Here is a 56,643-nt window from a genome sequence, read left to right on the forward strand (position 1 = left end):
ACACAAATCGGTGCAAAAGGAACAAAACCAGGTTATATGAGACCAGAAACAGCACAAGGAATATTCATACTTTTCAAAAGATTATCTAGATTTTATCGTAACAAATTACCATTTGGAGTAGTTCAATTAGGAAAAGCATATCGTAATGAAATAAGTCCACGTCAAGGAGTAATAAGACTTAGAGAATTCACTCAAGCAGAATGTGAAATCTTCTTAAACCCTGAAGATAAAACTCACCCTAAATTTAAAACAATAGCAAATGAAACTTTAGATTTATGTTCACAAGATGTTCAAATCAATGAAAAAGAAGAATTACACATAACAGTACAAAAAGCTTTAGATGATGGAATAATAAGTAGTGAAATGTTAACTTACCAATTATACCTTGCAAGAAAATTCTTAAATGAATTAGGCATACCAAATGATAAGTTAAGATTCCGTCAACACTTACCTGGAGAAATGGCTCATTATGCTCTTGATTGCTGGGATGTAGAATGTTTAACTGATCAATATGGATGGGTTGAAATTATTGGAATAGCTGATCGTGGAAATTATGATTTAACACAACATGGAAAAGAAAGTAATGAAGAATTAAACATTTATATTCCTTACGATGAACCAAAAACAATTACTAAAAATACTGTAAAACCAAACCTTAAAGTATTTGGTCCAACATTCAAAGGTGATGCTCCAAAAATTATGGGTTGGTTAAAAAATTGTGATGCAGATAAATTAAAAGAAGAAATTGAAGCAAATGGTAAATATAATTTAGAATTAGACAATACTTATGAATTAACAAGTGAACATTTACTATTTGAAACAAGTACTGAGGAAGTTAAAGGTGAAAAATTAATACCTCATGTAATTGAACCTTCTTTTGGTATAGATCGTATACTTTACTGTGTATTATTACATTCTTTCCACAATGCAAGTGAAAATGATGATAAAGATTATTTCAAATTTAAAAACGAAATTGCACCTATAAAAGTAAGTGTTCTTCCACTTGTAAATAAGAAAGGTTTAGATGTAATAGCCTCCAATATTCAAGAATCATTAAGAAAAGATGGTTTCACTGTTGATTACGATGGAAGTGGAAGTATTGGACGGAGATATGCACGTGCAGATGAAATAGGTGTTCCTGTAGCTGTTACTATAGATTTTGATACAATAGAAGATAAAACTGTAACAGTACGTAACAGAGACACTGAAGAACAAGAACGTGTCCCTATTAATGATTTAACTAGTAAAATAAAAAGTATATTAAAAAATTAAAAAAAATAATGAGTGGAAGATTTTTATTCCTTATTAAAACAAGGAATACACACTTTTTCCCCATCTTTTTCTTTCATTCTATGTTCAGATACTAATTCTCCACATTCACCACATTTAATAGAATTATATAAATTTGCTTCTTTTGGTAAGGATAATTCTGCTTTTGATAATGTGAATAATTTATCTTCAGGAACTTCTAATATTTTATAAGATAATTCATCTTTGAAGTGTTGAAAACTTTTTTTATCTTCCATTGTAACAGTACCTTGATCGAATTTATTTTTTAGTGCTACAAATTCTGGAACAATATCATTAAAATCTGCATTTACATAAATTCTAATATTTTCACCATTTTCCCTATTATAAAATGTATATACATGTTTTCCATAGTCTTTAAATATGAAGTTACCTTTACCAAATGTACAACCAGTTACTACTTGTATTGCATCTACAGCACAAGAATCATTTTCACAAATTGCTACTAATTCTTCATCACCAGATTTAGATACATTTAACTTAATCATTGCAGTTTTAGCTACCCTATAACCTAAAGCAGAACCAGGACACACATGTCCATGAAATTTAGTTACTTCAGAAAAAGGCAATATTTCTTCATTATTTTCCATAATAATCCCTCTTAAATTCTTTTAAAAATAATTTTTAATTAATTCTATATTACCTTCATAATGATATAAATTTAATTAATTTAAAAAAAATATAACTATATAGAGAGTGAATATTTATGATGATAGATACACATACCCATGCAGACTCAAGAAGCAGTGAAGACTTTGATTTAATGTATACAAGCGGAATAGATACAGCAATCACTTGCTCATTTTACCCTTACAAACTACGAAATCAAACATGCTTAATAAACCACTTTGATAGAATACTTGAATATGACACCAAAAGAGCAGAGGAATATGGATTAAAATTAGAAGTTGCTTTAGGATTACATCCTGCAAATGTAAGTGAAAACAATGACCAAATTTATGAAGAAATTAGAAGATTAGTGGAAGAAAAGAAAATAGTGGCAATAGGAGAAATAGGTTTAGATGATAATACAATAAATGAACAAAAAGCATTTAAAAAACAATTAGAAATTGCAGAAGACACAAAAAGCAAAGTAATCATCCACACACCACGTAAAAATAAAAAAGAAGTATTGAAAGATATTAAAATCATTGTAGATGAAACAATAAATCCAAAATTAGTGGTAATAGATCATATTAATCCTAATGTTGTAGAAGATGTAATAGACTATGATTACACACTTGGTTTAACCGTACAACCACAAAAAATGACCAAAGAAGAAGCTATAAAAATATTAGATAAATATGGTTTTAATAAATTCTTATTAAACAGTGATATAAGTAATAAACCATCAGATCCTATAAGTGTGCCTAAAACTGTTCGCACACTAAAAAAATTAGGTTATAAAAATAGTGATATTGAAAAAGTAGCATTTAAAAATGCTAAAAAATTCTTCAAAATATAAAAAAATAAAAAAAATAATATTATTTTTTTCTAAACTTCTTTTAAATTATTGTTTTTTAATAATTTGAACCTGAGTAGGTGAGAGAATAATTAAATTTTTACCTTCTTCACGAGCAAGGAGTATTGCTTCAACATTATGTTGTTCACGTAAAATTTTAATTCTACGAGTAGCATTCTTAAATTCTACAGGACCTCTTCTTTCAAGAAAACCTAAATCAACAATAACAGGATTATTTTCTTCAAGAATTTGATCAGAAATATAATCTATATCTGCAATAGTTCTTGGGCGAATTAGAATAATTTCATAAAATGATTGTTCTGGAACAATTGTATATGTTTCGTCATAAAATTCTTCAGTGAAATCATTTACTCCAACATTTCTTTTATTATTACGGTTTTCTTCAAAACCAAGACTTTTTTTTAAAGTACCTATAAATGACATTTAAAATCACTTTTTCCATGAAAAAAATTTTAAAATTTAATTATTTTTTTAGATGATCTAAGATTGCATCTAATAATTTATCTGGATTTTCACGAACATCTGCAGTTGGAAGACCATATTCTTTTTCATAGTCTTCAGGTGTTTTATCCGGTTCGTTACGTAAATTAATACTAATTCCAACAACTTTAGTAGGTTCAACAGCTTCAATAGCTTTTATTTCCTCAGGTATGCCTCTTGGTTCACGGAATGGATGATTTGGTCTATGACCTACAATCACAGCATCAGGATGAGCACCTATTAAAATTGCAGCAGATAAACCTCTAGGGTGAGGGTTTCCATCTTCAGTTAAACTGGATTGACCTTCAATGAAAATAATATCTGGATGTTTTTCTTCTTCTAAGTATTTAATTGAACCTAAAATAGCGGATGGAATATCCATTGCACTTAAACTTCCTGCACGGAAATTAAAATCAGTAGGTTTTTCAAGCCCCATTTCATCTGTTGATATAACACCTGAAACTAATCCTCGTTTTGTTGCGGCTAATCCTAAATTACGTGTTGTTGTTCTTTTACCACACTCTTGAGAAGTACCTCCACAAAAAACAATACTTGCTTTTGGTGTGTATGATATTTTTGGTAAAATTTCAGTACTTTTTTCTGGAGCTATTCCAAAAATATTATTAATCATATCTAATCTTGGACTTATTTCCTTAATAGCAACCCCATTTTGATTAGCAAATTTTGCTAAAGAAATATTATCTTCAATAGATAATGATCTGAATGAACTTACAACATTTTTACCAGCATCAATTGCTTGTACTGCATATTTTAAAGCTGCCCCTTCTGCACCTATAGGTAACATTATAACTATACTTTTAGCTTCTGGAACTTCATCCATTAAATCTATTAAACTTGATGCAACTTCAAATCCCATAAAATTTGTTCCTTGTTTATCTGGGTCATCATCTACAAATCCTACAGTTTCAATTCCTTCAAGGTTTGAGAATTTTTCCCCACCTCCACCACATCCAATTACGATGTATGGGTTTAAGTTTTGAAGTTCTTCAACTGATGATATTGAATACAAATAATCACTCCTCATATTAAATTAATAAATTCTTGTTTTTTAATTGTTAAATAGTAAATAGAAAAATAAACATGAGTTAAAATTCTAAATAAGAAATTCCTCATAAACTCATATTACTAATAATTTATGATTTTTATATAATATAAATGTATTTTTTATAATTAAAATCCTTAAAAAAGCTTTTTTAATAAATAAGTATTTAATTACCAAAAATCTAAAAAAATATTATATTAAACCAAAACCAATTAAATTGAGGAATTTTTTATGGAAAAACCATATGTTATATTAATTGGAAGTGCTTCAGGAATAGGTAAATCTACAATATCTGCAGAACTTGCCAAATCATTAGGAATAAAACATTTAATAGAATCTGATTTTATAAGAGAAGTTGTGCGTGGAATTATTGGAAGTGATTATGCACCTGCATTACATGCTTCTTCATATATGGCGTATACTACTCTTAGAAATAAGAAAAACTATAAAACAGAAGAAGATTTGATTTGTGCAGGTTTTGTTGAACATGCATCATTTGTAGTTCCAGCAATTGAAAAAGTAATTGAAAGAGCTATAAAAGATTTTGATGATATTATAATTGAAGGTGTGCATTTAATTCCTGGACTAATAGATTTAGATAATTATAAAAATCAAGCCAATATTCATTTCTTTATATTATCTTCAGATGAGGAGTCACATAAAAATCGTTTTGTGAAACGAGCTACTGAAAAACGTCGTGGAGGTAAACAATTAGATTATTTTAAGGAAAATAGGGCCATTCACGATTTTTTATTAAGTGAAGCTGAAAAAAATGATGTTAAAGTTATTGAAACTGAAGAGATAAATACTACTGTTCAAAAAATTTTAAGTAATATTAATGAAAGTTGTGAAACTGTTTACTTAAAGAATAATGTTGATGAACTTAAAGATGTTATGGATATTATAATTAAAGAGAATAATGCTAGTGTTGAATGTATTATTTACCCAATTAAAGGTTTCAAAGAACCATTAATTAGAAAAGTTAATATTTATGAACAGAAAAAATCTGACAGTTTTATTAAAGCTTTAGAAGATGATCCTCAAAAGAAAGAGGAATTAAAAGAACTTTATTATTTATCTAATAAACATGGAATGAAGATTTGTGCACCAAATTATGAAATTTTAGATAAAATAATTAAAGAATTAGGTAGTAAAGGATATCTTTACAGTGAATAAAAAGAAAATGATAAATAATTAAATATAAATAATGAGAGGAATGTTTTATATGCCTGAGATGAGAATAGATTGTCCTGTATGTCATAAAAAGAATAGTGCAGTTAGTGATACAAAAACTGTGAAAATTCCATATTTTGGAGAAGTTATGGAATCTAGTATAATTTGTGAGGCTTGTGGTTTTAAACACAGTGACGTTATGAGTTTAGAACAACATGATCCTGCACGTCATAGTCTTAAAATTAATAAAGATAATTTAAGTAGTAGAGTTATTCGTTCTCAAAGTGCAACTGTTTCTATTCCTGAAATTGGTATTAAAGTTGAGCCTGGCCCAAAATCTCAGGGTTATGTTTCTAATGTAGAAGGGGTTATTGTTAGATTTAAAGATGCTACTCAAAGGGCTTTAACACTGTTTGATGATGAGGAATCTCAAAGTAATGGGAAAAAAGTTTTCAATGAATTAGATAAAATTTTAAATGGTGATTTAGAGGTTACATTAATTATTGATGATCCTTTCGGTCAAAGTAAAATTATGGATTTAAAAAGTGTAGAAACTCATTTAAGTGAGGAAGAACTTAAGCATTTGAAAACTGGATTTACTATTATTGATAATGATTCTGAAGAGTGAAAATTTTATTTTTTTTTAGGTTTTAATTGTTCCTATAGATGTATCTTTAACAATATGCCAATATTGGGATTTTATATTATCAAAACTTCCTCTTTTGGCTCCTAGCATATGTTCGGCATTGTATGTGAAAACATTTAATTTTAATACGGCTTTTCTTTCAGGCCATAAGTTAATTGTGTAGTGTATTATTGGTAATGTGATTGATAAACTTACTACAAGGAATTCTAATGCTTCATCATAATAAGAAGGGTTAAATACTTTTTCTTCTATTCCTTCATTTAATAATTCTTCCATTATTTTTTCTAAAGATTCCATTCTTTTTATTAATATATCTTGGAATAGTTCAGGGTTACGTGTGTAAACATTATGGATTTTTTCTGTGTCTTTGTATACATCAATTATTTCCATTATCATATTAGATAATTTTTCTAATGTGGAATAATTTGGATTGTTGAAGATTTTTTCTAGGCTTCTTAGTTCTGTTTTTATCTGTCTGTTTACAATTATTTTTTTTACTTCTTCTTTATTTTTAAAATGGTAATAGAATGTTCCTTTTACAATGTGTAAATCTTTTATGACATCTTTAATTGTTACATTACTATATCCTTTTTCGTAGAATAGATGCCATGCTGAATTTATTATTTCTTCTTTCCGTTCATCTGGTGGTAGGGATACTCTTGTTTTATTCACCATTTTTTTATCTCCAAATACTCTTTTTTGATGTTATTTTTTATTTTTGTAGAAAGGTTTATATATAATTATATACAATTTTTAACTAAGAGTCAGTGACCTTTAGTCAGTCATTTAAATAAAACTTTGCAAAAACACTCTTCAAGAAAAAAGAAGAAGGGAAATAAAATGAACACAGAAGAAGATGAAGAAAATATTGAAAAAATGATAAAAACCTTTGAAGACATAATAAATAACCCTTTATCTCAAAAAATGTTAAACAATGCATTAGTTTACTGTAACAAATGTGGAAAAACACGATTAGAATCTGCACTAGATTATTACCTCGGAAAACAAGACAATATATGCTTAAAATGCAAAGTAACCTACGAATTAGTAGAAATAGTAATACATAAAGCATTAAAAAGTTTTAACACATCAAAAGAATCTTTAATAAAAACCATGCAGGATGAATACTGGGAAAAAGGATTAATAAGCACTTTCAAAGGAATGGCAACATTTGGAGTAAAAAAACCATTCACACCAGGAGCACCATTCCAAATAGTATGGAACATAACACAAGCATGTAACTTTAACTGTATACACTGTTATGAAAATGCTGGAAAAAAGGGCCCTGATGAATTAAACAAAGAAGAAATATTAAATGGAATAGATAAATTAGCAGATCTTGGAATAGCATCTTTAGCATTTAGTGGAGGAGAACCATCAATACATCCACAAATTAAAGAATTCATTAAACATGCCAACGACCGTGGTTTGTACGTAAGTATGGCTACAAATGGATATATTTTCAATGATTATGAAAAAGCAAAAGAATTAAAAGATTTAGGATTACAATTTGTGCAAATAAGTTTAGATGGAGTAAATCCAAAAACACATGATAATTTCAGGCAAAAAGATGGATCATGGAAACGAGCAATAGAAGCTATTAAAAACTTTAAAAAAGCAGGAGTATTTGTTGAAATATCAACAACAGCAACTAAGAAAAACAAAGATGAAATCCCTGAAATGATAACTTTTTTAAGAAGTATAAATGTTGATTGGTTTGTATTATATAACTTTATACCAACAGGAAAAGGAGCAGAAATTAGTGAAATAGATTTATCTCCTGAAGAAAGGTTAAATCTTTTAGAATTAATTTATAAGGAAAATAGTAAAGGCGAAATGCAAATACTATCCACAGCACCACAATTTGCAGATGTAGTAACTCATACATTCAATAATGACCAAATGATACCTACACACTTTTATAATGTTGAATATAGTAATCCTGCAATGATGAAATTATCAGAATTTGTAGGAGGCTGTGGAGCAGGAAGATTTTATATGAGTATAGAACCTAATGGAGATATTTATCCATGTGTATTCTTCCCCCATGAAAAAGAAGTTAAATTAGGAAATATCCGTGATGATGTTGAAAATATATGGACAAATAATCCATTACTAATGAAATTAAGAGATAAAGATGCATTATTGGGCCATTGTGGAGTTTGTGACTCTAGATATATATGCGGAGGATGTAGAGCTAGAGCTTACAATTACTTCCATGATGTAACATATCCGGATCCCGGATGTGAAAAAAATAAAAATGCATGGGATAAAATCATAGAAAAAGAATCTAGTGAATATTTAGCTAAATAATATTTTTTAAAAATAGTTATTTTTTTTGAAGATAAAAAAATTAAAGGAGAATATTTTTAATTAATATTCTTCTTCATCTTCAGTTTCTTCTGGTATATTAGATGATGAAAATTCAGCAAAATCTTCGTCTTCTTCTTCAACATCTTTAAGTTTCATTGTTCTTTTAACATCCATTGCTAAAGCATCACAATCTGCCTTTATTGCATCTAAATGTAATAATATTCTTTCTTTTTCTTTATTGATTCTAGTAATATTATTATATGCATATGTTGATTCTTTTAACATTTCATATTCTATTGTAGTGTATGGGTAATCGTTTAATTGTTTACATACATTTTGTAGAACATCTCCAAGGAATCTGTTCATTTCTACTTTTACTCTTTCTCTAATCATTTTGTCAGAGTCTAAGTTTTCTTTCATTAAACGTACTACTTCTGCTTTAGCGAAAGGTAAATCATCATCAGGTACTTCTTCTACCGTTTCTGTGATTTGTTCTTCAGTTTCTTCGTTTTCTTCAGTGCTATTTTCCTCTTCCATATTTACTTCTTCATATTCTTCTGACATAATCATTAAACTCCTGTGAAATTTTTATTTTTTTTAAAATTTTTTATTTTTGTAAAAAAAAGCTTCTACTTTAATAAGTATTGCTTATTTCATCTATGTGTATACCTATATTTGTTTTAAGCAGTATATAAACATATTTAAAATTATTGCAAAACAATATAATTTTTCAAGTAGTGTAAAGGAAAACTATAATAATTATTAAAGCTTACTATAAGAATTTTAATAGTGCGAAAAATGAGGAAAAAGAAACTAAAAAAAATAGAAAAAATTTATATATCTAAACTAAAATTTAAACTACGAGTAGAATGAGTCAAAGCACCTAAAGAAATAATATCCACATCTAAACTAGCATAATTAAGAATAGTCTCTTCAGTAATCCCACCAGATAATTCAACTAATACATTATCACGTAAACCCTCATTTTTTAATATATTCAATGTTTTAAGAGCTTCATCAGGATTCATATTATCAAACATTACAATATCTGCACCATTTTTAGCTGCAATTACTGCATCATCACTATTTTCAACTTCAATTTCTATTTTTTTAGAAAAACTAACATTACAATGAGCAAGTTTTAATGCTTCAGCAACGCCCCCAACAATAGCAATATGATTATCTTTAATTAAAACCATATCATCTAAACCATTTCTATGAGGATCTCCTCCCCCAATAATTATAGCTTCTTTATCAAATTTTTGTAAAGCTGGAGAAGTTTTTCTTGTACCTGCAATTTTTAAGTTAGGATTAATTTTATGAACTTCATTTACAATATTAAATGTTTTAGTAGCCACGCCACTCATTCTCATTAAAAGATTAAGAACTGTACGTTCTATAAGTAAAATAGTTTTAGCTAAACCTTTAAATTCTATTAATCTATCCCCTGGTTTAATAATATCTCCATTATTCAAACTACTTAATATAGAAACATTATATTCTTCAAAAATTTCTTTAATAATATTAATACCTGCAAGAATACCTGTATCTTTAGATAATATAAAACCTTCAACAACAATATCTGAATTTATTAAAGCATTAGAAGTTATATCTCCATAACCTTCATCTTCTGTTAACATATACTTAATTATTTCATCCATATATAATCCCTTAAAATCTTATTAATAAATTTATAACAAAAAAGATTTATTTATAATATTTAATTTAAATTTAATATTATTTATTAGTATTTAATTTTATATTAAATGAGAAATATAAATATTAAAGACGAATTTTTATAATTCTTAAAAAAAAGGAAAAATTTATATGGAAATTGAATTTTTAGGAACAGCATCTGCAGTACCAAGTAAACAAAGAAACCACTCTAGCATAAGTTTAAAAGCATTTGGTGAAGTAATATTATTTGACTGTGGTGAAGGAACACAAAAACAATTAACTTATGCCCATATTAGTCCAATGAAAATAGAAAAAATTTTCATAACACATTTCCATGGAGACCATATACTTGGGTTACCTGGACTTATACAATCAATGGGTTTTAGAGGTAGGGAGAAACCTTTAGATGTATATGGTCCTAAAGGAGTAAATGCCCTATTTAATGCAATTCAACATATAGGTTATTTTGTAATAAATTTCCCATTAAATTTTCATGAAATTTTAGAAGAAGGAGAAGTAATAGACAACGAGGAATATATTATAGAATGTGCATTTGCAGACCACAATGTTCCAGCATTAGCTTACTCTATTACTGAAAAAAAGAAACCACGATTTTTAAGAGAAAAAGCAATAGAATTAGGTGTTCCAATTGGTCCTGATTTTGGAAAATTACATAATGGCGAGTCTGTAATAGTTGATGGTCAAGAAATAACCCCTAAAATGGTGTTAGGACCTCCAAGAAAAGGTAGGAAAATAACATATTCTGGAGATACAAGACCTAATGAAAGAATTGTGAAACTAGCAGAAGATAGCGATATATTAATACATGAATCAACTTATGATTCCAGTGATTGTGAAAAAGCAAAAGATCACTCTCATTCAACATCTAAAGAAGCAGCAAATATAGCGAAAAAAGCAAATGTTAAACAGTTAATTTTAACACATTTCAGTACTCGTTATACGAATACTTTAACTATAGAAAAAGAAGCATCTGAAGTTTTTAAAAATAGTGTAGTTGCATATGATTTCATGAAGATAGAACTTTAAAGATAAAATAAAGAAGATTATATTATGATTCCAACATTATCCCAAATATTAGATCTAAGTTTTTTAGACACTTTTTTCTACATTATTATCATTTTAATTGTAGCTTATATAAGTTTACATATTTTAAGTAGTATAATTACAAAGTTTTGGAAAAAATTCAATATGGATTTAACCATATTATATTTAATTACTGATTTATTAAAATATATAATCCTAATTTTTGCATTAGCTTGGATTTTAAAGTTAATAGGAATAGATTTACAAGGAATAATTATTAGTTTAGGTTTAATTGGTATTGTAGTAGGTTTTGCTGCTAAGGATGTTTTCAGTAACTTTATAGGTGGAATATTTTTAATTACAGATAAAAATATTAAAGTTGGAGAAATTATTAGTGTGGATGATTTAAAAGGTAAAGTTTCAAAAGTTACTTTCAGAAACACTGAAATTATAACAGTTGATGGATTTAGAGTAACAATACCTAACAGCACATTAAATACTGAAATGTATGTAAATTATCCTAAATTAGAATTAAATAAAATAGTATTAGAAGTATTGGTTCCTTTTGGAATTGATTTGAAAGCATTTAGTGATGATTTTGTTGAAAAATTTGAAGAAAAATCTTGGGTAATGTCTGGAAAAAAACCAATAGTTTATGATATGGATATAAGTGAATTTGGAAGTCAAGTTAAACTATTTATTTGGGTTAATGATTATACTAAAGTTAGTGAATATACTTTAGAATTAGGTGATGAAGTCAGACAGATTATTGAAAAACATAATAAGAATAAAGTCTTGAAAATTGAAAAGAAAGTATGAATGGAATAATTTTTTTTAAATAAAAAAATTTTTATAACAATAGTTATATAGTACTTATTTTAATATAATGATTCATAAAATATATAAAAAAAGTAGGGAAGAGAAAAAAATGGAAAATAAAATACTGATTGAAGAAATTCTTAAATTAAAAGAAGAAAAAAATGCAATAATACTTGCACACAATTACCAACCAAAAGAAATCCAAGAAGTAGCTGATTTCCTTGGAGACTCACTAGAATTATGTATTAAAGCATCTGAAATAGAAGATAAAGATATAGTCGTATTCTGTGGAGTAGACTTCATGGCAGAAACAGCATATATACTAAATCCAAATAAAAAAATCCTCATACCAGATGTTGAAGCAGAATGCCCAATGGCACACATGTTAAATGCAGAACAAATAAAAGAAGCAAAAAAACAATACCCTAAAGCACCAGTTGTATTATATGTTAATAGTTTAGCTGAAGCAAAAGCCGAATCAGACATATTATGTACCAGTGGAAATGCATTAAAAATAGTAGAAAGTTTAGATTCAGACACAATACTATTCGGACCAGACACAAACCTTGGAAGATACGTGGAAAAACAAACCGACAAAAAAATCATACCAATACCAGGAGACGGTCACTGCTACGTACATAAAAAATATGAAGTAAAAGATATTGATAATGCTAAAAAAACACATCCAAATGCAGATGTTATTGTACACCCAGAATGTGATATAGAAGTTCAAAATGCTGCAGATTACGTGTTAAGTACTGGTGGAATGTTAAATCATATTAAAAATTCAGAGAAAGATGAATTTATTATAGGAACAGAAATTGATTTCATGACAAGAGTAGAGAATGAAACTTCTGGTAAAAAATTATATCCTCTACTTTCAGATGCAATCTGTGAAACTATGAAATTACATACCCTAAAAAATCTTAAAAATGCTCTTCAAAATGAAGAACATATTGTAAAAGTCCCAGAAGATATTCGGGAAAAATCTTTCAATGCAGTAAACAAAATGATACAAGCATCTAAATAAAAAAACCTTTCCCTATACATTAAAAATTAAATCACTTCTTTTTATTCTTTTTTTATCCCATATCCTCAAGAAAACTTGATAAAAAATATTTCATTTCAATTTCTTCACGTGCCACAAAATCTTCAGGTTTTATTTGAAATCCATCAACATTAAACGGATAAAACTTTTCAGAGTATTTCATAGTTAAAATTAAAGAATCATCCTTAAGTTTTTTCTCCCCATCTGTTAAATTATTATATAAAAAACTAAGAGAATTCTTATCTAAATCCGAAATATTATAAGTAATATAACCAATATTATTAGATTCTATACCATAATCAACTAATTTCACAATCATTTTAATAAAACCCTCCAAAAAATTTTATTCTTTAAATTCTTTTAAGAAATCCTCTATTTTATCACTAACTTGTTTTAACTCATAAGATCCAAGATGACCATGTAATGATTTGAAAATAATTAATTCAGAACCTGAAACAATATTATGTAATGGAATTCCATCTAATTCAGGAGGGAAAAATTCATCACCTTCAATTGCTATTATTAATAATTTAGATTTTAATTTTCCTAAATCTTTCTCAATATCATAATTTAAAGAAGCATTATTATTATAAATTAAATCATTAGGATCATCTAAAACACCTTCTTCAGCTAACATAATCATTTCTTCATCTATTTCATCATTGGAACATTCCCTATAATAAGATTTAGATTGTCCAAAAGTGTAGACTGATTCAGAAGCTAAACGTAAAGATCTAGCTAATTTTTTAGAATATTTACCCTCATTATAATCAGGGTCAGTTTCTATTATATGATTCATGAATTTAGATAAAGCATAATTATGACCTGCAGTTTTATAACTACTTGCTAAAGAAATAGTGAAATCCATAAAATCAGGATATTCAGTTGCCCAAGTTAATGCTTCAAATCCTCCCATACTATTACCAATGACTCCAATAATATGATTAATTCTGTATTTTTCTTTTAAAAATTTAATTTGAAAATTAACCATATCTTTTATATTGTACTTTGGAAAATTATAACCTAATGAAGTAGTAGATGGACTAGCACTTCCAGGTGATCCTAAAGTAGACATGCTTATTATGAAAAACTTATCAGTATCAATTACTTCACCAGGACCGGTTATTTCATTGATTCTTCGAACAGATTTATAACTTCCACTTGAACCATGACAATAAACAATAGCATTAATAACACGACCATATTTATCATATTTTGGTGTTCCTAATGTCCCATATTCAACTTTAACCCCTCTTAGAACATCACCGGCTTCAAATTTAAATTCAGTGAGAAAATGACTTTCTTTTTTAATAGTATTTTCAATATCCATAAACTAAGTAACCCTCCGTTTTTATATTTTTTAATTTTTATTATATTTATTTATTTAATAAAATTTTTTATAAACTACAATAAGATTAATTTAATATGATTAACTAAAATAATTATTAATTAAAAATAAAACATTAAGGATAGTAATTTAAATGCCTGATGAGAAAGAAAATGAAGAAGTTAAAATAGAAACTAAAGGAAAAATTAAAGTAAATGATGATTTTGAATTTGAAGAAAAAAATCCTATTCTTGCAGCAGTATTATCCATAATCCCTGGTTTTGGTCAAATATACAATGGTGAAAAAGGTAAAGGTGCAGTAATATTATTAATATTCATTTTTATAGGTTTTTGCTTAGCTTACAGTGTATATCCAATAGTATTAAATATATTAATATGGATTTACAGTATTGTTGATGCTTTCATTACTGCAAGAAAAATTAATAAAGAAAAAATTGTATATGATTAAAAATTATTATAAATTACTAATTTTATTAATTTTATAAAAAATAGATTAAACTTAAAAGAAATAATCAACAATTAATAAGTTATATGAAATATAAAATTTTAGAAAAACCTAATTGTGAAGAAGCATATGACTTAGTTAAAGAGGGTTTATGTAAAAAAGCTATGATTACCCTTTTTAGTTGTTGTAAAATAATTTATGAAGGTCGTGCTCTGAGTCAATTAGATTTTGGAGAACGTTTAATAATCATTAAACCTGACGGATCATTTCTAGTTCATCAAGAAAAAAAGGTTGAACCTGTTAATTGGCAACCTCCTAAATCCAGAACAAAGGTAAATGTCCATGATAATGAACTTTTTTTAGAAAGTTATCGTAGAACCCCTAAAGAACGATTAGAAGTTGAAGTAAAAAAAACTTTATTTGCAAGTTATTCTGTAGCTAAAGACTATGCAGAAATTGAACTTGCTGGTTATGAAAAAGATATGGGCGATATGATAATGAAAAAACCTTACTTAATAGAAGAAGGTTTTAAACCTACAGCAAGAGAATATAGTACAGAACATGGATTCATTGACATATTAGGTAAAGATTATGATGGAAACTTAATGGTTTTAGAATTAAAAGCTAGAAAAGCTGGAACTAATGCCGTGAAACAAATCAAAAGATACTTGAGTGATTTTGAAAATCCTGAAAATGATTATCTGAAAGATTTAGGAGCAGAGAAACAAAAAATCCGTGGCTTACTTGTTGCACCTAGTATTAATGAGGATGCAAAAGAATTATCTGAAAAAGAAGGGATAGAATTCGTAAGTGTTACCCCTCCAAAAGAATTGAAAAATGATAAAAAAGTAACATTAGACATATTTAAATAAAAAAAATGGAATGTGAGACATAAAAATGATATTAGATTCTTATTCAATGATATTATTAGCAATGGCATTAGGTACTGATAGTTTCAGTGTGTCATTAACTAAAGGTTTTTCCCAAAAAGGTTTAACAAAATCACAAATTTTATGGTATGCTATATTCTTCGGTGGTTCAGAAGCACTTATGGCATTAATTGGGTACTTTTTTGGTAATCAATTAAGTGGATTTGTATCAAATGTGGCAACATGGATAGGATTTATACTTCTTTTACTTATAGGTTTAAATATGATTCGTGACGGATTAAAAAATGACGAAGAAACCGTTGATGAGTTTAGTTTTAAAGAAGTTACATTATTATCAATAGCTACTAGTATCGATGCATTTGCTGTTGGTTTAACATTTGCATTATTACATATAAATTATTGGATTCCTATATTATTAATAGGATCTGTAGCTTTTATATTCACTATAATTGGTGCATTAATTGGTAAAAAATTAGGTGATTACCTCGGAGATAAATTCTTAATTATTGGAGGTATAATTTTAATTATTATCGGTTTAAAAATATTATTAGGAATATAAAAAATTTGTATTCCTAATTATTTCTTTTGTTCTTTATTTTTTAATTCTTCAATTTCATTTAAATGATATTCTAAAGTGTATGGTGTGGCTGGTTGAACTTGAAGACCTTCATGTGCCATTTCAAGTTTATAAACTAGGAAATCTTTTGTTTCTAAGCTTAAAAATTTATTATTATCTTCTAGTTTTAAATTATCTAATTCTTCTAAAATTTGTTTATATTCTTTTTCTTCTAAATTTATTAATTCTTCAGCAGATAATTTTTGTAAATCTTCATTTAATTGTAATCCTATACCAATCATACCATTAACTTTTTTTCCTTCCCATTCAAATTCTGCTTTTCTTATTTGTTCCATTTGTGAAAGTACATGTTTTTTAGTTGGTTCGGATGCAGGTAATTGTGAGGAAGTTCCGGTTACATTTAATTTGTAATCATGTTTCCAGTCACCTACACGGTATATTGTGTAATTATCATTTCCAAAAATTATTTCTTTTCCTATATTTTCTTTTACCATTTTATTATTTCTCCAAAAATATGATATTTATTAAATTATTTAAAATTGTTTAATAAAAGAATTCGGGTTCTTTTCTTTCACTACATTTTTTAGCAAATAGTTTTGATGCTGGAACAAACATGAGTTTATTAAATTCTCTTGCATCTTCTGGACATGCATATATACATGCAGTACATGTAATACATTTACTTCCATCTGTTGATTTTGGATTTTCTATATCGATTGCTTTTGTAGGGCATAGAGTAGCACATGTTCCACATTCAGTACAATTTTTATTAGATGTTGGTTTAAGAGGAACACCTTGAATTTCTCGATATGGTTTGTTTCCAGGAACTGTGATTTCTTTAAAGTTTTCTTTATTGTTTGTGTAATCTTCTATTTTTTCAATAGTTTTAGTTGTGAATTCATTAATTTTTTCTAAATCTTTTGAATCTGGTCTATTTTTAGCAGTTTCAGGGAATATTGAATGTTGTGCTACAAATGCTCCAGCAGTTATTGTTTTGAATCCATTTTTATCTAAGATTTCTTTCAATTCAAGAAGAGCATCATCGTAATCTCTGTTTCCATAAACAACAACGGGGATTGCTAAGGTATTATTTCCTTTTAAGTTTTCTAAATCTACTTTTACTATTTGTGGGATTCTACCACTAAATACAGGTAACCCTATAATTAGAAGTTCATCTTCTTGAAATTCTTGAAGAATTATTTTATTGTGTTCTTTTAATAGATCATAACAATCTTTTTCACCATCGAATTTGGAGGATATTTCTTTTACAACTTTTTTAGTTGTGCTTCCTGGACTAAAAAATACTTCTGAAACTTTAAACATTTTTTTAACTTCCTTGAAAATTTTTTTAAAATTAATAATTAGTTTTATTTATATAATTCTTATTAAATACTTTTTGATAAAACTTTAAAAAAATATTTTAAAAACTATTAAATATTAGTATTCATAAAAAAATATTTATATTATAAATTAGTGGAGGTTTGAAGTTTTGGTTAAATATTGTCCAAAATGTGGGAATGCAAGTTATGATAGTGCACCTAAATGTGGAAATTGTGGGTATGACTTCACAAAATCAACTAATAAAAAAGAATCTGTAAAACAAAGTAGCTTTAAAGACCAAATAATGGGTAGTTTTAAAGATTTAAGTGATTCTAAAAATGGCAAAAAAGAAAAACCTAAATCTTCTAATTTTAATAAACCATCTTTTAATATTAAAAAATTTGATTTAAGTGGTTATGATTTAAGCCAAGATAATATAAAAAAAGAAGAACCTAAAAATATTCATCCAGATTCTTATTTTATGAGTGATAAGGAAAAATATGAACGATTTAAGGCTAGTAAAGATCAAGAAGTAAGTTATACAACTGTTAAAAATACACAAAAAGAAGTAAAGAAAACACAAAAGCCAAAATCAGTTAAAACTAAAGTTCCCGAAGAACCTGATGTTTTTAAAGATATTAAAGATGTTTTTAAAAGTAATAATGAACCTAAAAAAGATTCCAGCCTTAATTTCTTAAATAAAATTAGTAGACGGAACATTGCAATATTTGTTATTGTGATAGCATTGCTTGCAATAATTATTGCAGCTGTTGGTTCAACAATGTTTACTAGTGAAGAAACACATATGGGTCCAGGAAATTATAGTAGTGATAAAGTATCATTTAGTTATCCTACTAGCTGGTCACAGTATAATAGTACTAGTGGAGACTCAGATCAAGGAGAAGTTGCTTTCCGTACACCTGATAAAACGGTGATTGGATTTAGTTGTATTAATAATAGTGATATAACACTTAATGATGTTAAAAATAGTATTAATCAAACTGCGAAATCTTTAGATGGGAAAATCATTAGTGTGAATAATATAACTATTGATGGTGTAAATGCAACTGATATATCAATAAATACTACTGGACATGGTTATTCAAGATATATATCTGTTATTCATGACGATACTTATTATAATTGGGTAATCAACAATGGTAAAAGTGATAATCCATATTTAAATGCAACAAATACATCTGCAATCAATAAGATGATAAATAGTATTCATTTTACTGATTAAACAAAATTTTTCATCTAAAATTTTTTTACTTTTTTTAAATTTTTTTTTAATTCAAATATTATTGGAGCCATTTTAATGAACATTTTAAAAGTAGCATTATGTCAAATAAATGTAATAGATAATAAAGAAGCAAATATTAAAGAAGCAGAAACTTATATAAAAATAGCTAGAGATAAAGGGGCTGAATTAGCAATATTGCCTGAAATGTTTAATTGTCCTTATGAAAATAGTAAATTTAGAAAATATTCTGAAATAGCTGAAGATAGTATTACATTACAACACATTCAAAAATTAGCTAAGGAATTAAAAATTTATATATTGGCTGGAAGTATTCCTGAAAAAGAGATTAATGAAGATGGTAGTGAATCAATATATAATACTAGCTTTTTTTATGATAATAATGGGAAATTAATTGGGAAACATAGAAAAATGCACTTATTTGACATTGATGTTAAAGGAAAAATTAGATTTAAAGAATCTGATACATTGACTGCTGGTGATGATTTTACACTTGTAGATACTAAATGGGGAAAGATAGGTTTAGGAATATGTTATGATATTAGATTCCCCGAACTAGCTAGAATACTTACACAGAAAGGTGCTCGTATACTGATTTATCCAGGGGCTTTTAATTTAACTACTGGGCCAAGTCATTGGGAAACATTATTTAAGGCACGAGCTTTAGATAATCAAGTTTATTGTATTGGTGTTTCACCTGCATTAAATCAAAAAGGAGAATATAATGCATTTGGACATAGTATTATATGTGATCCTTGGGGAGATATTGTAGCTGAAGCTAAATATGATGAAAAATTAATTACTGAAATATTGGATTTAGATTTAATTGATAATGTTCGAAAAGATATTCCTGTACTTGCAAATAGAAGAACAGATCTTTATCAAATAAATGAAGTGAAAAAGGAATAAATCTTCTTTATTTTAACTTTTTTTTAATTTTATTATTTTATAAATTTAATTTATTATTTTCTGTTATTAATTCTCCTTCTGAACCATATTGTTTTAAATCTTTATTACAATGTATATAAGAGTATATCCAACTTATACTTGCCCCAATAAGTTTACCTGATACTAATCCTATAAGTAAAATTGTAAAATTCACTTTAAATGATAATACTAAAATTAGTACAATACTTATGGGGAAGATTATTTCTTGTAATATTGCTGTAAATAAACTTGTTGGTCCTTTACCTATTCCTTGGAAGTATCCACTACATATACTGCCAATTGGTTGAGATAAAAAGAATATTATCATTACCCGTAACATTAACGTTATTTGTGGTATTAATTGTGCTGTTTGTGGAGAATAACTGAATAGTAATGCTATTTGTGGTGCAAATATAAAAATTAGAATACCTATGCTTAATCCTATTAATATTCCTAGTTTAGTTCCATATTGAAATACTTTTTTGATTCTTAAAAATTTTTTTCCACCATAAGATGCTCCTTCTACTGTAACTAATGCTAATTTTAATCCTACTGCTGGCACTATACCAAATAATATTACTCTCATTCCAGCAGTATAAGCTGCTACTGCATTTGTATTAATTATAGTGGAGAGTATTGTATTCATAAATCCTAACTGTATAGATATGCAGAGCATTTCCATACTAGCAGGTATGCCTACCATTAGCAATGCATATAATATTTTCTTATTGAGTTTTAAAAATTTTACTTTGATTTTAACATATGCATCTTTTTTTATTAATAACCAGTAAATAAGAACAATACATGGTATTATAGCGGATATAACTGTAGATACAGCTGCTCCTTGAATTCCCATATTTAATTTGAACATGAAAATAGGATCGAGTACTGCATTCATTACACCGGATAATGCCATTATGTATAATGCCCTATTCATATCACCTTCTGCTCTAAGTATTCCAGATAGCATAGCCATAAGCATGACAAATATAGCACCTGAAAATATTATGGTGTTGTATTGAACAGCAATACTTAAAATACTTTTACCACCTATAGATGAAAGTATTGGTTTTTGGAAAACTAATACAATTACTGATATAATTATAGAAATAATTATTGCAAGAATTATTGCCTGAGTTGCAGATTGATCTGCTTTATCTTTATTTTTAGCTCCAATAAAACGAGCTATAAGACTAGTTCCACCAGCAGCCATACCATTAGCAAAACCATTTAAAACTATAAATAATGGAGTAGTGACACCTAATGCTGCAAGAGCTGTTGGTCCAAGAAATGAAATCCAAATTCCATCAATAAGATTGTAAGATTGCATTATAAGCATTCCTAACATCATAGGGATCATCATTGTACGTAATGCTACTTTATAATCCCCAAAAAGTAAATCTAAATTTTTATTTGACATAAAAAATCACGGTTAATAAGAGTTTAAATCATTTAAACTTTTACTAGCTAATTTAGCTAATTCTTCACGAAAAATAGGATTCAAATTATTTATTCCCATTTTTAATTCCCATTCTAAATTATAATTAATAAATTTATTAGAAAGATTTTTCCCCTTTTCTGTTGCAAAAATTTGATTTTTTCTCCGATTATTAGGATTAACTTTTCTTAATATATATCCTTGTTCTTCTAAACTTCGTAAAGAGTTTGCTACTGTTGATTTATTTAATCCAAATGTTTTTACTAAATCTTCTTGGCTTAAACCTTCATTTGCACATATTGACATTATTAATTTTACTTCTCCTAAGAACAAATTTAATTCTTTTAGTTTATTAGACATATAACGTTGTTGGCTTCGTTCAATAAATGATATTTGAGCTATTAATGCTACTTTATCAATATATTCTTTAGGTTCTTTTATTAAAATGTCTTTTTCTGTTATCATTGTTTGTTCCTGAAATTTTTTCTTTATTATTTATTTTGTTTTAAAAATATTTAAAAGTATTGTTACAAAACAGTTTTATGACAAAACTATTAAGTTATAAAAAAAGAAAAGAAAAATTAATTTTTAAAAAAATCTTTATTTTCCTTAATAATTTTTTTCATAGCTTTAACTCGTTTTTTAGGAGTAGAACCTAAATCTTTCTCATCCACATCAACTAAACCATTTTCAACAAGTAGATTAAATTGATAAGGGATAACAGCTTCCTCTGCTTTTTGAATAGATTTATTACAAGCCTTTTTAAAATCTTTATCTTTCTCTTTACGTCTAGCCTTCTTAATTAATTTAATAGATTCTTCAGTACCTAAATCACCAAAGGATCTTATAGCAGCAAGACGAACACCCCAATCTTCATCATCTAAACCTTTAGAAATATCATCAATATTATCGTTAGCTTTTAACTCACCAAGACCACGAACAGCAACCTTACGAACAATAGCGTCATCATCTTCAACAGCTTCAGCAAGACAAGGAATAACCTTTTCATCACCAGTTTGTTTTAAAGCATAAGTAATAAATCTTTTATTTTGACCATTTTCATTATTAAATCGTTCAATAAGTTTATCAACAGCAGATTCACCCATTGTTCCTAAAATTTCTGCAGCTTTAAATCTAACAGGAGAACTTTCATCAGTAGTAGCTTCAATCAAAGGATCAATAGCAACATCATCAGTAACCCCAACTAAACTATTAACCGCTAACTTACGAGTATTAACATCTTCACTAGTTAAGTGTTCTAAAGCTTCATTCATAGATAATTTTTCATCACTCATATATCACACCAAAATTAATTAATAAAAAGTAAATTCAATAATAAAGAAAATAATATAGTTTAATTAAGCTTAATAAGCATTAACTAAATTTAATATAAAAAAATTCACTAATACAATTTTTTATTAAAACTAATATTTAAATTTTTAATAGAAAACTAGTTATAAATATTAAATTAAAAAAAAGATACAAATATAAAAAAATTATAGTTATGAATAAACATGATAAGCAAACAAGAAAAATCTTACAGCAAAAAAGAGATTTATAAAAATCTTCACCCATGGGTTAAAGAATGGTTTGATAAAACATTTACAGATTTTACACCAGCCCAAAAAAAAGCTATAATAGATATTCACCATCATGAAAATGTTTTAATCAGTTCACCAACAGGATCAGGTAAAACATTAACTGCATTTTTAAGTATTATTAGCGAACTTACAACACTTGCAGAAAAAGAAGAATTAGAAGATAAAGTTTATTGTATTTATATAAGCCCTCTAAAAGCATTAGACAATGATATTGAAAAAAATTTAGAAAAACCTTTAGAAGAAATCGAAAAAATTGCAGGAAAACCTTTAGGAATACGTAAAGCTGTACGAACAGGCGATACTAGCCAATATCAAAGACAAAAAATGTTAAAAAAACCACCACATATTCTTATCACAACCCCAGAAACATTATCAATATTACTTGTAGCACCAAAATTTAGACTTAAATTAAGCAATGTTAAATATGTTATAATAGATGAAATCCACTCTTTAGCAGAAAATAAAAGAGGAGTTCATTTATCACTAAGTTTAGAAAGATTACAATTCTTAATTGGAAACTATACCCGAATAGGCCTATCCGCAACAGTATCTCCTTTAACAGAAATTGCAAAATTTTTAGTAGGGTATGAATATGGAGTAGAAAGAAATTGCAAAATAATTGATGTAAACTATTTAAAAGAAGTGGATATGGAAGTTTTATGTCCAGTTGATGACATAGTTCTAGCAGATGATGAAGATACACGTTTAGGAATGTATGATTTAGTTGATGAATTAGCAATGCAACATAAAACCACTTTAATATTTACAAACACAAGAAGTGGAACTGAAAGTTTTGTTTATAATCTAAAAAAAATGTATCCTAAACATTATAATAGTAATAATATAATGGCACACCACTCCTCATTATCTAAAGAATCTAGATTAATAACAGAAACTAATCTAAAAGAAGGTAAGTTAAAAGTAGTTGTTTCATCAACAAGTTTAGAATTAGGAATAGATATAGGATACATTGATTTAGTTATATTAATAAATTCACCAAAAAGTGTGTCCCGAGCATTACAACGAATTGGTAGAAGCGGACATGAATTACATGAAAAATCAAAAGGAAGAATAATAGTAACTGATCGTGACGACTTAGTAGAATGTGCAGTACTTCTTAAAAATGCAAAAGAAGGTAGAATAGATAAAATAAAAACACCCGTTAATTGTTTAGATGTTTTAGCACAACACTTGTATGGAATGAGTATCGAAAATATATGTGATATAGATTATACTTATGATATAATCCGTAAAAGTTACTGTTACAAAGATTTATCCCGAGATGACTATGAAGATGTTTTAAGTTATTTAGCTGGAGAATATGTTGAACTTGAAGACCGATACGTTTATGCAAAGATTTGGATAGATTATGATAAAAAAAGATTTGGAAAACGTGGAAAACTTGCAAGAGTATTATACAGTACTAATATTGGAACAATACCAGATCGTTCTGCTGTACAAGTAAAATGTGATGGTGAAGTTGTAGGTAAAGTTGAAGAAGAGTTTATGGAAAAACTTAAAAAAGGAGATACTTTTGTTCTTGGTGGAAGTATTTATCGTTTCAATTATGGTAGGGGAATGACAATAAATGTAACTCCTTCACAAGGACCTCCAACTATTCCTTCATGGTTTAGTGAACAATTACCTTTAGCTTTTGATCTTGCAGTAGATATTCAGAGATTTAGATCTTTAATGGAAGGTAAATTTCAATATAAAAAAAGTAAAACAGAAATTTTAGAGTATATTCATGATTATCTTTATGTAGATGATTTTGCAGCTAATGCAATTTATGAATATTTCCATGAACAGTATGTTTATGCTAAAGTACCTAGTAGTAGAAAAATGTTAATCGAATATTACAAAGGTTTTGGTGGGAAAAAATTTGTTGTTTTCCATAGTTTATTTGGGAGAAAAACAAATGATGCTTTAAGTCGTGCCATTGCATATATTGCAGCTACAGAATACAATAGAGATTTAACAATAAGCATTAGTGATAATGGTTTCTATTTGAGTAGTGATAAAAAAATTAATGCACTTGAATCATTTAAAAAGTTAAATAGTGGAAATATTGATAATGTACTTGAAAAAGCATTGAATAAAACTGAAGTTTTAGCCCATAGATTCAGGGACTGTGCTGGACGTTCATTAATGACACTTCGTAGGTATAAAGGGGATCAGAAATCTGCAGGACGCCAACAAGTACGTGGAAAAATATTATTAAAATTTGTTCAGGAAATGGATAATAATTTCAGTATATTAAAAGAAGCTAGAAGAGAATCTACTGAAGATTATATGGACATTAAAGGTGCTAAGAAAGTTTTAGAATGGATTGAATCTGGTGGAATGGAAGTAGAAACTATAAGTACTTTAATACCTTCACCTTTTGCTTATAATTTAGTGAGTCAAGGATATTTAGATGTTTTAGCCCAAACAGATAAAGCCGAATTTACAAAACGAATGCATCAAGCAGTACTTGATGAAGTTAAAAGTAAACTTAAAGAGGAATATTATTAAAAAATAAAATAAAATAATTATTTTAATAAAAATTAAATATCTAAAAGAATAAACATTACTTTCATGAAGATTTTAGTAGTTTATTATTCAAGAAGCGAACGAACTAAACAAGTGGCAGATAGGATTAGACAAATCTTTCAATGCGATATTGAACGTATCGAAGATGTGGAGAGTAGAGAAGGTCCAAGTAAATTTTTAAAATCAACTTTTGAATCTATTTTAGGCCATAACACAGAAATTAAACCTTCAAAAATAGATCCTCAAGGTTATGATTTAGTTATAATTGGAACACCAGTTTGGGCAGGTACAATGAGTAGCCCCATATTCACATATATGAAACAAAACTTTTTAAAATTTGATCAAGTTGCATTTTTCTGTACTTGTGGAAGTAATGGAGCAGAAAGTACTCTTAAGAATATGGAACGACTTATTAGAAAAGAACCTGTTAGCACTTTATCTTTAACTAAAAAAGAACTAAAAAATAATATGAATGGTAAAATTAACAATTTCATAAGTGAACTAAAATACGAACTAACATGAAAAACATGGATTAAGCTTTATGATAATCGAATATATTGAATTTTGGATACTGTTAAGTATAATATTTTTACTCATAGAAGTATTAACAAGAAAATTATACTTTATAAGCATAACAATAGGAATTATTTCAGTTATAATATTAAACCTCCTAAAATACCCAATCCCCACTCAATTAATAAGTTTATTAATAGTTACAATTATTTGCATAATTATCACAAGACCAATAGCACATAAAATTAAAAAGAGTCATGAAAAAAAATTTGAAGTAAATGAATTAATTGGTGGAGATGCCATTGTTAATGACTACTTAAACAAAAATATTATTGGTACAATTCAATATGAAGGTAAAAATTGGCAAGCAATAAGTAATGAAGAATTATTAGAAGGAAGTTTAGTTACTATAGTTGGAGTAGATGGAAGAAAATTAGTAGTTGAAAAAAAATTATAAAAAAGGAGGCTATTTTTCTTATGAACACTACTTTAGCTAAAAAAATTTGTGAAAAAGCAAAAGAAATTGGTTACGATAAATGTGGAATCATAAAAATTGAAGATATTAATGGTTTTGAAAATCAATTAAATAAACGAATAAAACTTTTTCCAGAAAGTAAGGAAGACTTGAATAAACTAAAACATTATGCGCATCCAGAAAAAGAATTTCCATGGGCCAAAAGTATAATAATATGTGCTTATTCAATAAATAAATTTGAAATTCCAGAGCATTTAAATGGAAAAATTGGAAAGTACTATCTTGTAGATGGTAGACGCAATTGTGAATCTGAACAATATCAAATACAAAAGGAATTTCAAAAATATTTAGATGAAATCGGCATAAAAGCATTAATTGGTGAAGACCATGATTTAACAACTATGCGATGGACAGCATGTAAAGCTGGTATTGGTATTATTCGTAAAAATAACTTTTTTTATACAGAAGATGGATCTTATATTGTTTTAAAATCATGGTTAATAGATAAAGAATTAGAGTATAAATTTAAATCTAATTTAGAACCTTGTCCAGAGAGCTGTAGTTTATGTATTGAAATGTGTCCTACTTCTAGTTTATTAAAAGATTATGCCACAAATAAAATGACTTGTATTAGTGGGATTACTTGTAATCATGAAAATAATTTAATGGACGAACCTTTACGTGAACAATTAGGTGAATGGATTTGTGGATGTGACATATGCCAAGATGTGTGTCCATTTAATCAATGGGAAGGTCATGCAAAATTTCCTAATTTAGAAGATTTTGGTAAAAAAGTAAGTTTAAGTAAAATAGTTGAAATGGATTATTCTAAATTACAATCTATTGTTCAAAATAAATTATGGTATATTCCAGAAGATAAATTATGGAAATTTAAGGTTAATGCTTTAAACAGTATGCTAAATAATTGGCAAAAAAATATGAAAGTAGTGTTGAAATTTCAATTAAAGATTCTAATGAAAATGTTAAAAAAATGGGAAAATTTGTTAAATCCATAATTGATTACTAATATTAAAGATTGAAAAAAAATACAAAAATTTATATTGAATTTTTATTATATTATAAGTAATAAAAAATTTTTTTATAATAATATACTTAAATAATTAATTAAAAATTATTCAGGAGCTAATATGTATGGTGAAATGGAGTGCAGTAATAGTTGGATTTATTTTAGCTATAATAGTTAAATCATATTTTCCACATTATGAATTCATAGGTTTAATCCTTGTTGGATTCTTAGTAGGAATTATGGTTAAAAGAGGATTTTGGAAAGGCATGGTGAATGCTGCTGTAGCTGGTGCTTTAGGAACTATAGTTTCTGCTATAATATTTATATTACTAATTACTACAGGTAGTAGTTTACTATTTGGATTATTTGGAGGTCTTGCAGGATTTACAATATCTGGAGTTAGTAGTTTAGTTGTAGTTTTAGGATATATGATTTATTATATGATTGTTATGGGTATTGCAGGTGGATTTGGAGGATTAATTGCTGGCCGTTCACATGACAGATATTAAAAAATTTAAGTTAAAAGAGGAGTAATTTATGAAAATTTTTGAAAATGGATTTAAATCTTGGTTATTTAGTTATAATTGGATGGGTTTTATAGTAGCTGCAGCATTAACAACACTTATTGCAACATTATCTTATCAAAAATCTTTAGATTGGTTAGCACCATTTTCAGCAATAGGTTTACTTTATATTGGATATATAAGTAAAAATAAGATTTTAGCTATTATAATGGGTGCTATAGGAGCACTTCCACTTGCTTTTGTTAGTTTTTATGGGGCAATGGGCCCTATTACTATTAAAGGAATGAGTATTCCACAAACAGCAACTATTTTAATAATTCTTGTTTTAATTGTTGGTGGAGTTATAGGATTTGTAGGTGCATTCTTTAACAGTAACCGTCAAAAAGCTATAGAACAACAAAAACAAGACAATCAAAAAAAGTCAAATAAAGAAAAGAAAAAAGAAGAACGTGAAACAAGTAAAAATATTAAAAAATAAACTCTTTCTTAATTTTTTTAAAAAAAATAGGAGCATAATAAAAAAAATATTACACTCCTACTTCTTTAATCCAATATTTTATATAATCTAAAAAAGATTTTATGTTATGACTTTTTCTAAACCGCCTTCAGTTTTAATTGCTTTTTTAATTTCTAAAGCAATTCTACGACCCATACTCATACCTTCACCATATTTAAGATGACTGTAAGATGAACCGTCCATAAATGTGTTTGTTCCCCCATCAGTACGGGCACTTGTTTCGAATACAACAATTTCTAAATCATCATTAACGAGTGTTTGTAAACAGAATGGTCCATTTAAACCTGGTGCTACAAGTTCATGTGCACTTTTTACAAATTTATCTCCTAAGTCAAATGCTTGAGTTAATAATGATTCACGTATTGCAACAGGATGGTTACCAGTTACAACATAACTTGGGGATTTATCAATATCTAATTGATCTTTTGCAGGCATTCTAACAAAACCATCAATACTTGATTCATATCTTGTATCCATTCCCATAATTTCTACTTCATCTTCTAATGCTGAATAGAAATAATGTATACAATAATTACATCCAGCTACATATTCTTCAATGTGTGCTTGATCTACATCTTCGTCTTCAATCCAGCCTCTTTTTTTCATAGCTTCAATTTTTTTATCAAATTCTTCAGGGGAACTTGCTACAAAGTATCCTCTTCCTCCTCTTGCACCTGGGAATTTTACCATAGCTTCTCTATTAATTTGACTTGGATTGTCGTATTTTTGTGGAATACGTATATCCCCATTTTCAAGTAATTTGTGTTCAAGATCTCTTTCTGCTTCCCATCTTAAGATATCACGATTCCCGAACATTGGTACCATGAATTTATCTTCAACATTATCTAAACCAGCATATGCTACAAAAGATCCGTGAGGGATAACAATTGCATTCATATCACGTAATCTTTGTTGAACATCTTCATTGACTATGTCTTTAAATTTATCTACCATTATAAATTCATCTGCTACATCAAATCTTTGATATGGAACTTCACGTCCTTTTTCACAGACTACAGCTGTATGAAAACCTTCTTCTTGCGCACCACGAAGTATATGTAAACTTGTATGACTTCCTAGTGTAGCTATTGTTATATTTTCTTTGTCGTATCCTTTTAAGATATCTAAAATATCATCTTTTTTGATTTTTCCCATTTTCTAATTCTCCATTATTTAGAAATTCATAATATTTTCAATAAAATATTATCAGTAATAATATTTCTTTTTTTTATAAACATATATAATTTATTATTTGATTTTTGTTCCTTAATTTTAGGACAAATTTTATAAATTGTATTGAATAATATATTAATAAGTGTTATAAATTTAAAATAAAATTTAAGTATTTTTCCTATTTTGAAAATAAAAATAACAACTAATTTTAACTAAAACATTAACTAGAGGTGAAAGTAATGATAATAGGTTTAATATCAGATACACATATTTCAAATCGTGCAAGTAAAATTCCTGAAAAAGTATTTGAAACATTTAAAAATGTGGATTTAATTTTACATGCTGGAGATGTAATTGAAGAAAGTGTAATTAAGGAATTAGAAAGTTTAGCACCAGTAATAGCTGTGCAAGGAAATGTTGATATTTTAAATGGTTTAGATTTACCAAAATCAAAAGTTATAACTGCAGGTAAAACAAAAATTGGACTAAACCATGGAGATATTCGCCCAAGAGGAGATACACAACAGTTATATTACTTAGCCAAAGAATTGGATGTAAATATTCTCATAACTGGACATACACATATACCTATGGCAGAAGAAGTAAATGATGTTTTACTTATAAACCCTGGAAGTCCAACTGTTCCACGACTTTCAGATCCTAGTGTGATGATTTTAGAAATAAATGATAATGAAGTAGATTTAGAAGTTATAAAAATAGGTAAACCAGTTTGTTCTAGTTTACAATTTGCACAATCTAAATTAGAAAATAGTAAAAAAATTGATTAAAAGTTTAAGTGGAAGGAAAAAAATGGGAAGTAGATGGCAAGTAGAAAAAAAACATGACCCCTATTATAAAAGAGCTAAAAGTGAAAATTACCGATCTAGAGCATCATATAAATTAAAACAATTAGATAAAAAATATAAAATTATGAAAACTGGTAATACAGTTGTTGATCTTGGTGCTGCACCTGGAGGATGGTCACAAATTGCTCTTGAAAAAGTTGGTGAAGAAGGAATTGTTGTAGGTATTGATTTAAACCATATAAAACCTTTTGAAGAAGAAAATTGTTTCCGTATACGGGGAGATTTCACAAGCCCTGAAATTCAAAATCAGATAATGGACATAATTGATGGGCAAACACAAGTATTAATAAGTGATGCTTCTCCTTCATTATCAGGAATAAGAGATATTGATCATTTAAGAAGTATTGATTTAATTAATACTGTAAGTGATATTGCAGATAATATACTTGCACCTGGTGGGAATATGGTTATGAAAATATTCCAAGGACCTTACTATAAGGAAACTGTTGATAATTTAAAGAAAAAGTTTAAAATTTTAAAGACCACTAAACCTCCTAGCAGTAGGAAGAAAAGTAAAGAAATGTATATTGTAGGTCTTAGATTTAAAAAATAAAATATTATTTTAATTTTTATAAAAATATTAAATTGGTAAATTGATTTAATTTTAAAATTAATTAAAAAAGAGAAATTATTGATTATTCTATAAAAGAACCTTTTCATTTATAGAATAATTATAGATAAATTTAATTTAATAAAAGTGATTCTTATTTTCGTGCAATTGCACATAACCAATCAGTATCTTTGTGAGTAAGTTTATCATTTGATTCTTTAGTGAAAGTTAAAACTTCATTAAAACCAGCTTCAATAAGACTATCACCTAATTCATCTTCAGTGAAAACCTTCATACCCAATAAATTAATATGATCTTCCATAAGTTCTTTATCTTCATTAGATCCACTTGCTTCATTACAAATAAAGATACTTCCACCTTTTTTAAGAACACGTTTAACTTCTTTTAAATCATTAATAAAATCTGGCCAGAAATAAACAGTTTCAAAACCAGTAACAAGATCAAAAGTTTCATCATCATAAGGTAATTCAGATACACTACCTTGATCTATTTCAACTTGACCTTTTTCTATAATATCTTTGTTAAGTTCTTTAGATTTTTCCACACTAACTTCAGAATAATCTAAACCATAAATTTTTCCTTCAGGAGCCATATTAGAAAATCGTTGAACATTAATTCCTCCACCACAACCGATGTCAAGAATAATATCTGAAGATCCAATATCTAAATGAGATACTCCCCATTGAGCTAAACTTTCATGACTTTTATTCATTCTTTCAATCATCTTTTCCCCATATTCTCCTTCTGGTTTTCGGGCATTTTTAATTAATTTTTCATCCATTTTTTGTCAACTCCTTACTATTAATTTTTTTAAAAAAAAAGGAGTAAAAAAACTAAATTAATACTTAGTATTTTTTACTCCTTAAACTATTTTCCACACCAAATATGTAGTAATGTGGATTTAAATGTTTTTATGTATATTTTTTCCTTTTATTGTAAAACTCAATGAGATTACATCATTGGAGGCATTCCGCCCATTTGACTAGGGTCCATACCTGCTGCATCTTGTGGAGATGCTGAAGATGCAATTACATCATCGATTCTTAAAATCATTTCAGCTGCTTCGGAAGCAGATTGAATAGCTTGTTTTTTGACACGTTTTGGTTCAATAACTCCAGCTTCTTTCATATCTGTTACATCACCAGTAAAAACATCTAATCCCATGTATGGGGAAGTTTCATGGGAAGCTCTTAAATCTACTAAGGAATCGATACTGTCTAATCCAGCGTTTTCAGCTAAAGTTTTAGGAACAATTTCTAAACTTTCTGCAAATGCAGTTACAGCTAATTGTTCTCTTCCACTGATAGATTCAGCATAATCTTTTAAGAGTTTGGACATAGCGATTTCTGGTGCTCCTCCTCCAGCAACTACTTCTCCGTCTTCAACGGTAGCTGCTACTACACCTATTGCGTCTTCTACTGCTCTTCCGATTTCGTCAACAACATGTTTGGTACTTCCTCTTACGAGTAAAGTTACTGCTTTAGGTTCTGCACATTCTTCTACAAAGATCATATCTTCTCCAGATACTTTTTGTTCAGTTACTTTTCCTGCTTCACCTAAGTCATCTGCGGATAAGTCATCTAAGTTAGTTACAACGGTTGCACCGGTTGCTCTGGATAATTTTTCAATATCAGATTTTTTAACTCTTCTGACAGCCATGATTCCTTCTTTGGATAAGTAATGTTGTGCTAAATCATCAATACCTTTTTGGCAGAATAATACATTAGCTCCTGCATCGGAGATGTCTTTAACCATGTTTTTGACCATGTTTTCTTCTTGTTCGATGAAAGCTTGCATTTGGTTAGGATCAGTTATTCTGATTTCTGCATCTACTTCAGTTTCTTTTACTTCTAATGCGGAGTTTAATAATGCTATTTTTGCATTTTCTAATTCTGCAGGCATACCTGGGTGTACTCTTTCTTTGTCAATAATGACACCTTGAACGAGTTCAGAATCTTCAACAACTGCTCCATCTTTCTTTTCAATTTTGATGTGATCAGTATCTACTTCTTCACCATCAGCTACTTGTTCTACTGCGGTAACGATGAGTTTTGCTAATGGTTCACGAGCTTTTTCAGTTCCTTTTCCAGTCATTGCAGTCATAGCTACTTTGTTTAACATATCAGTGTCGATTTCTTTAATAGAAATGTCTTCTAAAATTTGTTGTGCTTTTTCTGCTGCTTGTCTGTATCCCATTGCAATGATAGTTGGGTGAATATCCATATCTAATAAGGATTCGGATTTTTTAAGTAATTCTCCTGCTATGATAACTGCAGTAGTGGTTCCATCTCCAACTTCATCTTCTTGTGTTTTAGCTACTTCTACAAGCATTTTAGCTGCAGGATGATCAATATCCATTTCTTTAAGAATGGTTACTCCGTCGTTGGTTACAACGATATCTCCGAGTCCATCTACTAACATTTTATCCATTCCTTTTGGACCTAATGTTGTTCTTACTGTTTCAGCTAAAACTTTTCCAGCTAAAATATTATTTCTTTGAGCATCTTTACCTAATAATCGGTTTGTTCCTTCAGGTAAAATAAAAATTGGTTGTTGTTGTTGTGCCATTAATATTCGCCTCGTATTTTTTTTAATATAATTTCATTGAGTAAATATAATTAAGTAATCTTGTACTTTGAGATTTTTTTAACTTTTTGTAGCAAGATTTTTTTTAAGTTGATTACATAATTAACCTTACACTATTTAATGACTTGTGATAAAATTATTAAATAGTATTTTAAAAATTGTTTGTAATTTTAATTAATTCACAATTTTGGATTATGTAATTAACTATGATTTTTATTTACTTACAATATAACATGGGTTAGAGGTTATATAAATACTTTGTGGTCAGGAGTATAAAAATTTCTAAAGATATATCAACAAATGTATAATAAAATAAAAAAATATTATATAAATGTACAACATAAAATAAAAGTAACAAAAGGTGATTATAATAAAAATAATAGACTTAAGTCATTTGTTAAAGACAAAAATTCCAACATACCCCGAAGATCCCCAACTAGAAATAAAAGACATAAGCCCCCAAGATAACACATACAAAATTTCTCTCTTAAAAACGGGGACACATTCAGGAACACATATAGATGCACCACAACACTACATCAAAAACAGCAAAAACATAAACGAAATAAAACTAGAAAATTTAATAGGGAAAACAACCGTACTTAAAACAAACACCCACAAAAAAGAAATAAAAATAAAACACATCAACAACATGCCAGAAAAATTTGAAAAAATAATAATCCTAAAAACAAATTGGTGGGAAAATTGGGAAAACCCAAACTACTTTAAACAAAACACATACTCATCAAAAGAATTAACAAAATACTTAATAAAAAAAGGAATAAAAGGAATAGCAATAGACAGTCCCAGCATAGATTCCCCAAATAGTGACAAAAATCATAAATTATTATTAAAAAACAATATTTGGATTGTTGAAAACTTAACTAAAACTAACCAACTAAAAAACAACAAGTATCAACATGCTTATTTCATACCCCTAAAAATAGAAACAGAAGCCTCCCCTATAAGAGCATTTATAATAGAATAAAAAAAGAATAGGTTATAAAAAAAATTAAAATTAATTTTTTTCTAATTTAATCCAAGAAATTTCATCATTATTTAACTTTTCACTTTTAAGATAACCTTTTCTTTCAATACTCTTTAAAATATTAGTAATATTACCAAAAGACAAATTATCAAAAGCTACATCATTAACATACTGTTGAATTTCATAAGTAGTCATAGATTTATTAGGTAAAATATTGAAAACCTGAGATTGAATACTAGTTAAATTTTTAACCCTAGGAGCAGTTAATTTAGAATATAAATCTTTAATATTCTCTAATTTACGAACATCATCTTTAGTTTCATTTAACTCTTTACGTAATTTAGCAATCTCATTAACATCAGATCCAGAAGTTTTATCAGAACCAGATAAAATAGTTTGCTTAATTTTTTCTTTATCAAAAACAGGATCACTATTAATATCCTGTAGTAAAGTTTTCACTTCTTGTAAACGTTTAATTTGAGCATCTTTTTCAGATATTTCTTGTTGAACTTTAATATAATCTTCTTTAGGCACAGATTGTTCCTTAAGATTTTTAATACGAATCTCTTTTTCACTTAAATCTAAATCTCTAGAATCAATCTCTCTTTTAAGTGAAAGAATACTATCTTTACTAATTAAATTACTGTTTAAATTAGCAATTTCTTCTTTATATTCGTTAATTTTACTATTTAATGATTTAATTTCAATATTTTTATCATCAATAGTTTCATTAGCTTTATCTAAACGAATCTTAATTTCAGTAAAACGATTATTTTTAAAATCATTTAATTCAAATTCAAGTTTACTACATTTATCTTTTGATAAAATTAAATCTTTAGAAATATTACGAATTTCTTCATCTCGAAGTTTAACAGTACCTTGAGAATCATCTAACTTATTTTTAATTTCAACATAATTAACATTTTTAAAATTATCTAATTCTTTACTTAATTTCAAAACATCATCTTGAGAATTTATAAGTTTCTGATTCAATTCTTTAATTTCTTCTTCTTTATCCGAATTTAAAGAAATTTCTTGTTGTAATTTATCTTTAACTTCTTTTAATTCAATATTTTTAAAATTAGTTAAATCATTTTCAAATGAAGATTTTAAATCCTCAAATCTTTCCTGTGTTTTATTAAGGTCATCTATTTTTAATGATAATTCTTCAATTTTAGAAGTTTTGGATTGAATAATCTGTTTATATTTATTAACTTCAGAAACTAGATTAGTAATCTCATCATTTTTTTCTACAATAATAGATTCTAATTCCGCAGTATCATTAGTTTCTTTAAGGGAATCTTTCTCAGCTTCAATTTGAACAATTTTAAGTTTAAGTTTATTAATCTCCAATAAACTAGATTTAACTAAATTTTGAAGCTTATTAAGCTCATTATCCTCTTTCAATGACATTATATTCAATCCTTAACTTATTTTTTAAATTTAAAGTATTCTTTCATTAATTAACTCTGCATTTAATATAGATGCACCAGCAGCTCCCCGGATAGTATTATGACCAACAAGAACATATTTAAAACTATTAGGGAAAGCTTGATCTTTTCTAACTCTTCCAACAGTTACACCCATACCATTACAAGCATCCCGATCAAGTCTTGGTTGCGGTCTATCAACTTCATCTTTAACAATAACTGGATATTCAGGAGCAGAAGGTAAGCCCAATTCTTGAGGTAAAGCTTGGAAATTAGCCATTTTACTTTTTATATCATCAATATCTTCTTCTTTATCCAATTCAATAAAGACTGCTTCAGTATGTCCATTAATAACAGCAACACGATGACAGGAAGCACTTAAATTGAAAGGAGCATCTTTCACAACACCATTTTCATAATCACCTAACAGGTACAATGATTCACTTTCCATTTTTTCTTCTTCTTGACCAATATAAGGTATAACATTATCTAAAATACCCATTGATGGAACACCATTATATCCTGCACCAGAAAGAGCTTGCATTGTTGAAACATAAATTCTATTAATATTAAAATTATCAACAAGTGGTTTTAAGGTTAATGTTAAAGCAATAGTAGAACAATTAGGATTAGTAACTAAAAAACCATCCCAATCATAAGCTTTTTGTTGATCATCTATCATATCCAAAGTTTCCGGATTAACTTCAGGAATACAAAGCGGAATATGAGGTTTCATACGCATTGCACTTGCATTAGATGCTACTACAAATTCTTTTGCAAAATCTGGATCAATTTTAGCTGCAAAATCTGAAGGTATAGAAGAAAATAAAATTTCAACATTTTTATCAACTTTATCTGGATTAGATTCAACTACTTTTATATCTTTTACAGACTCAGGCATTTCACTATCTAATAACCAAGTAGTTGCATCTTCATATCTTTTTCCTGCAGATTTTTCAGATGCTAATAAAGTTGTTATTTCAAAATCTGGATGTTGATCTAATAATCTTATAAAGTTTTGACCAACCATACCAGTTGCACCAATAATTCCAACATCTACCATTTTTAATACATCCTCTTTTTTATTAATTTATTTTATTATATCCCTAATACATCATTTATTGTACTTACTTTACCAGGTTCAGCAGAGTTAACATATCTTAAAGCTCTAATAACACCAGATATAAATACTTGACGAGTGTGAGCTTGATGTTTAATTTCTAATCTTTCACCATCACCAACATATAATACAGTGTGGTCTCCAACTATGTCTCCACCACGAATAGAATGTAAACCTATTTCTTCAGGAGTTCTTTTACCAACATGGCCTTTTCTTCCATAAACACCAATATCTTCAGGATTTCTTCCTAATTGATTAGAAATTATTTCAAATGCAGTCATAGCTGTTCCAGATGGAGCATCTTGTTTTTGATTATGATGTGCTTCTATAATTTCAATATCAAAATCATTTAAAATAGGGGTTAAATCTTTTAAAACTTTCCAAAATACATTAACACCAATAGAAAAATTAGTGGTGATAACAGATTTAACATTATTCTTTTTAATTTCATCAGCATTATTTTTACTTTGTTCTTCAGTAAACCCAGTAGTACCAACAATTAAATTAACACCACATGCAGCAGTTCTTTTAATAGTTTCAGCTGATGCAGGAGCTATAGTGAAATCTACTAAAACTTCAGCACCTGAAGATTTTAATGTTTCTTCTAAATCTTTTGAATCAGAAATTTCAACACCAATTGGCCCTATACCTGCAAATTCACCTGCATCTTTACCTGCAAGAGGAGTATCAGGCATTTCAATAGCAGCAACAACTTCCATATCTTCTTGTTCATTAATTTTTTTAACAATTCCAGAGCCCATTCTTCCAGCAGCCCCAGTTACAGCAACTTTTATCATAATCTTTACTCCAACATTATTTTTTTAATATAATTAAATTAAATTAGCATCTTTTAATGCTTTTCTTAAAATTTCCCTATCTTCATCTAATAAAGGAACTAATGGTAATCTTAAATCACCAGAAGGTTTACCCATCATAGTTAACGCTTCTTTCATAGGCACAGGATTACTTTCCACGAACAAAGCTTTCATTAAATCATATAATTCATAATTTAATTCACTAGCTTTAACAAAGTCCCCTTTAAGTGCCGCATTAACCATTTCACTCATACGTTTAGGATCAATATTAGCCACAACACTAATTACTCCTTTAACACCAAGAGACATCATTGGAACTGTTAAACCATCTTCCCCAGATAATATTGAAAAATCATCATCAGTTATTCCTGCATCTTTAAGTAATTTGAATGTTGTTGTAAATTTTTCAAGATCAGAAACAGCTTCTTTTAAACCTACTATATTATCCATTTTAGCTAATTCAACAATAGTTTCAGAAGTTAAATCTGTTCCAGTACGAGAAGGTACATTATAAACAATTATTGGAATTTTAGTATTGTTGTTTAATGTTTCATAATGTTTGATTAAACCATGCATTTGTGGTTTATTATAATATGGAGTTATAACAAGAGCATAATCTGCTCCAGCTTCACCAGCAAATTTAACTAAATCTAAAGATTCAGCAGTGGAATTACTTCCTGCCCCTGCAATAGTGATAACTCTACCTTTAGCTTCATCAATTAAAATTTCAATTAATTTTTTTTGTTCCTCATGAGTTATTGTAGCTGATTCACCAGAAGTTCCTGCAGCTAATAATCCATTAACACCGTTTTCTATTAAAAAATTTATATTTGCACGATATCCCTCTTCATCAATTTGATCATCTGATGTAAAAGGAGTAGCCATTGCAACAAAAGTTCCTTCTAATTTCATTCTAATACCTCTTTAACGTATTCAAAAGCTCTTTTACCATCTTCCCAATCTACAAATATCACAACTGCTGTTTGTGAAGATGAAATTTCTACTATATTAATATTATTTTTTCTTAATGGGTTTGTAATATCAGATATTATGCCTGGAGTTTCTATAAAATCCGGACTTACAACAGTTAACATTGCTATATCTTGACCTAAAGATAATGAACTTAATCTATCACTACCTATTACTAAGGTATGTAATAAGTGGTATGCATTATCTGCATCTTTTTTATTAATAAATGTTGTAACACTGTTTTCACCAGCAGAAATCCCAAATATGTTTATATCATTTTCTGCTAGAACAGATGTTAAATTTGCCAATAATCCTTTTTTGTTGAGCATTTTTTCCCCAACAATTGCAACTACAGATATAGGTTCAGGATATAATGTTGCAGTCTTTAACATATCTCCATTTAATGGCCCAATAATGGCAGTCCCAGAATCTGAAAGATCCCCTTTTTCAAAACTTATTATTTTTGCTTTGATTCTAGGATCTTTATATTGTAATGCAAATGGATGCAATACTTGTGCTCCATGTGTTGCTAAGTCTCTCATTTCTTCTACAGAGATATGGTCTAATTTTTCAGCTTCTTCTATCTTATTAGGATCAGTTGTCATTACACCGTTTACATCAGTTACAATTATCACTTCATTAGCTTCTAATGCATGTCCTAAAAAGAATGCAGTTATATCACTTCCCCCTCTTCCAAGAGTAGTTATTTCATCCCGAGGCCCTTTTCCAAGAAATCCACATATTACTGGAATTATTCCTTGGTCTAATAACTCAGATATTTCTTTAGATTTTTCTTCAGAAGCTGCAAAATTAATTTTTGCTTTTAAAGGATTTGAATCAGTTAAAATTGGCCAAAATCTATTATATGGATCAATAAATTCAGATTTAACACCTAATGATTCTACTACGGAGGAAAAAACTCTTGCACTAGTCATTTCACCCATGGACAATATTTCAGCCATTTGTTTTGGTGTAGGATCATCGCCAATTGAATCTTCTGTAATTGAAATTAAATTATCAGTAGTCTTATTAATAGCTGAAACAACTACAACTACTCTATTTCCTTTCATAAATTCATTAACTACAGATTGAGCGGCTTTTCGAATCCGTTCACCATTTCCTATCGATGTACCACCAAATTTGGCTATTAAAGTTTCCATATTCTATTCACGACCTAAGATTATTGATAATATTGTTATTATAAAGATATTTCATTAATAAAGCACTTTAAAATAGGGATTCATAATCAAATATTTTACCAAAGTGCATATAAACTATTATTCATTTATTATTTTAGTCATTTAACATTTATAAATCTAATTAATTAATTAAATTAAATAAAAGAAGATTATAAAAAATAGGATAATCTGAATAGTTCTCAATAAATCCATTAAAAAAAAAGTTTCCAAATATAAATAAAAAAATTTTATGAAAAATTTAAAAATAAAAGTAAAAAAAATAGAATATGTAACAAATTAAATTTAAGCTTGAACAGCTTGTTGTCTAACTAATCTAGTTACATAACCAGCAATTTTATTTCTTAAATGTTTAGTACTTACAGTAGAATATTCTGCAACTAATTTTTTATTTTCATCAAAATCAGTAGTAAATACTCCAGGATGAATTTCTATAAGTTCTTTGGATATACGTTTAACAAAAGTAGTTCTAATATTACCCATTATTTTCCCTCCATAATAATTCTTTTTGTTTATTTTTACTTAACATAGCAAGCATATTCATTATAATAGTAAGAATATCTCCGTCGATATCCTTTTCTTTAGCTAATTTTAAAACTTGATTATGTACTTCATCTTCACGAGATTTATCATAAATTTCCATACCTAAAAATTTTTTAGCTTTTACAACGTCTTTAGCTAAAGCTGTTCTTTCATCAATTAAGTTAACTAAATCATTATCAATTTCATCGATTCTTTTCCTAGATTTTTGAAGAAGTTCATTAGCTTCTTCTTCGTTCATACACAAGTCAGTTTTCTTGCCATTATCCATGAAAATTTCTCCAATAACTATTTGATAATAATTATAATCTATATTTAGTAATATATAAAGGTATTTTTTTAAAATTAAAATTTGAAAAAAATCATTCCAAAAATTTAGTTCCATTATTATTAACAGAAGTTTTAATAATTTCACCTTCTTCTAAAAATGACCAAGCATCATAAACATCATCCACATATTCATCAGTTACAATTGCAACATAAGCAGAACCTGAACCAGACAATCCAGAAGCTAATGCTCCAGCATTTAAAGCTTCAACAGCAATCTGATTATTGAATTTAAGAACAGTCCCATAAATAAGACCATTTAAATTTAATGCATCATAAAAATCTCTTTCACATGCCTTCTGAAAAGCCATACTAACTAAAGGTGAAAATAATTTAATTCTATCTAAATCAACACTACCACTTAAAGAGGGTTTATTTGGCATGTAAATAAGAATATTGTTCTCATCCATGTTCTCATGTAAAATAATTTTACGATTAGTATTATCCGTGATTAAAATCCCACCAAAATATGAAGCTGTTGCATCATCAAATGATCCTGTAATTGTAACCCCACAATCAATTGATGCATTAATAGCTAAATTAATTATTTCCATATCATTTAATGGTTTTAAATTTAATTCTTCACTTATTAAAGCAGAACTTGCCATGGTTACTGCATTAGATATAGAGCTACTACTAGATAAACCAGAACCTAATGGCACATTAGATTCTGTTTTAATTTTAATTCCCAAATCTAATTCATCCTTATTGATATTATAATAATTTAAAACTTTATCAATACAATGATACATTAATTTAGTATCAGCATTAATATCAGAAATACAAATATTAGGTCTATCAATAATTTCTGCATCAATAATATTGTTTAAACTTATTCCAAAAGCAGATCCAAAACCTGTTGCCATTGCATTAATTATTGTAGCAGAACCTGGAGATTGAACTATTTTTTTCATGAAAATTCCCTTTTATAAATATCTTTTTTAAAAAAAAGTTTAATATAAATATATAATAATTTTTTATTTTTTATAACTAATATATTAATTGTAAAAAATAGATATTATAATTAAATTAATTATAATATAAAAAATAATTTATGATTTTTAAAAAGTGATAGAATATGGATGAAAAATCAAAATACTTTGGATATGGTATTGTAGGTGGAATTACAATTTTATTAATTGTAATCTTAATTGCCACTTTAATACCTATAGGAGTTGATGCTTTAACACCAGATACTATTGCTGTTATTCCAATTCATGGTGAAATTAGTTATGATAATAATTCTAACATTACAGTAACTAATCCAGATACCTTTGAAGCCATGATAAATAAAGCAAATTCTGATCATAAAGTTGCAGCCATAGTTTTAGATATTGATAGTAATGGAGGTAATTTAGTTGCTACTCAAGAAATGTTAGATTGTATTAATCAAACCAACAAACCTATAGTTGCATGGATCGGAGATAGTGGTTCATCTTGTGGTTATTTATTGTCTACAGGTACCGATAAGGTTATTGCTAGTCCTAACTCTGCAATTGGAGATATTGGTTTTACATTATCTAGTGCAGATTTATCCGCGTATTATTCCAAGTTAGGTATTACAGCCGATACCAGTAAAGGAAATATTTTTAATAGTATTTCACCAAGTTATACTAGTTTATCCTCTTCACAAAAGGTTATGATTAAAAATATGTTAAGTAGTGATTCTAATTATTCCGTTTCTACAATTAGTCATAATCGTAATTTGAGCAGTGAAACCGTGCAAAATTATGTGAATGGTAAGGTTTGTAATGGTAATACAGCTTTAAATAAAAATTTAATTGATGGTTTAGGAACTCAAAAAAAGGCTATTGAAATTGCTGCTAATGAAGCTAATTTAACTAAATATGAAGTAATTAAATATGATTCAAGTACAAATTTGAATACTGATTGTTGGGATAATATCAAAAATGCAATTACTAAAAAAAATTAATACTAAAAATATAAATATTAAATTTGTTCATATCAATAAAAACTATTAAATAGTAGAAAAATAATTATTATAATTAACTTTAAAATATAAATTAAAAAAATCATAAAAAAGGAGAAAAATATAATGACAAAAATAGAAGTATTTACCTCACCTACTTGTCCACACTGCCCAGGAGCAGTTAAAGTAGTTGAAGAAGCAAAAAAACAAATTGAAGGAATCGAAATAGAAGTATTAGATGCTTCAAATGAAGAAAACCGTGAAAAAGCTATGGAATACCAAATATATGCAGTACCAACAATAGTAATTGATGGTAATGTTGAATTCGTTGGTGCTCCTACACTTCAAGAATTACTTACAAAATTACAAAACTAAATAAAAATACCAAATTTCAAATTTTTTTACTATTTTTTTATAAAAAATAGTTTAAACTTTTTTTTAACTAATACATTAATTAAATAACTTTTTTCTGAAAAATAATATAAAATAAGCCTTGTTTTAAATTATAAAATATAAAAAATAGCAACTAAGAAAAAAATAAAAAAAGTTAAATATTTAACTTTGAGGAATGCCTGCATAAGCTTCATGAGCTGTTTGCAAATCCTTTTTAGCTTGTTCTAATCTTTGATTAACTTCAGAAGAAGGTTTACCCGTAGATAAAGCACTGTCTACTCCATCTAAACTATTTTTAGAACGAACCAATTCAAGTTGAGCATCTGCAAATTGTTGTTGAAGAGAATCATTACCAGAAGCATAAACAGCTACCTTAGTAGTATTAAACTGACCTTCCAAATCAGAATAATTAGATCTAAGACTTGCTAACTCATCATATTGAGTTCCACTAGATACCCCACCAGTTAAATTACTACTCACTAAGTTAAAACCAATATAAGCAGCTACAACTATTGTAGCAATTATCATTATAACGCCAAGAATAGAGATAAGCATCGATGTTGATTTAAATAAATTTAAACGTGACTTTTTCATAAAAATCTCCTTTATAAGATAAAATATAAAAAAATATTCTACCTAAATAACTATAAAATAATATATCAAAACACATATTTAAATTTAATAAAAAAATTATAATAAAAAAATATAATCTGAAATTTATAAATATAATATTAAATAAATTAGAAATCATTATGAATTCCAGTGAAAAAATAAATTTAACAACCACCAAATTCGAAGAATTTTTCACAACAAAATATAAAGATAAAGTATATGATGTTTTAGAAAAATTTCCCGATGAAAAATCACTTATAATTGAATATCCTGAATGGGAAATGTTTGATCCTGATCAAGCGGACTTATTACTTGACAAACCTGAAGAAGTAATAAATGCTGCTAAAACAGCACTGAAAAATATTGATCCCTTAATGAAAGATGCGGATATTAATATAAGATTTGCACATGTGACAAATATAATTCCATTAAAAGTTTTATTAAGTAAATACATAGGAAGTTTTGTATCTGCAGATGGAATTATACGAAAAACAGACGAAATACGTCCCCGTATAGAAACTGGAGTATTTGAATGCCGAGGGTGTATGAGGTTACATGAAGTAGAACAGACAAATGATAGACATGTCATGGAACCAAGTTTATGTAGTGATTGTGGTGGACGATCTTTTAGACTTTTAGAGGGGGAAAGTAAATACATAGACACACAAACAGCACGTATGCAAGAACCATTAGAAAACTTATCAGGAGGAACAGAACCTAAACAAATGTTGATGGTTCTTGAAGATGATTTAGTTGATAAATTAAATCCTGGAGATAAAGTAAGAATAACTGGAACACTTAAAACATTCAGAGAAGAACGTAGCGGAAAATTTAAAAATTATATCTATGTAAATTACATTGAACCATTAGAACAAGAATTTGAAGAATTATCACTTAGCGAAGAAGATGAAAAAGAAATTTTAGAATTAAGTAAAGATCCTGACATATACAATAAAATTATCAAATCCACAGCTCCAAGTATTAAAGGATATCGAGAAGTAAAAGAAGCAATAGCATTACAACTTTTCGGAGGATCTGCAAAAATCTTAGAAGATGAAACTAGACTACGGGGAGATATACACATTTTAATAGTAGGGGATCCAGGTATAGGGAAATCTCAAATATTAAAATATGTATCCAAATTAGCTCCTAGAAGTATATATACTAGTGGTAAAGGTACAACAGGTGCTGGATTAACCGCAGCCGCAGTTAGAGATGAACTTGGAGGATGGTCCCTTGAAGCAGGTGCATTAGTACTTGGGGATCAAGGTAATGTTTGTGTCGACGAATTGGATAAAATGCGAGCTGAAGATAGAAGTGCACTTCATGAAGCATTAGAACAACAAACTGTAAGTATAGCAAAAGCAGGAATAATGGCAACATTAAACAGTCGTTGTAGTGTACTTGCAGCAGCAAACCCAAAATTTGGACGATTTGACCGATATAAAACAGTAGCAGATCAAATAGATTTACCTTCCCCAATTTTAAGCAGATTCGATTTAATGTTCATCATAGAAGATAAACCAAATGTAGAAAACGATAGGGAACTAGCAAAACATATATTAACAATTCATAAAGAGAACAATGTAAATTATGAAATAGAACCAGAATTACTAAGAAAATATATTGCATATGCACGTAAAAATGCTAACCCAAAATTAACAGATGAAGCAAATGAAGTATTAGAAGAATTTTATGTTAGTATGAGAAGTGGTGCAGTAGATGAAGAAGCACCAGTACCAATAACTGCAAGACAATTAGAAGCAATTATCCGTTTAGCAGAAGCTAGTGCTAAAATTAGATTAAAAGAGTATGTGGAACCTGAAGATGCTGAAAAAGCTATAAAGTTACAACAAGCATGTCTTAAAGAAGTAGGATACGATCCTGAAACAGGGAAAATAGATATTGATAAAGTAGAAGGCCGTACACCTAAATCAGATCGGGACAAATTACAGGTTGTAATTGAAGTAATTACTGAATTACAATCTGAATTTGAAGGTAATGCTCCAATAAACATTTTAAAACAAAGAATGTTAGAAGATTATGATGTTGGTGAAGAAAAATTAAATCAAATGATTAAAAATCTTAAATCTAGAGGAGTTATATTCGAACCTAATGCTGGAAAATTAAAAAAAGTCTAAAAAAAAATTTTATAAAAAATAAAATTTTATTTATATAATAATTATTTATACAATAGTTTAATATAATATAAAAAACTAAATTTATATATTATATTTTTATTGATAACTTTTTAAACAAAATATTATTTTTTTTAACAAATTTTTTCATGAAAAATTAAAAATATAGATTAATGGAGAGATAAATCATGGATGACTATAATAAATTACTAGATCGTGCAATAGACCAACTACCTCCTGAAGTTTTTGAAACAAAAAGATTCAAAGTACCTAAAGCATACAGTGTAATACAAGGAAATCGTACTTTCATACAAAACTTCAAAGATGTAGCTGAAGTATTAAACAGAGACCCTCAACACATATTAAAATTTTTATTACGTGAATTAGGTACCGCTGGAAACTTAGAAGGTCAAAGAGCAATATTACAAGGAAAATTCAACCATTTCCTTATTAATGAAAGAATAGATGAATATGTGGAAAAATATGTTATCTGCCACGAATGTAACAGACCAGATACAAAAATTATTAGAGAAGACCGTATATTCATACTTAAATGTGCAGCTTGTGGTGCAAGAGCACCTTTAAAACCAATTTAAGGAGATAAAATCTCCTATATTAACTTTTTTTAAAAAAAAAGTTATCTTTTTTTACTATTTTGATTATTATGTTTTGCCCAGAATGTGGAAATACCGAAGAACCATTAATCAATGGCGTGTGTAAAAACTGTTTTTTAAAAACATACCAAATGATAAAAATCCCTGAAAATATTGATGTTATAATTTGTAAACATTGTAATGCTAAACTTTTCCAAGGACAATGGATTGATGAAGAAATACCTGAAGAAGAAATAATTTATAGAGCTATTGAAGATGCTATAAAAATTGATGAATTAACTGAAAATCCTATAATTGACTTAGAAATTCTTCAAATGCGTGGAACTATAGCTGAATGTGAAGTAATAGTTAATGGAAACGTGTTAAACACTGATATAAATGAAATTTATAATGTTAATGTTAAATTAAATCATAACGTATGCTCTAATTGCAGTAAAAAAGAATCAGGTTATTATGAAGCAGTAATACAATTAAGAGCAGATAATCGAGAAATAAAACAAGAAGAACTTAATAAAATTGAAGGGATAGTACAACATACAATCAATAAACAAGCCAAAAAAGATAAATTAGCTTATATTCCCCAAATATTAACCCCTAAAGAAGGGTTTGATTATTATATTGGTTCATATAAAACAGCAAAAAAAATAATTAATAATTTAAAAAATGAAATTGGTGGAGAAAGTAAAGAATCTCCAAGATTAATTAGTGAAGATAAATCTACAGGAAAAGGTTTATATCGTATATGGATTTCATTCAGATTACCCGAATACGAAATTGGTGATTTTGTAAAATTTGAGGATAAAATATTAGAAATTACACATATTAGTGGACATAATATTCACTGCGAAAATCTTCAAGACAGAAAAGATTTTAATATCCAATGGAAAAACAGTACTAAAGTAAAATTACTTGAAAAAAATACAAAGGTAAAACAAAGTATTGTTACGGATAAATCTCCTAGTATGATACAAATTTTAGATCCTGATGATTATACTACAGTTGATTTAGAAATGAATGATAAATTTAATAACATTAATATTGGTCAAGAAGTAGATACTATTAAATTAGAAGGCCAAGTTTACTTATTATAAATGAAAAGAATTTTAGTGATATTTTATGAGTAATCAAGAAAAATTAAAAATAATCCAAAATGGAACACTTGAAATTATAGAACCAGAAGAATTAATAGAATTATTTGATAATGAAAAACCAATAGCTTATACTGGTTATGAGCCTTCTGGTAAAATCCATTTAGGTCATGCAATTACAATAATGAAATTAAAACAATTACAAAAAATGGGTTTTCATATAAAAATATTACTTGCAGATTATCATGCTTACTTAAATGGAAAAGGTAATCTTGAAGATATTAAAGTTACTGCAGAATATAATAAAAAATGTTTCCAAGCTTTAGGTTTAGACTCTGAAACTGAATATGTTTTAGGTTCTTCATATCAAACTGAACCAGAATATACTAATAATGTTTACCAATTAGCTACATTAACTACATTAAAAAGAGCTAAACGTAGTATGGATCAAGTTAGTCGTCATGATGACAATCCAAAAGTTGCTAGTACAATTTATCCACTTATGCAAACCGCAGATATGGCTTATTTGAAAGCAGATGTTGCTTTAGGTGGAATGGAACAAAGAAAAATTCAAATGTTAGCACGTGAAACATTACCTAAAATAGGGGAAAAAGCTCCTGTTTGTATACATACTCCTTTATTACATGGTACTGATGGTGATGATAAAATGAGTAGTAGTAAAGGTAACTTTATTGCTGTTGATGATACCCCTAAAGATATTAAGAAGAAAATTAATAAAGGATATTGTCCTAAAGGAGAAATTGAAAATAATCCTATGATTGAAATTTGTGAACACTTTTTATTCCCTAACCAAGAAACTATTAAAATTAGTCGTCCCGAAAAATTTGGTGGAAATTTAGAATTAACTCACGAAGAATTAATAAAACAATTTAGTGCTAGTGAATTACATCCTATGGACTTAAAAAATGGTGTTAGTGATTTCTTAATAGAATTTTTAGAACCTGTACGTGAATTCATGGAAGAATAAAAAAAAAGTATATTTGGAATAATATAATAATTATTAATTAAAATGTTTGAGTTGATATAATGGATGCTGAAGAATACGAAATGAGATTACCTAATGGTGTTGGAGAACAAGTCTTAGCACACACTATTGATAAATTTGAAGTTAAATTAAAACAAACTGAATATGGTCCTAAACTTATAGGGACTAAAGAAGAATTAGAAAAAGCTAAAGATTTTATGACTGATTCAATAAAAAAAAGATTAAAAGAATTAGAAAATTAAACATATATTATTTTTCTTAACTTTTTCTTTTTTTAGATATTAAACTGGATATTTCTACACCTATTAAACCACCAAGGAATCCAACTAGTAAGTACATTGGAATATAAGTTAAAAGAAGTAAAAGCACATTTAATATAAAATTATATTCTATAGTTACTAAAAGTGTTCCAACAATAACAGAACAGATTCCAGAAATTAATCCCATTAATATTCCATGAATAACTCCTTTTCCAACATTAGGTTTATTAATATGTGTTGAAAAAATTATAATTCCAATTAACACAAGTAATAATAATAAACCATTAATAGAAAATTGTTGTAACACAAAACTTAAAATGTAAGATATAATAAATGTTACAATTCCACCAATGCATATTAATTTCCAATCAATTTCATCTATTTCTAAAAAATTTAACATATGATATTATTCCTCAATTACAATAATTATTTATTTATCTTATCTAATGTTATTTACACAAATATCAAATAATGGTGCAACTGCTTTTTGAATGTCTCTACTTACAAGATTAACTCCATTGTTTGCATTGATAATCTTAAAATTATGATTTCTACATAAATTTTCATAGTTACATTGAACTTTAGTTAAAAATTCTTTATTTTCAAATTCATCAATTCCAGTTGTTCGTTTAAGACTTTTATCCAAATCGATATTTAAGTATAAAACCATGTCAGGATTTTTAACAAATTTATTAATTTCATATATCCAATCTTGTGGTTCTTGGTAAGCTAAGCTACTGTAAAATGATCTATCACTTAAGACTATTTTACCCTCTTTTTCATATGATTCAATAGTGTTCATTAATTGCATTCTATCTGCTGCAAAAAGTAAACCTAATGTTTTTTGCACATTACTTGTAGTTGAATCTTCATGAGTTAAAATTTCTCTAATTACTTTACCAACAGTTTTATCAGTAGGTTCCACAACACATTCAACTTTTAAACCATTTTTTTCAAGATAATTTTTTAGTAAATTTATTTGTGTTGATTTACCACTACCATCAATTCCCTCAAAAACAATATACATATAATATAATTTTATAGTTTAAAATATATAAAATAGTTATAGTATAAAAAAATTGGAGTACAACTTATGAAAATACCTGAATTATTATCTCCTGTAGGTAATGTAGAACATTTAAAAATTGCGGTTTTAGCTGGTGCAAGTAGTGTATACTTGTCTGGTAAGAATTATGGTGCTAGAAAGTATGCAGATAATTTTACAATTGAAGAAATAAATAAAAGTGTGGAATATGCACATATGCATAATGTTAAAGTTTATATTACTGTAAATACTTTAATTAAAGAGGAAGAATTAGGGGAATGTTTAAAATATGTTTATGAATTATATTCTTTAGGTGTTGATGGTGTACTTATCCAAGATATAGGTTTAATGAAATTAATTCATGAATTTATTCCAGATTTTAATATTCATGCTAGTACACAAATGAATATTGAAAATATAAATGATTTAAAATGGGCGAAAAAAAGTGGTATTAGTCGTGTGGTTTTACCTAGAGAATTAACTTTAAATGAATTAAAAGATATGACTCAAGAAGCGCATAAAATAGGATTAGAAGTTGAATTTTTTGTTCATGGAGCTCAATGTTACTCTTATAGTGGAAGATGTTTATTTAGTAGTTTTATTGGAGGGCGTAGTGGTAATCGTGGTACTTGTGCACAACCATGTAGACAAGCTTATACTTTAACTGCTGATAGTTGTAATGGTAATTTTTACAAATTAGGAAATAATGATGGAAAATATTTTTTAAGTCCTAAAGATTTAAGTTTATATGGTAAACTAGATGTTTTAAGTGATATTGGAGTGGATTGTTTAAAAATTGAAGGGCGTATGCGTAATAAAGAATATGTTATGATTACAACTAGTACATATCGTCAATCTTTAAATAAGTTACGAAGAAGAAGTAAGGGCAAAGAATTCACAACACAAAAAGGTCATGAAGATTTAAGTTTAGTTTTTAATCGAAAATTAAGTACTGGACATTTATTTAATAATGAGGATTCTAATAAGATAATGAATATTGATAATCCCGGCCATATTGGATTATATATTGGAAAAATTCAGGAATTTGATAAAGAATCTGGAAAATTTTTCATACAATTAAACGAAAATTTAATCCATATCCCCCAAAAAGGTGATGGTTTAGTTATTGAAGGAACTCCTTTAAAGAAAGATAGTAAAACTCATACTTATGGTTTTGATATTAGTGGAAATCCCCATTTTAAAAAATCTAAAGCTTATTGGAAAAAAAATAGATTAATAAAAGAAAAAGTGGAAGGTAAAGTTCTTATAGTTCAAAAAGTTAGGGAAAACAAAAAACCTTATATAAACATTGAAAAAGGATGTAAAGTTTATTTAAACAAAAGAAATAGTGTTAATAAAACATTAAAAGAATTAGAGCATGATTCTCAAAGTCAAGGTTTTAGAAAATCTACACTTCACATAAAATTTAATGTGGATAAAGAAAATTATCCAATAATAAAAGGAACTATTAAATTAAGTAATGGTGAACTTGTAACAGTTAAACAAAAAGGATTGAAACCTTGGGAAACAGCTAAAAACCGACCTATTAATGAAAAAACTATAGAAAAACAAATCAGCAAAATTAGTGATTTGCCTTATTATTTAGAAACAGTAGAAGTAGGGAGAATAAATAGAAATTTATTTACTCCTATAAGTGATTTGAATCAATTAAGAAGAAATTTTTTCAAAAAAGCTGAAGAAAAAATTTTAGGTACATATCTTCCTAAAAATAGGGATCTTAAAAATTCAAAAGAAAAGATTAAGGAATATCTTAAAAAAGAGAATCAAATCTCAATAAATAATGGATCAATAGATAAAAACTTAAATGTATACATTAATAATTTAACAGTTTTAGAAAATTTAAATGAAAATATTTTTAATAATATATATTTTGATATTCCAACAAAAAATAGTAAGTTAATAGATGAACATAAAAGTTTAGATATTAGTTATTGTGTTAATATTATTAAAGAAGCTAATAGAATTTGTGCTGAAAAAAATTGTAATTTTATTTGGATGTGGCCAAGTATAGTCCATGATGAATTATTTGAAGATTTGGTTAAAGTTTGTGGAATTCTTTCAAAAGTAAGCACAGTTCCTTCAATTATGATTTCTAATTTAGGGATTGGTGAATACTTAAAGGATAAATTTAAAATTGAAATTTATGGAACATATCATTTAAATATTTCTAATAGTGAAAGTGTTAAAAAGTTAAATAATTTCAAATTACTTACTATTTCCCCGGAGTTAAGTAAAAAAGATTTTAAGAATATTTTTAATAGTTATGATAAAGAGTTTCCAGTTTTAGAAATTCTTATCCATGGAAATATGGAATCATTAATTAGTAGAAAAAATATTCTTCCACATGATATAAAGAATTCCCTTAAAAAATTGGATAATCCAAATAATGAGATTAATAATGTTTACTTAAATGATAAAAATAAGAATAAATATTCTCTTTATCGTCCACTTAATGAAGAAGGTGTAATGATGTTAAATTATCAAGATTTATGTCTTATTAATGAAGTTGATTTTTTTAAAGATAGTGGTGTTAATAATTTCAGTATAGATGCTAGATGGAAAAATATAGATTATGTTAATAATATTGGGAAAATATATAAAGATGCTATTAACCTTGATGATGTTTCTAAAAATAGTTTAAATAGTATTAAGAAGTATTCTCCTAATATTAGTAGTGGAAATTTTACTCGTGGATTTTAAACAGCGATTTAATTATTGTAGGTTATTTATTATGGCAATGGATTTAGAACAAATTGATGGTGTAGGAACTAAATTATCTAAGAAAATATTAAATAGTGTTGGGGGAAAGGAAAATCTTTCCCAAATCGTTGAAAACCTAGATTTGGAGCAATTAAGTAAAATTGATGGTATTTCACAAAGAAAAGCTATTCAAATTATGAATAGTTTATTAGGAAACCCTCAAGAGAAATTTTTAAAAAGTGAAAGGGCTCATGTTTTGTATGAAGAGATTATAAGTAAAATTTTAAATTTTTCTAATACAAATTATAGTCGTAATCGTGTCCAATTATTGTCACCTACAACAGATATTAATAAGATTAATAGGCATTTAGATTTTGTAATGGAAGCTAAGGATAAAATTAGTCATTTACCTATTGATGATTTAAAAGTTTTAATGAAAAATTTAGGAGAACCAGAAGAAGTTAAAGGTTCTTATGATCCAAGTAAAGTTATTGTTGTGGAATCTCAGGAAGATGGGAATTATTTAACTGATTTGAATTTAAATAAGTATTATCCTATTGTTGTTGCTAGTAATTCCCAATTGTTTGCTGATGAAATTAGAGATTATGAAGTAATTTTTTATGTTTATAATGAAGGTTTCTTGGATTTTGGTGATATGGGTAATGTTATTATGATTAGTCATGAATCTCCTGTTTATGAGATTGTTCCCGAAATGGTAATTGATTATTTTGATAATAATAGAGAATTATTTGAAAAAATTTTTGAAATTCGTAATATTTTAGGCTTAGATAGTGTTTGTGATTGTGTTGAACCTTTATTAAGTGATTTGGATGATTTTAAAAGTAATGATATAAATATTGAAGAAATTGTTTTAAATGTTAAGCAAGATATGGATGAAGAGTTAAAAAATAGTATAAAAAATGTTGATATTGGAGGAGATGAAGTCCTCGATTTATTAAATAATGATTTACCTAAAAAAATAGAGGAAATATTTGAAGAGATTATAAGTAAAGGTAAAGAAAAATTATTAGAAGCTACCCATATTGACTTTGATCCTTACATAAAAAAATATCCAATCGAAATAGATAAAGAAGAATTAGAAAGAATAAACCAAGAACAAGAAAATATCAAAACAACAAATTTATATGATAAAAAAATAACAATAGCATCCCAATTATATAATATCAGAAAACAAGCTGAAGAGGAAATAGAAGAAACTATAAAATTTGATTATGAATTCACATTAGGAAGTTTCGCATACACATACAATTTAAACAAACCCAAAATAAGTGAAAATTTAAAAATAACACAAGGAATAAACTTAAATTTAGCCCTAAATCAAAATATTCAAAAAATAGATTATCACTTATCCCCTGAAGATAATATAGCATTATTAACTGGGGCAAATAGTGGAGGAAAAACAACACTTCTAGAAACAATCGGTCAAATAAATATAATGACCCAAATGGGTTTACCTATACCTGCAAAAGAAGCAGAAGTAAAAATATTAGATGAAATATATTACTTTAGCAAAGGAAGATCATTAGATGCAGGAGCATTTGAATCATTTCTTAATGTATTCATGCCAATAGTAACAAATAATCATAAAAAATTAGTATTATTAGATGAATTAGAAGGAATAACAGAATTAGAAGCAGCAGTGAAAATAATAAGTAGTTTCATTGAAATGTTAAAAGAAACAGAATCATATGGAATAATAGTAACCCATATGGCAAAAGAATTAAGTAATTACACAAAAGTACGTATAGATGGAATAGAAGCAAAAGGATTAGATAAAAACTATAATTTAATAGTGAATAGAACTCCACAAATCAATCTTCTAGCAAAAAGTACACCTGAACTTATTCTAAAAAGAATATATGAAAACTCACACGGAAAATTAAAAGAAGTATATGGAGAAATACTTAAAAAATTTTAAAAAGAAAATAATAAAATACAAAAACAACAAAAATTAAATAAATATAAATTAAAGGCCTAAAGATAAAAATGAAAGTTACAAGCAACACAAGAAATCCTAATCTAAAAAGATTAAACGAAATAATCAAAGTACTGCGGAAAAATGGATTAGAACATATTAACGAACACGCAAAACTATCACACAAAAATCCATTTAAGAAAAAAAGTAGTGAAGAAGAAGAATTAGAAGCAAATACAAACTTACTTGCAATAAGAGTAAGAAAAAGTTTCCAGGAATTAGGACCAACTTTCATAAAATTAGGCCAAACATTAAGTACACGTCCGGATTTAGTAGGATATGAAATGGCGGATGAACTAAGTAAATTACAAGATAATAACCCTGCCATACCAGTTGATGAAATAAAAACACAAATAGAAACAGAATTAGAAAAACCCTTAACAGAAATTTACTCAGATTTTGATGAAACCCCAATTGCAACAGCAAGTATAGGACAAGTACATCATGCAACCCTAAAAAAAGAAAAAAAAGAAGTTGTAGTAAAAGTACAAAAACCAGGATTAGAAGAAATAATAAAAACTGATTTAAACTTAATGAGATTCTTCGCTAAACGTATAGACAAATATATATACAGAGCAAAAACTTTAAACTTACCCGCTATCGAAAAAGAATTTGAAAGATCACTAAACAAAGAAATAGATTATAACCAAGAACTTTCAAATATGCAAAGATTTAGAGAAAATTTCAAAGATGATTATGGAATTTATATACCTAAAGGATACCCAGAATATTCCACAAAAAAATTAATAACAATGGAATTTATTAAAGGAAAAAAAGTATCAGAAGTAATAGAAAATCCTGAAGGATATGATGCTAAATTAATAGCAAATAGAGGAGTAAAATCCTATTTTAAACAAATTTTAATAGATGGTTTTTTCCACGCAGACCCACACCCTGCAAACATATACATTTTAAATAATAACATAGTATGTTATTTAGATGAAGGAATGATGGGATGGATGGATACAACATTCCGTGAAAACTTAGCCGAACTATTCCTATTTTTAATATCAAAAGATGCAGATAATATGATAAACCAATTAAGATATATGGACATATTAACTGATGAAACAGATATAAAATCCTTAAAATATGATTTAAATGATTTAATAGCAAAATATTATGGTGCAGAATTACAAAAAATGCAAGGTGGAATGACAGATTTAATTAACTTAATGATAGATTATAATGTTGCCCTACCAAGAGAATTTGTATTAATGGCACGAGGAATAGGAATGATAGAAGAAACAGGATTAGCTTTAGATCCTGAATTTAATGTAGTTAAAGTATTAAGTCCACTAGCAGAAAAAATATTACTAGACAAATTTAGTCCACATCGTGGAGTAGATTATATAAAACACAATATCATAGAAGTAGAACATATAATGAAAATTTTACCAAAATTTGCAACAAGTATGTTATACAAAATTGAAGAAGGTAAAATAGAAATAGAAATAGAACCTAAAGGCCTTTCACGTGCTACAGATATGGTATCAATGTCAATCATATTAGCTGCATTGTTAATGGGATCATCATTAGTAATGATAACAAATAAAGGTTTAATGATAATGGGTTATCCATTTTTAGGATTTATTGGATTTACAATAAGTTTATTTGTAGCATTAATAAGTGTTTATAATTTCTTTATAAAAAAAGAAAGAAAATAAAAACATACTATTTTTTTTAAAAAAAAGTCATAACCTAAATAAATAGATTATGACTAAATATTACCCGTATACTAACTCTCATGAATCATAGGTAGATTACCCTTCCCTCCTCGAGCAACCCTCGAAACAGGCAGCCTGTGCAA

General features: G+C 27.4%; 59 protein-coding genes (1 of these 59 cut by a window edge). 32 read left to right on the forward strand and 27 right to left on the reverse strand.

The window, feature by feature from the left end; translation table 11 throughout:
- Positions 1-1,272: the 3' portion of a glycine--tRNA ligase gene (gene glyS / locus ACA135_RS06340; RefSeq protein WP_409197917.1), read on the forward strand. 435 nt of this gene lie to the left of the window's left edge; 1,272 of the gene's 1,707 nt are visible here — the last part of the coding sequence; its start codon lies beyond the left edge, outside the window; its stop codon occupies positions 1,270-1,272.
- A 23-nt stretch (positions 1,273-1,295) separates the two neighbouring features.
- Here the strand turns inward: glyS and ACA135_RS06345 are convergent, their stop codons facing one another.
- Positions 1,296-1,898, reverse strand: coding sequence for an FmdE family protein (locus ACA135_RS06345; RefSeq protein ID WP_409197918.1), 603 nt, complete (start codon positions 1,896-1,898; stop codon positions 1,296-1,298).
- Between the two features lie 119 nt (positions 1,899-2,017).
- Here ACA135_RS06345 and ACA135_RS06350 point away from each other — a divergent pair, with 119 nt between their 5' ends.
- Entirely contained in the window at positions 2,018-2,773 is a 756-nt protein-coding gene (locus ACA135_RS06350; RefSeq protein WP_409199097.1) for a TatD family hydrolase, read from the forward strand.
- Between the two features lie 45 nt (positions 2,774-2,818).
- On the opposite strand, the gene ACA135_RS06355 is transcribed toward ACA135_RS06350, so the two are convergent.
- Both ACA135_RS06355 and ACA135_RS06360 read right to left on the reverse strand, forming a co-directional pair.
- Positions 2,819-3,214, reverse strand: a complete 396-nt coding sequence (locus ACA135_RS06355; RefSeq protein ID WP_409197919.1) for a cell division protein SepF — start codon at positions 3,212-3,214, stop codon at positions 2,819-2,821.
- Positions 3,215-3,254: 40 nt separating this feature from the next.
- Positions 3,255-4,301 (reverse strand): DUF1611 domain-containing protein, encoded by a 1,047-nt coding sequence (locus tag ACA135_RS06360; protein ID WP_409197920.1) that lies wholly within the window; start codon positions 4,299-4,301, stop codon positions 3,255-3,257.
- A gap of 264 nt (positions 4,302-4,565) precedes the next feature.
- Here ACA135_RS06360 and ACA135_RS06365 point away from each other — a divergent pair, with 264 nt between their 5' ends.
- Positions 4,566-5,510 (forward strand): 3H domain-containing protein, encoded by a 945-nt coding sequence (locus tag ACA135_RS06365; protein WP_409197921.1) that lies wholly within the window; start codon positions 4,566-4,568, stop codon positions 5,508-5,510.
- Between the two features lie 49 nt (positions 5,511-5,559).
- Positions 5,560-6,135, forward strand: a complete 576-nt coding sequence (locus ACA135_RS06370; protein ID WP_409197922.1) for a ZPR1 zinc finger domain-containing protein — start codon at positions 5,560-5,562, stop codon at positions 6,133-6,135.
- A 15-nt stretch (positions 6,136-6,150) separates the two neighbouring features.
- Here ACA135_RS06370 and ACA135_RS06375 read toward each other — a convergent pair whose 3' ends face one another.
- Positions 6,151-6,828, reverse strand: a complete 678-nt coding sequence (locus ACA135_RS06375) for a TetR/AcrR family transcriptional regulator (protein ID WP_409197923.1) — start codon at positions 6,826-6,828, stop codon at positions 6,151-6,153.
- 165 nt (positions 6,829-6,993) lie between these two features.
- On the opposite strand from ACA135_RS06375, the gene ACA135_RS06380 reads away from it, so the two are divergent.
- Positions 6,994-8,466, forward strand: a complete 1,473-nt coding sequence (locus tag ACA135_RS06380; protein WP_409197924.1) for a radical SAM protein — start codon at positions 6,994-6,996, stop codon at positions 8,464-8,466.
- A gap of 60 nt (positions 8,467-8,526) precedes the next feature.
- Here the strand turns inward: ACA135_RS06380 and ACA135_RS06385 are convergent, their stop codons facing one another.
- Positions 8,527-9,003: a hypothetical protein gene (locus tag ACA135_RS06385; RefSeq protein ID WP_409199098.1), complete on the reverse strand. Its 477-nt coding sequence runs from the start codon at positions 9,001-9,003 to the stop codon at positions 8,527-8,529.
- Positions 9,004-9,299: 296 nt separating this feature from the next.
- Positions 9,300-10,127, reverse strand: a complete 828-nt coding sequence (gene nadC / locus ACA135_RS06390) for a carboxylating nicotinate-nucleotide diphosphorylase (RefSeq protein ID WP_409197925.1) — start codon at positions 10,125-10,127, stop codon at positions 9,300-9,302.
- A gap of 166 nt (positions 10,128-10,293) precedes the next feature.
- Between nadC and rnz the strand changes: the two genes are divergently transcribed.
- The 3 genes from rnz (at position 10,294) to nadA (ending at position 13,036) form a co-directional block, all read left to right on the forward strand.
- Positions 10,294-11,190, forward strand: a complete 897-nt coding sequence (rnz, locus tag ACA135_RS06395) for a ribonuclease Z (RefSeq protein WP_409197926.1) — start codon at positions 10,294-10,296, stop codon at positions 11,188-11,190.
- Positions 11,191-11,214: 24 nt separating this feature from the next.
- Positions 11,215-12,006 carry a mechanosensitive ion channel family protein gene (locus ACA135_RS06400; protein ID WP_409197927.1) on the forward strand — a complete coding sequence of 264 codons (792 nt, stop codon included), beginning with the start codon at positions 11,215-11,217 and terminating at the stop codon, positions 12,004-12,006.
- Positions 12,007-12,115: 109 nt separating this feature from the next.
- Complete coding sequence (gene nadA / locus ACA135_RS06405; protein WP_409197928.1) at positions 12,116-13,036, forward strand: quinolinate synthase NadA; 921 nt, start codon at positions 12,116-12,118, stop codon at positions 13,034-13,036.
- Between the two features lie 52 nt (positions 13,037-13,088).
- Here the strand turns inward: nadA and ACA135_RS06410 are convergent, their stop codons facing one another.
- Entirely contained in the window at positions 13,089-13,373 is a 285-nt protein-coding gene (locus ACA135_RS06410) for a DUF5750 family protein (protein WP_409197929.1), read from the reverse strand.
- Positions 13,374-13,397: 24 nt separating this feature from the next.
- The gene (locus ACA135_RS06415; protein ID WP_409197930.1) at positions 13,398-14,384 is read right to left on the reverse strand and encodes an alpha/beta fold hydrolase; all 987 of its coding nucleotides are present in this window, start codon (positions 14,382-14,384) and stop codon (positions 13,398-13,400) included.
- Between the two features lie 151 nt (positions 14,385-14,535).
- Here ACA135_RS06415 and ACA135_RS06420 point away from each other — a divergent pair, with 151 nt between their 5' ends.
- The 3 genes from ACA135_RS06420 to ACA135_RS06430 all read left to right on the forward strand — a co-directional run bounded on the left by ACA135_RS06420 (position 14,536) and on the right by ACA135_RS06430 (position 16,296).
- Complete coding sequence (locus ACA135_RS06420; protein ID WP_409197931.1) at positions 14,536-14,850, forward strand: hypothetical protein; 315 nt, start codon at positions 14,536-14,538, stop codon at positions 14,848-14,850.
- An 83-nt stretch (positions 14,851-14,933) separates the two neighbouring features.
- Entirely contained in the window at positions 14,934-15,719 is a 786-nt protein-coding gene (gene nucS / locus ACA135_RS06425; RefSeq protein WP_409197932.1) for an endonuclease NucS, read from the forward strand.
- A 25-nt stretch (positions 15,720-15,744) separates the two neighbouring features.
- A complete protein-coding gene (locus ACA135_RS06430; protein ID WP_409197933.1) occupies positions 15,745-16,296 on the forward strand; it encodes a manganese efflux pump MntP family protein in 552 nt (183 codons plus the stop codon).
- Positions 16,297-16,313: 17 nt separating this feature from the next.
- On the opposite strand, the gene ACA135_RS06435 is transcribed toward ACA135_RS06430, so the two are convergent.
- Both ACA135_RS06435 and ACA135_RS06440 read right to left on the reverse strand, forming a co-directional pair.
- On the reverse strand, positions 16,314-16,808 hold the full coding sequence (locus ACA135_RS06435; RefSeq protein ID WP_409197934.1) for a hypothetical protein: 495 nt from the start codon (positions 16,806-16,808) through the stop codon (positions 16,314-16,316).
- A 49-nt stretch (positions 16,809-16,857) separates the two neighbouring features.
- Positions 16,858-17,637: an EFR1 family ferrodoxin gene (locus tag ACA135_RS06440; RefSeq protein ID WP_409197935.1), complete on the reverse strand. Its 780-nt coding sequence runs from the start codon at positions 17,635-17,637 to the stop codon at positions 16,858-16,860.
- Positions 17,638-17,803: 166 nt separating this feature from the next.
- On the opposite strand from ACA135_RS06440, the gene ACA135_RS06445 reads away from it, so the two are divergent.
- Positions 17,804-18,877: a hypothetical protein gene (locus ACA135_RS06445; RefSeq protein ID WP_409197936.1), complete on the forward strand. Its 1,074-nt coding sequence runs from the start codon at positions 17,804-17,806 to the stop codon at positions 18,875-18,877.
- A 75-nt stretch (positions 18,878-18,952) separates the two neighbouring features.
- Positions 18,953-19,804, forward strand: a complete 852-nt coding sequence (locus tag ACA135_RS06450; RefSeq protein ID WP_409197937.1) for a carbon-nitrogen hydrolase family protein — start codon at positions 18,953-18,955, stop codon at positions 19,802-19,804.
- A gap of 37 nt (positions 19,805-19,841) precedes the next feature.
- Here the strand turns inward: ACA135_RS06450 and ACA135_RS06455 are convergent, their stop codons facing one another.
- The 3 genes from ACA135_RS06455 to ACA135_RS06465 all read right to left on the reverse strand — a co-directional run bounded on the left by ACA135_RS06455 (position 19,842) and on the right by ACA135_RS06465 (position 22,555).
- Positions 19,842-21,242 (reverse strand): MATE family efflux transporter, encoded by a 1,401-nt coding sequence (locus tag ACA135_RS06455; RefSeq protein WP_409197938.1) that lies wholly within the window; start codon positions 21,240-21,242, stop codon positions 19,842-19,844.
- 12 nt (positions 21,243-21,254) lie between these two features.
- The gene (locus tag ACA135_RS06460) at positions 21,255-21,725 is read right to left on the reverse strand and encodes a MarR family winged helix-turn-helix transcriptional regulator (protein ID WP_409197939.1); all 471 of its coding nucleotides are present in this window, start codon (positions 21,723-21,725) and stop codon (positions 21,255-21,257) included.
- Between the two features lie 116 nt (positions 21,726-21,841).
- Positions 21,842-22,555 (reverse strand): HEAT repeat domain-containing protein, encoded by a 714-nt coding sequence (locus ACA135_RS06465; protein WP_409197940.1) that lies wholly within the window; start codon positions 22,553-22,555, stop codon positions 21,842-21,844.
- 219 nt (positions 22,556-22,774) lie between these two features.
- Between ACA135_RS06465 and ACA135_RS06470 the strand changes: the two genes are divergently transcribed.
- The 6 genes from ACA135_RS06470 to ACA135_RS06495 all read left to right on the forward strand — a co-directional run bounded on the left by ACA135_RS06470 (position 22,775) and on the right by ACA135_RS06495 (position 28,410).
- A complete protein-coding gene (locus ACA135_RS06470) occupies positions 22,775-25,375 on the forward strand; it encodes an ATP-dependent helicase (RefSeq protein WP_409197941.1) in 2,601 nt (866 codons plus the stop codon).
- A 63-nt stretch (positions 25,376-25,438) separates the two neighbouring features.
- A complete protein-coding gene (locus ACA135_RS06475; RefSeq protein WP_409197942.1) occupies positions 25,439-25,915 on the forward strand; it encodes a flavodoxin family protein in 477 nt (158 codons plus the stop codon).
- A 19-nt stretch (positions 25,916-25,934) separates the two neighbouring features.
- A complete protein-coding gene (locus ACA135_RS06480; protein ID WP_409197943.1) occupies positions 25,935-26,363 on the forward strand; it encodes an NfeD family protein in 429 nt (142 codons plus the stop codon).
- Between the two features lie 20 nt (positions 26,364-26,383).
- On the forward strand, positions 26,384-27,397 hold the full coding sequence (locus ACA135_RS06485; protein WP_409197944.1) for an epoxyqueuosine reductase: 1,014 nt from the start codon (positions 26,384-26,386) through the stop codon (positions 27,395-27,397).
- A gap of 136 nt (positions 27,398-27,533) precedes the next feature.
- Positions 27,534-27,917, forward strand: coding sequence for a DUF5518 domain-containing protein (locus ACA135_RS06490; protein ID WP_409197945.1), 384 nt, complete (start codon positions 27,534-27,536; stop codon positions 27,915-27,917).
- Positions 27,918-27,945: 28 nt separating this feature from the next.
- On the forward strand, positions 27,946-28,410 hold the full coding sequence (locus ACA135_RS06495; protein ID WP_409197946.1) for a hypothetical protein: 465 nt from the start codon (positions 27,946-27,948) through the stop codon (positions 28,408-28,410).
- Positions 28,411-28,509: 99 nt separating this feature from the next.
- On the opposite strand, the gene ACA135_RS06500 is transcribed toward ACA135_RS06495, so the two are convergent.
- Positions 28,510-29,604, reverse strand: coding sequence for a formate--phosphoribosylaminoimidazolecarboxamide ligase (locus ACA135_RS06500; RefSeq protein WP_409197947.1), 1,095 nt, complete (start codon positions 29,602-29,604; stop codon positions 28,510-28,512).
- A gap of 248 nt (positions 29,605-29,852) precedes the next feature.
- Here ACA135_RS06500 and ACA135_RS06505 point away from each other — a divergent pair, with 248 nt between their 5' ends.
- Both ACA135_RS06505 and ACA135_RS06510 read left to right on the forward strand, forming a co-directional pair.
- On the forward strand, positions 29,853-30,410 hold the full coding sequence (locus tag ACA135_RS06505) for a metallophosphoesterase (RefSeq protein WP_409197948.1): 558 nt from the start codon (positions 29,853-29,855) through the stop codon (positions 30,408-30,410).
- Positions 30,411-30,432: 22 nt separating this feature from the next.
- Positions 30,433-31,041, forward strand: a complete 609-nt coding sequence (locus tag ACA135_RS06510) for an RlmE family RNA methyltransferase (RefSeq protein ID WP_409197949.1) — start codon at positions 30,433-30,435, stop codon at positions 31,039-31,041.
- A 151-nt stretch (positions 31,042-31,192) separates the two neighbouring features.
- Here ACA135_RS06510 and ACA135_RS06515 read toward each other — a convergent pair whose 3' ends face one another.
- Together ACA135_RS06515 and thsA are read right to left on the reverse strand one after the other, a co-directional pair.
- A complete protein-coding gene (locus tag ACA135_RS06515) occupies positions 31,193-31,840 on the reverse strand; it encodes a class I SAM-dependent methyltransferase (RefSeq protein WP_409197950.1) in 648 nt (215 codons plus the stop codon).
- Positions 31,841-32,010: 170 nt separating this feature from the next.
- Positions 32,011-33,627, reverse strand: coding sequence for a thermosome subunit alpha (thsA, locus tag ACA135_RS06520; protein ID WP_409197951.1), 1,617 nt, complete (start codon positions 33,625-33,627; stop codon positions 32,011-32,013).
- 379 nt (positions 33,628-34,006) lie between these two features.
- Here thsA and ACA135_RS06525 point away from each other — a divergent pair, with 379 nt between their 5' ends.
- Positions 34,007-34,633: a cyclase family protein gene (locus ACA135_RS06525; protein WP_409197952.1), complete on the forward strand. Its 627-nt coding sequence runs from the start codon at positions 34,007-34,009 to the stop codon at positions 34,631-34,633.
- Between the two features lie 30 nt (positions 34,634-34,663).
- On the opposite strand, the gene ACA135_RS06530 is transcribed toward ACA135_RS06525, so the two are convergent.
- The 8 genes from ACA135_RS06530 to ACA135_RS06565 all read right to left on the reverse strand — a co-directional run bounded on the left by ACA135_RS06530 (position 34,664) and on the right by ACA135_RS06565 (position 41,944).
- Entirely contained in the window at positions 34,664-36,046 is a 1,383-nt protein-coding gene (locus ACA135_RS06530) for a hypothetical protein (protein ID WP_409197953.1), read from the reverse strand.
- 30 nt (positions 36,047-36,076) lie between these two features.
- Positions 36,077-37,126, reverse strand: a complete 1,050-nt coding sequence (asd, locus tag ACA135_RS06535) for an aspartate-semialdehyde dehydrogenase (protein WP_409197954.1) — start codon at positions 37,124-37,126, stop codon at positions 36,077-36,079.
- A 35-nt stretch (positions 37,127-37,161) separates the two neighbouring features.
- Entirely contained in the window at positions 37,162-37,980 is an 819-nt protein-coding gene (gene dapB / locus ACA135_RS06540; RefSeq protein WP_409197955.1) for a 4-hydroxy-tetrahydrodipicolinate reductase, read from the reverse strand.
- A 33-nt stretch (positions 37,981-38,013) separates the two neighbouring features.
- Positions 38,014-38,910, reverse strand: a complete 897-nt coding sequence (dapA, locus tag ACA135_RS06545) for a 4-hydroxy-tetrahydrodipicolinate synthase (protein WP_409197956.1) — start codon at positions 38,908-38,910, stop codon at positions 38,014-38,016.
- Positions 38,907-40,127, reverse strand: coding sequence for an aspartate kinase (locus ACA135_RS06550; RefSeq protein ID WP_409197957.1), 1,221 nt, complete (start codon positions 40,125-40,127; stop codon positions 38,907-38,909). The genes dapA and ACA135_RS06550 overlap by 4 nt, the downstream gene beginning before the upstream one ends.
- Positions 40,128-40,448: 321 nt before the next feature.
- Entirely contained in the window at positions 40,449-40,646 is a 198-nt protein-coding gene (locus ACA135_RS06555; RefSeq protein ID WP_409197958.1) for a 30S ribosomal protein S17e, read from the reverse strand.
- A complete protein-coding gene (locus ACA135_RS06560; protein WP_409197959.1) occupies positions 40,639-40,974 on the reverse strand; it encodes a chorismate mutase in 336 nt (111 codons plus the stop codon). The genes ACA135_RS06555 and ACA135_RS06560 overlap by 8 nt, the downstream gene beginning before the upstream one ends.
- A gap of 91 nt (positions 40,975-41,065) precedes the next feature.
- Positions 41,066-41,944 (reverse strand): shikimate kinase, encoded by an 879-nt coding sequence (locus tag ACA135_RS06565; protein WP_409197960.1) that lies wholly within the window; start codon positions 41,942-41,944, stop codon positions 41,066-41,068.
- A 164-nt stretch (positions 41,945-42,108) separates the two neighbouring features.
- Here ACA135_RS06565 and ACA135_RS06570 point away from each other — a divergent pair, with 164 nt between their 5' ends.
- Both ACA135_RS06570 and ACA135_RS06575 read left to right on the forward strand, forming a co-directional pair.
- Positions 42,109-42,963: a S49 family peptidase gene (locus tag ACA135_RS06570; protein WP_409197961.1), complete on the forward strand. Its 855-nt coding sequence runs from the start codon at positions 42,109-42,111 to the stop codon at positions 42,961-42,963.
- A 123-nt stretch (positions 42,964-43,086) separates the two neighbouring features.
- Complete coding sequence (locus ACA135_RS06575) at positions 43,087-43,335, forward strand: MJ0307 family thioredoxin (protein WP_409197962.1); 249 nt, start codon at positions 43,087-43,089, stop codon at positions 43,333-43,335.
- 180 nt (positions 43,336-43,515) lie between these two features.
- On the opposite strand, the gene ACA135_RS06580 is transcribed toward ACA135_RS06575, so the two are convergent.
- The gene (locus ACA135_RS06580) at positions 43,516-43,947 is read right to left on the reverse strand and encodes a hypothetical protein (RefSeq protein WP_409197963.1); all 432 of its coding nucleotides are present in this window, start codon (positions 43,945-43,947) and stop codon (positions 43,516-43,518) included.
- A gap of 158 nt (positions 43,948-44,105) precedes the next feature.
- Here ACA135_RS06580 and ACA135_RS06585 point away from each other — a divergent pair, with 158 nt between their 5' ends.
- From ACA135_RS06585 to ACA135_RS06605, 5 genes are all read left to right on the forward strand, one after another.
- A complete protein-coding gene (locus ACA135_RS06585) occupies positions 44,106-46,106 on the forward strand; it encodes an ATP-binding protein (protein ID WP_409197964.1) in 2,001 nt (666 codons plus the stop codon).
- A 185-nt stretch (positions 46,107-46,291) separates the two neighbouring features.
- The gene (locus tag ACA135_RS06590; RefSeq protein WP_409197965.1) at positions 46,292-46,699 is read left to right on the forward strand and encodes a translation initiation factor IF-2 subunit beta; all 408 of its coding nucleotides are present in this window, start codon (positions 46,292-46,294) and stop codon (positions 46,697-46,699) included.
- A gap of 68 nt (positions 46,700-46,767) precedes the next feature.
- On the forward strand, positions 46,768-47,808 hold the full coding sequence (locus tag ACA135_RS06595) for a 60S ribosomal export protein NMD3 (RefSeq protein WP_409197966.1): 1,041 nt from the start codon (positions 46,768-46,770) through the stop codon (positions 47,806-47,808).
- Positions 47,809-47,833: 25 nt separating this feature from the next.
- Positions 47,834-48,793 carry a tyrosine--tRNA ligase gene (locus ACA135_RS06600; RefSeq protein WP_409197967.1) on the forward strand — a complete coding sequence of 320 codons (960 nt, stop codon included), beginning with the start codon at positions 47,834-47,836 and terminating at the stop codon, positions 48,791-48,793.
- 59 nt (positions 48,794-48,852) lie between these two features.
- Complete coding sequence (locus ACA135_RS06605; protein ID WP_409197968.1) at positions 48,853-49,053, forward strand: hypothetical protein; 201 nt, start codon at positions 48,853-48,855, stop codon at positions 49,051-49,053.
- 16 nt (positions 49,054-49,069) lie between these two features.
- Here ACA135_RS06605 and ACA135_RS06610 read toward each other — a convergent pair whose 3' ends face one another.
- Both ACA135_RS06610 and tmk read right to left on the reverse strand, forming a co-directional pair.
- Positions 49,070-49,471, reverse strand: coding sequence for a hypothetical protein (locus tag ACA135_RS06610; protein WP_409197969.1), 402 nt, complete (start codon positions 49,469-49,471; stop codon positions 49,070-49,072).
- A gap of 39 nt (positions 49,472-49,510) precedes the next feature.
- A complete protein-coding gene (gene tmk / locus ACA135_RS06615) occupies positions 49,511-50,098 on the reverse strand; it encodes a dTMP kinase (protein ID WP_409197970.1) in 588 nt (195 codons plus the stop codon).
- Between the two features lie 66 nt (positions 50,099-50,164).
- On the opposite strand from tmk, the gene ACA135_RS06620 reads away from it, so the two are divergent.
- The 3 genes from ACA135_RS06620 (at position 50,165) to ACA135_RS06630 (ending at position 56,500) form a co-directional block, all read left to right on the forward strand.
- Complete coding sequence (locus ACA135_RS06620) at positions 50,165-52,837, forward strand: DUF3656 domain-containing protein (RefSeq protein WP_409197971.1); 2,673 nt, start codon at positions 50,165-50,167, stop codon at positions 52,835-52,837.
- 31 nt (positions 52,838-52,868) lie between these two features.
- A complete protein-coding gene (locus tag ACA135_RS06625) occupies positions 52,869-54,776 on the forward strand; it encodes a MutS-related protein (protein ID WP_409197972.1) in 1,908 nt (635 codons plus the stop codon).
- Positions 54,777-54,844: 68 nt separating this feature from the next.
- Positions 54,845-56,500: an ABC1 kinase family protein gene (locus ACA135_RS06630; RefSeq protein ID WP_409197973.1), complete on the forward strand. Its 1,656-nt coding sequence runs from the start codon at positions 54,845-54,847 to the stop codon at positions 56,498-56,500.
- Positions 56,501-56,643: the final 143 nt, after the last annotated feature.

The sequence above is a fragment of the Methanobrevibacter acididurans genome (assembly GCF_046197875.1).
GTDB lineage: Archaea > Methanobacteriota > Methanobacteria > Methanobacteriales > Methanobacteriaceae > Methanobrevibacter_A > Methanobrevibacter_A acididurans.

Bases quoted from the DNA above. Each gene is read 5' to 3' on its own strand.
- ACA135_RS06410 (WP_409197929.1), bottom strand. From the start codon at position 13,373: ATGATTGTGAAATTAGTTGATTATGGTATAGAATCTAATAATATTGGT.
- ACA135_RS06455 (WP_409197938.1), bottom strand. From the start codon at position 21,242: ATGTCAAATAAAAATTTAGATTTACTTTTTGGGGATTATAAAGTAGCA.
- ACA135_RS06415 (WP_409197930.1), bottom strand. From the start codon at position 14,384: ATGGATATTGAAAATACTATTAAAAAAGAAAGTCATTTTCTCACTGAA.
- ACA135_RS06475 (WP_409197942.1), top strand. From the start codon at position 25,439: ATGAAGATTTTAGTAGTTTATTATTCAAGAAGCGAACGAACTAAACAA.
- ACA135_RS06480 (WP_409197943.1), top strand. From the start codon at position 25,935: ATGATAATCGAATATATTGAATTTTGGATACTGTTAAGTATAATATTT.
- thsA (WP_409197951.1), bottom strand. From the start codon at position 33,627: ATGGCACAACAACAACAACCAATTTTTATTTTACCTGAAGGAACAAAC.
- ACA135_RS06555 (WP_409197958.1), bottom strand. From the start codon at position 40,646: ATGGGTAATATTAGAACTACTTTTGTTAAACGTATATCCAAAGAACTT.
- ACA135_RS06485 (WP_409197944.1), top strand. From the start codon at position 26,384: ATGAACACTACTTTAGCTAAAAAAATTTGTGAAAAAGCAAAAGAAATT.
- ACA135_RS06380 (WP_409197924.1), top strand. From the start codon at position 6,994: ATGAACACAGAAGAAGATGAAGAAAATATTGAAAAAATGATAAAAACC.
- ACA135_RS06365 (WP_409197921.1), top strand. From the start codon at position 4,566: ATGGAAAAACCATATGTTATATTAATTGGAAGTGCTTCAGGAATAGGT.
- ACA135_RS06610 (WP_409197969.1), bottom strand. From the start codon at position 49,471: ATGTTAAATTTTTTAGAAATAGATGAAATTGATTGGAAATTAATATGC.
- ACA135_RS06630 (WP_409197973.1), top strand. From the start codon at position 54,845: ATGAAAGTTACAAGCAACACAAGAAATCCTAATCTAAAAAGATTAAAC.
- dapA (WP_409197956.1), bottom strand. From the start codon at position 38,910: ATGAAATTAGAAGGAACTTTTGTTGCAATGGCTACTCCTTTTACATCA.
- ACA135_RS06490 (WP_409197945.1), top strand. From the start codon at position 27,534: ATGGTGAAATGGAGTGCAGTAATAGTTGGATTTATTTTAGCTATAATA.
- nadC (WP_409197925.1), bottom strand. From the start codon at position 10,127: ATGGATGAAATAATTAAGTATATGTTAACAGAAGATGAAGGTTATGGA.
- rnz (WP_409197926.1), top strand. From the start codon at position 10,294: ATGGAAATTGAATTTTTAGGAACAGCATCTGCAGTACCAAGTAAACAA.
- ACA135_RS06585 (WP_409197964.1), top strand. From the start codon at position 44,106: ATGAATTCCAGTGAAAAAATAAATTTAACAACCACCAAATTCGAAGAA.
- ACA135_RS06420 (WP_409197931.1), top strand. From the start codon at position 14,536: ATGCCTGATGAGAAAGAAAATGAAGAAGTTAAAATAGAAACTAAAGGA.
- ACA135_RS06355 (WP_409197919.1), bottom strand. From the start codon at position 3,214: ATGTCATTTATAGGTACTTTAAAAAAAAGTCTTGGTTTTGAAGAAAAC.
- ACA135_RS06400 (WP_409197927.1), top strand. From the start codon at position 11,215: ATGATTCCAACATTATCCCAAATATTAGATCTAAGTTTTTTAGACACT.
- ACA135_RS06600 (WP_409197967.1), top strand. From the start codon at position 47,834: ATGAGTAATCAAGAAAAATTAAAAATAATCCAAAATGGAACACTTGAA.
- ACA135_RS06550 (WP_409197957.1), bottom strand. From the start codon at position 40,127: ATGGAAACTTTAATAGCCAAATTTGGTGGTACATCGATAGGAAATGGT.
- ACA135_RS06575 (WP_409197962.1), top strand. From the start codon at position 43,087: ATGACAAAAATAGAAGTATTTACCTCACCTACTTGTCCACACTGCCCA.
- ACA135_RS06345 (WP_409197918.1), bottom strand. From the start codon at position 1,898: ATGGAAAATAATGAAGAAATATTGCCTTTTTCTGAAGTAACTAAATTT.
- ACA135_RS06605 (WP_409197968.1), top strand. From the start codon at position 48,853: ATGGATGCTGAAGAATACGAAATGAGATTACCTAATGGTGTTGGAGAA.
- ACA135_RS06560 (WP_409197959.1), bottom strand. From the start codon at position 40,974: ATGGATAATGGCAAGAAAACTGACTTGTGTATGAACGAAGAAGAAGCT.
- ACA135_RS06580 (WP_409197963.1), bottom strand. From the start codon at position 43,947: ATGAAAAAGTCACGTTTAAATTTATTTAAATCAACATCGATGCTTATC.
- ACA135_RS06435 (WP_409197934.1), bottom strand. From the start codon at position 16,808: ATGGTAAAAGAAAATATAGGAAAAGAAATAATTTTTGGAAATGATAAT.
- ACA135_RS06470 (WP_409197941.1), top strand. From the start codon at position 22,775: ATGATAAGCAAACAAGAAAAATCTTACAGCAAAAAAGAGATTTATAAA.
- ACA135_RS06595 (WP_409197966.1), top strand. From the start codon at position 46,768: ATGTTTTGCCCAGAATGTGGAAATACCGAAGAACCATTAATCAATGGC.
- ACA135_RS06450 (WP_409197937.1), top strand. From the start codon at position 18,953: ATGAACATTTTAAAAGTAGCATTATGTCAAATAAATGTAATAGATAAT.
- tmk (WP_409197970.1), bottom strand. From the start codon at position 50,098: ATGTATATTGTTTTTGAGGGAATTGATGGTAGTGGTAAATCAACACAA.
- ACA135_RS06570 (WP_409197961.1), top strand. From the start codon at position 42,109: ATGGATGAAAAATCAAAATACTTTGGATATGGTATTGTAGGTGGAATT.
- ACA135_RS06375 (WP_409197923.1), bottom strand. From the start codon at position 6,828: ATGGTGAATAAAACAAGAGTATCCCTACCACCAGATGAACGGAAAGAA.
- ACA135_RS06625 (WP_409197972.1), top strand. From the start codon at position 52,869: ATGGCAATGGATTTAGAACAAATTGATGGTGTAGGAACTAAATTATCT.
- ACA135_RS06370 (WP_409197922.1), top strand. From the start codon at position 5,560: ATGCCTGAGATGAGAATAGATTGTCCTGTATGTCATAAAAAGAATAGT.
- ACA135_RS06530 (WP_409197953.1), bottom strand. From the start codon at position 36,046: ATGTCATTGAAAGAGGATAATGAGCTTAATAAGCTTCAAAATTTAGTT.
- ACA135_RS06495 (WP_409197946.1), top strand. From the start codon at position 27,946: ATGAAAATTTTTGAAAATGGATTTAAATCTTGGTTATTTAGTTATAAT.
- ACA135_RS06440 (WP_409197935.1), bottom strand. From the start codon at position 17,637: ATGTTTAAAGTTTCAGAAGTATTTTTTAGTCCAGGAAGCACAACTAAA.
- ACA135_RS06510 (WP_409197949.1), top strand. From the start codon at position 30,433: ATGGGAAGTAGATGGCAAGTAGAAAAAAAACATGACCCCTATTATAAA.
- ACA135_RS06565 (WP_409197960.1), bottom strand. From the start codon at position 41,944: ATGAAAAAAATAGTTCAATCTCCAGGTTCTGCTACAATAATTAATGCA.
- ACA135_RS06620 (WP_409197971.1), top strand. From the start codon at position 50,165: ATGAAAATACCTGAATTATTATCTCCTGTAGGTAATGTAGAACATTTA.
- ACA135_RS06590 (WP_409197965.1), top strand. From the start codon at position 46,292: ATGGATGACTATAATAAATTACTAGATCGTGCAATAGACCAACTACCT.
- asd (WP_409197954.1), bottom strand. From the start codon at position 37,126: ATGGTAGATGTTGGAATTATTGGTGCAACTGGTATGGTTGGTCAAAAC.
- ACA135_RS06500 (WP_409197947.1), bottom strand. From the start codon at position 29,604: ATGGGAAAAATCAAAAAAGATGATATTTTAGATATCTTAAAAGGATAC.
- dapB (WP_409197955.1), bottom strand. From the start codon at position 37,980: ATGATAAAAGTTGCTGTAACTGGGGCTGCTGGAAGAATGGGCTCTGGA.
- ACA135_RS06515 (WP_409197950.1), bottom strand. From the start codon at position 31,840: ATGGATGAAAAATTAATTAAAAATGCCCGAAAACCAGAAGGAGAATAT.
- ACA135_RS06385 (WP_409199098.1), bottom strand. From the start codon at position 9,003: ATGGAAGAGGAAAATAGCACTGAAGAAAACGAAGAAACTGAAGAACAA.
- ACA135_RS06465 (WP_409197940.1), bottom strand. From the start codon at position 22,555: ATGAGTGATGAAAAATTATCTATGAATGAAGCTTTAGAACACTTAACT.
- ACA135_RS06460 (WP_409197939.1), bottom strand. From the start codon at position 21,725: ATGATAACAGAAAAAGACATTTTAATAAAAGAACCTAAAGAATATATT.
- ACA135_RS06430 (WP_409197933.1), top strand. From the start codon at position 15,745: ATGATATTAGATTCTTATTCAATGATATTATTAGCAATGGCATTAGGT.
- ACA135_RS06350 (WP_409199097.1), top strand. From the start codon at position 2,018: ATGATAGATACACATACCCATGCAGACTCAAGAAGCAGTGAAGACTTT.
- nucS (WP_409197932.1), top strand. From the start codon at position 14,934: ATGAAATATAAAATTTTAGAAAAACCTAATTGTGAAGAAGCATATGAC.
- nadA (WP_409197928.1), top strand. From the start codon at position 12,116: ATGGAAAATAAAATACTGATTGAAGAAATTCTTAAATTAAAAGAAGAA.